This window comes from Phaeobacter sp. JH20_37, from assembly GCF_048056015.1.
Classification (GTDB): domain Bacteria; phylum Pseudomonadota; class Alphaproteobacteria; order Rhodobacterales; family Rhodobacteraceae; genus Phaeobacter; species Phaeobacter bryozoorum.
In genome coordinates this window covers 56,532-112,965 of the sequence record NZ_JAYMWW010000006.1, presented here as the reverse complement: position 1 = coordinate 112,965, position 56,434 = coordinate 56,532, and the positions used below count along the sequence as shown (strand labels likewise).

Genomic DNA, 56,434 nt, shown 5'->3' with positions numbered 1-56,434 from the left:
GATGTTGAACAGTGATCATCACGTCGGGTCAAGGGCGCGCAAGGCGCGACAGCGCCGCGCGCCGCAACCGGTCAGCGCCGACAGCTGCGCAGGCCAAGGATCGTGTAGATCGGGCAGCTGCGCGTCAGCGCCACCAGCAGCATGACACTGCCAAGCGCCACCGACAGCAGTTTCGCCCAGCCTGCGGCAAAGATGGCATAATCACTGAGAAAGGGGGCGGCGATCAGCCCAACACCGAACATCAGCCGAATGGCCCGGTCAAGCGTACCTATGTTTCTGGTCATCTGGTCACTCCTTTGCGATGTCTCGCACCAGAAAACGCCGGTTCTGCGCAGATGTCTGTGACTAAGTCACCCTTGCTGCGCGCCACCCGCAGCCAGCCGCCAGCCTTGGGTTCTGAAGGGACGCCCCACCGGGGCGCGACGCTGACGCGCCCATGGATCAGCGCCGGATCAGCCGCTGCAATGCCGCGCGGTCGAGGATATCGACACGGCCGCGTGCCAGTTGCACCCAGCCGCGACGCTGGAACTCCTGGATCTGCCGCGAGACCACCTCGCGCGCGGTGCCCAGATCGACCGCCAGCTGTTGATGGGTCACGGCGAGGTGATCGCCAGCCGCGGCCAGATCCAGCAGCGCCTGTGCCAGTCGCACATCGACGCGCTGAAACGCGACCTCGTCGATCACCAGAAACAGATCGGTAATCCGTTTGGAGAAGGCCGAAAACACAAAGCTGCGAAAATCCGCAGAGGCGGCGACCAGCGCGTCAAACACTGCACGGGGCAGGATGGCTGCGGTTACTGCGGTTTCGGCAATACCCTCTGCTGCATAGTCCTCATAGGCCAGCAGGCAGGCGGTGGTCAGCACGCAGCTTTCGCCCGCGTTGATCCGATACAGCAGGATCTCGCGGCCCGTCTCGGAAACCTGCTGCACCCGTACGGTGCCATCCAGCAGGAACAGCATGTTTTCCGGGGATTTGCCGGGGCCAAAGATCACCGTGCCCCGGGGCAGGCTCAACTGAGACGACTGCGCGAGAATATGCGCCTTGGTCTTGTCATCCAGTCGGGCCAAGCCGGGAAAGCGCTCTATCCAGGGGGCCTGTGCCTCGATCATATCTGCATCTCCGTTTCTGCCTGCGCCAATGTGCCGCCGCCCGCGCTCCGCAGGTCCGGTCTGGCGGGGGCGGGGGAACCGGCAGGTAAATCCGCCCTGATGGTCCTGAACCCGCGCTTGCCGCGTGGCTGCGCGAGGCCTAGCATAGCGGAATAGGCTTGGAATAACTGAGACCTGTCGCCGCGCTGCGGCTTTCTGCCACCTGCAACTTCTCCACCACGTACTAACTTCTGTGCCAATGGATCGCTCGCTCCGGCACTGTCCGGCAGGCCAGACCGAGGCGGGCGGCGCAGTTTCTAGGAAAGTGACCAGATATGTTCGATGGGCTGACAGCCGAGACACTGGCACGCATGCAATTTGCGTTCACCGTCTCGTTTCACATCATCTTCCCGGCGTTTTCCATCGGGCTTGCCAGCTACCTCGCGGTGCTGAACGCGCTGTGGCTGCGGACCCGGGACGACACCTATTACACGCTGTTCGAATACTGGAAAAAGATCTTCGCCGTTGCCTTTGGCATGGGGGTCGTCTCGGGCATCGTGATGTCTTACCAGTTTGGCACCAACTGGTCGGTGTTCTCGGACAAGACCGGCCCGGTGCTCGGGCCGCTGATGGCCTATGAGGTGCTTTCGGCGTTTTTCCTGGAGGCCGGGTTTCTCGGAATCATGCTGTTTGGCCGTGCCCGCGTCGGCGATGGGCTGCATATGTTTGCAACCGCCATGGTGGCCTTTGGCACGCTGATGTCGGCCACCTGGATCCTGAGCGTGAACAGCTGGATGCAGACGCCGGCGGGCTATGCCATCAACGAGGTGGGCCAATTCGTACCGCAGGACTGGTGGCAGATCGTCTTCAATCCGTCCTTCCCCTATCGTCTGGTGCATATGGTGCTGGCGGCCTTCCTGACCACGGCACTGGTGGTGGGCGGTGTCGGCAGTCTGCACCTGTTGCGCGACAAGACCGATGTGGCGGCGCGGCGGATGTTCTCCATGGCGATGTGGATGCTGGTTCTGGTGGCGCCGATGCAGATCGTGGCCGGCGATATGCACGGGCTGAACACATTGGAACACCAGCCCGCCAAGGTGATGGCCATGGAAGGCCATTTTGACAGCCATCCCGACGGCGCCCCGCTCATCCTCTTTGGTCTGCCCAATGCCGAGACCAAGACAGTCGACTATGCCATTGAAATCCCCAAACTCTCCAGCCTGATCCTGAAACATGACCTGAACGCACCGCTGGCAGGGCTCGATACGATCCCCGATGAAGATGAGCCGCCGGTAGCCATCGTATTCTGGAGCTTCCGGGTCATGGTCGGCCTTGGCTTTGCCATGCTCGGCCTTGCGCTCTGGTCGCTCTGGGGGCGTCTGCGCGGGCAGCTCTATGAAAACCGCGGGCTCCAGCGGGCCTCGATCCTGATGGCACCGATGGGCTTTGTTGCGGTTCTGGCCGGCTGGATCACCACAGAGGTCGGGCGGCAGCCCTTCACCGTCTACGGGCTGCTGCGCACGTCCGACAGTCTGGCACCGGTGGCAGCGCCGGCAGTCGCCGCTTCGCTCACGGCCTTCATCGTGGTCTATTTCTTCATCTTCGGCGCCGGAACTTTCTACATCCTGCGGATGATGAACAAAGTGCCTGCCACCCGGAACCTGGGGCTGCGCGACGGGCCGATCCGAGCCGCAGGGATCACCCCGGCGCAGCAGGTTGATCCCGATGTCACCGATGAACCCACCCCACAAGGCAACTGACAGAGGTCCTCGCTATGCTGTTTGAACTCTCCTTTATCTGGGCCGGAATCATTGCCTTTGCGGTGCTGACCTATGTTGTGCTCGATGGGTTTGACCTTGGCGTCGGGATCCTGTTCCCCTTCGCCGGTTCCGAACGCGATCGGGCCACCATGATGAACTCCATCGCCCCGGTCTGGGATGGCAATGAAACCTGGCTGGTGCTGGGCGGCGGCGGGCTGTTTGCGGTGTTCCCGCTGGCCTATGCGGTGATCATGCCGGCGCTCTACGTGCCGATCACCCTGATGTTGCTGGCGCTGGTGTTCCGCGGTGTCGCCTTTGAATACCGCTGGCGCACCACCCGCTGGCGTGGCGTCTGGGACGTCGCGTTCTTTGGCGGCTCTGTTGTGGCGGCGATCATGCAGGGCATCGCGCTGGGCGCGCTGGTACAGGGGATCGAGATCGAGGGCCGCGCCTACGCAGGCGGCTGGTGGGACTGGCTGACCCCGTTTTCGCTGATCACCGGCCTGGCAGTGCTGACCGGCTATGCGCTGCTTGGTGCGACCTGGCTCTACATGAAGACCGAGGGTGATCTACAGCATCAGATGCGCGGCTACGCGCGCTGGCTCGGCGTCGTCACATTGGCGGCAATTGCGCTGGTCAGCCTGCTCACCCCGTTTCAGGACCCGGAGTATTTCCGCCGCTGGTTCAACCTGCCGGGCAGCCTGTTCAGCCTGTTGGTACCGGGGCTGGTTGTGGCGTGCAGCTACGCGCTGTTTCAGGGGCTGAAGGGCGCGCGCGACGCCCAGCCTTTTCTGGCAGCACTTGGGCTCTTTGTGCTGGGTTTCATCGGCATCGGCATCAGCTTCTACCCGTTCATCGTGCCGCCGGGTCTGACCATCGCCGAGGCCGCCGCCCCGGATGAAAGCCTGATGTTCACGCTGGTCGGCGCGGTGGTGCTGGTGCCTCTGATCCTGGCCTATACCGCCTATGCCTATTGGGTATTTCGCGGCAAGATCAACCCGGAGGAGGGCTATCATTGAGCACCTCCGAACAGCCTCCTGAGCGGGCAACCACACCCCGCGGCAGCGCCAGTCCCGAAGCAAAGGTCAGGCATCACCCACTGGGGCGGCTGCTGTGGTTTGCGGTCATCTGGTGTGTCAGCGTCGGGGTGCTGGCCTGTGTCGCGGCGCTGATCCGCTGGGCCATCACACCTTAGGCGCGCGCCGGTTTTCTGAGTGCAAAGGCCAGCCGCGATGCAGCCAGGTCACGTCAAGTGGTCGGCCACGTCATGTAATCGACCACCGCATAGGTGGCCACCGGCTGAGGTTGCAACTGTATCGGGGCCGTCGCAGGCGCCTACTCGCAGGATGGGCGCCGCAACAAGTGGCAGCTGCCGAAGGCGGCTTTCCACCTCCTGGCAGATCGGGCGGACACGATTCGTCGCATCGGTTTCGGGATCAACAGCCCTGCGACACAGACCTACGGCTCAGACCCGGCGTCTGGTCCTGACCCGGAGACTGGTCCCGACCCGGACACCGATCCATAGCCGGACACCGATCCAGCTCCGACATAGACGCGGACCCAGACACAGCTCTGCACGCCTGCGGCGTCTCACGACAGGCCGACCTCGCTGGGCAGAGCCAACAGTTTTTACCGGATACGTTTCACCAACCACAGGCCCCACCCATCGCAGCCCCTTCAAGATGGATCCAGCGATCATGCCCCCCATAAAGGCGCAGTCATTTGTGGCGCCGAGAGCTGCCCGTCAACGCAGCCCTTAGAACAGGCCTGCTTCCTTCGCGGTGAGAGCGGCCTGGGTGCGGTTCTTGGCCTCCAGCTTGCGGCACAGCGTGCGCACATGCAGCTTGATCGTCACCTCCTGCAACTCAAGCTCGCGGGCGATTTCCTTGTTCGACAGGCCGCGGCACAGCCCGTCCAGAACCTCGATCTCGCGCGGGCTGAGTTTTTCGGCAAGCGGATGGGCAGGGGCCTCGGCCTCCTTGCGCATCAATTCAACGGGCACATAGATTTCGCCGGCACTCATGAAGCGGACCGCGTTCAGCAGCGATTGGGCGCCCATGGTTTTGGGAATGAAGCCAATCGCCCCGGCATCCAGAGCCTCCTGAGCAGTCCGGGTCGGCGCGCTGCCGGAGATGATCGCAACCCCCTTGCCGCCATTGGCCTTCAGCGCCGTTCCCAAACCGTCCAGCCCCTGCATTCCTGGCATATTGTAATCCAGCAGGACCAGATCATAGGGGCCGTTCTCTTCGATCTCGCTCAGCGCGCCGGGCAGATCGACGGTCGAGGTTACTGCCGCGCCGCCTTCTGATGTCAGATAAGCGGAAATGGTTTCACGCACCATGTCGTGGTCGTCCGCCAATAGAATACGCATGTAAGCTCCTGCAAAGTACCGGCCTGAACGTCAGCATACCCTCAATTTGGTTGATAAAAAGTCAATTCCACGCAACCACAGCGCGTGCAGGGGCGCCTTTTGAGGTTACCGGAACATTGTACAGGCGCGTATTCCCCGCATAATTGCGGCCGTGGAGGCATAAAATCGGCCGGAATTGCCAAAAAAATGCAGCGCTGGTTACGAATCCTATACCAAAGAATAGCAGTCTATCCGCAGGAACAGATGCTCTGGACGGCGGTTTGTGACAGGTTCGACCCAGATCAAGAATGTGCATCACCCGGTAGCGGGGCCGCAATCGGCGGAATGGCACAGGCAAAAGGATAGACGCGATGAAATACTGGCACCTCCACATTGTAGCCCTGCTTGCAGCGGTCACATTGCTCTGCGGTCTGGCCCCTCAGGACGCCCGGGCGTCCCAATCCGGCGAGACGGTTCTGACCGTTGCCGTCAAACCCCAGAACGGCGGCGATACGCAGCAGTTCGTATTCTCGATGGATGAATTGCGCAGCCTGCCGGTCGCCCAGTTCGATACCCGCACCATCTGGACCTCCGGCGAACAGGCCTTTACCGGTGTCAGCCTGGCTGCGTTGCTGGCCCATGTCGGTGTGGATCAACATCAGGCCGGTGTCGTCGTGGCACGGGCAATCAACGATTATGCCGTGGAGATTCCGGTTTCAGACGCCACCAATGGCGGGCCAATGGTCGCCTACGAGCGCAATGGCGCAACAATGTCGGTCCGCGACAAGGGCCCGTTGTGGATTGTCTACCCCTACGACAGCGATCCGACCTACCGTACTGAGGCGGTTTATTCCCGCAGCATCTGGCAGCTTGAGGAGATCACGATAGGCGAATGACGCGAACAGGCATAGGCACAGGTCTTTCATAGGTGCGGCTCAGGGAAAACCCTCTGCTGTCGCGCAGCGTCCTCATCACCGTGGGCTTGGTTCTCGCCTTGCTCGCGGTGCAGTCCGTTCGGCTGGGGCGCGAGGTGCTGGTGCGTCTGGATGGCCTGTCAACCGCCGCCACCGACAGCCTGCAATGGACCCTGTCACAGGCCGAAATCGAACAGCTGAAACTGGAAAACGCGGTGCTCTCCGCCCGGAGTGAGCAGGATCTGCCTCAGGTCCGCCGCGAATTCGACATCCTCTACAGCCGGGTCGCCACCATCCGCGAAAGCCGCACCTTCAAACCGGTGCGGGACGAACCCGAAAACGCCCGGGTTCTGGCGCGGGTCATGTCGCGGATCGACCGGCTGATCACCTATATCGACGGCCCGGATGAGGTACTCCTGTTCGGGCTGCCCCAGGTGCGGGACATGCTGCGGGACAATCGCGCCGATCTGCGTGTTCTGGCGCTGGCCGGGTTGACGGAACATGCCCGCACAACCGAGGAAAAACGCCTCAACCTCTTTGCGATCCTGTCACGGCTGGCGTGGGTGGTCCTCGCGCTCTGTGTGGCGCTGGGGCTGACGGCATTGATGATGGGACGGCTTTACCAGCGCGGCAAGCGGCTGGCGGAGCGCACACGCTTTGCCGTCAGCCGGATGCGCGCCATGATCACATCATCGCTGGATGCCATTCTGGTGGTTGGTGACGACGGGCGCATTCAGGAGGTCAACGGCGCCGCCGAGACGATCTTTGGCTATTCGCGGGGCGAGGCGACGGGCGCCGATATGGCGGATCTGATTGTCCCCGATCACCTGCGCGACGCCCATGAGCAGGGCATGCAGGCCTATCGGTCCGGGGCGACGCCCAAGGTCATCGGGCAGGGGCGTATCCAGCTGGAAGCAAAGCGTAAATCCGGCGAGGTCTTTCCGGTGGAACTGTCGATTACGGCCAGCCAGTCGGCAGAAGAAACCGTCTTTGTCAGCTACCTGCGCGATATTTCTGACCGCATCGCCGCGGAGGAGGCGCTGACGCGCGCCCGCGACGAGGCGCTGGCCGGTGAACGGGCAAAGGCGGATCTCCTCACGGTGATGAGCCACGAAATGCGGACGCCGCTTACCGGTGTTCTGGGCGCGGTTGAGCTGCTGGACGGCACGCCGCTCACCGCTGATCAGCGTGAATACCTGTCGGCGATCCGCGACTCCGGCGATCGCCTGATGGCCCATGTCAACGACGTCCTGCAGCTGTCACACTTGGAAACCGGCGTCGAATATGAACATCAGCGCATCTTCGATCTTTGCGATCTGGTGCAGGAACTGGTCGATACCCATCAGGCCGTGGCGCGCCGCGGCCGCAACGATCTCAGCCTGCATTGCAGCCTTGGCCCCTGTGACGAAGTCCTCGGCCGCCCCGTCGCTCTGAAGAAGGTGCTGGTCAACCTTGTTGAAAACGCGTTGCAGTTCACCACCGATGGCGCGGTGTCAATCGACGTGCTGCGAGTGAGGGGCAGCGATACCGTGGAGATCTGCATTGCCGACACCGGGGCTGGCATCGCTGAGCATGATCTGGACCGGATCTTTGAAGATTTCATCCGGCTGGACGCCAGCTATGCGCGCAGCAGCGAAGGCACCGGTCTGGGTCTTGCGATCACCCGTCGTATCGTGGTGTCGATGGGGGGCGAGATCACCTGCGAAAGTGAGCTGGGGGAGGGCAGCCTGTTCACCATTTCGCTGCCACTGCCGGCCTCGGACGGGCGCGGGCGGATCGGTCAGGCGACCCCCGATACGCCGCTGATTGCGAATGCGGAACAGACGTCTCCGCAGCCCGGCGATACAGCCGCGGATGAGGCACAGTGCGCGCGGATCCTTGTGGTCGAAGACAATGAAATCAATCGTATTCTTGTCGAACGGATGCTGATCACGCTTGGGCATGAGGTGGTGCTGGCCGAGGGGGGCGCCGAAGGGGTGGAGGCCGCACGGCGCGAGGATTTTGACCTGATCCTGATGGACATCAGCATGCCTGAAGTAGACGGGATCGAGGCCACCCGCCGCATCCGCGCCGAGGCGCTGGCGGAGGGCACGCAGATTGTCGCGCTGACGGCCCATGTCGGGCAGCAGGATCACGCACGAATCCTGGCAGGCGGGCTTGCCGAAGTGGTCACCAAGCCGGTGAGCAAGCAGGCATTGGCAGAGGTGATTTCACGCCGCGCCAGAATGCAACGCAGCGCCGCAAAAGAGGTCGCCGGACAGCCGCCCGCACAGCTGCCTGCCGCGCCTCCCAGCCAAATGCCCATGGCGCAGCCTGCACCGCAGCCAGCCGAGGGGCAATCGGACATAACGCAATTTTTTCATGCACTTGGTGCTGAACGTGGGGCGCAGTTCCTGCACGGCTACAGTGGCGAGGTCGATCAGTTCCTGACCGATCTGCGCGCGGCAGATGAGCTGGGGCAGGCGCACCGGCAGGAGGCACACAGGCTCGCTGGTTCCGCCGCGGTGCTGGGCTTTACCGCGCTGCGGGAGGCTCTGCTGACGCTTGAACATTCGGAGATGGACGCCATGCCCGATCTGATGCCCCTCATGGCCGAGTGGGAACAGGCGAGCGCGGAAATCGGTGGATATCTTCCCGGCAAGGCGGCCGGCTGAGCAGCCGCGTGCAAAAGCAAAAACGGCGCGCCGCTGACCCAGAAGAGGTATTGGCGCGCCGAGACATGTAACACCGGCTATCAGGTCATGAGATGCCAGCCCATGCGGGGCTAAAACCGGCGGGATTTGGCCAGACGGCGTTTAGACCGGCGGCTTACCCTTGAGTGCGCGCATGACCATGGCCACGACGAACAGCACCAGGAATATGAAGAACAGGATCTTGGCGATGCCTGCCGATGCCCCGGCGATGCCGCCAAATCCGAGTAGGGCCGCGATCAGCGCCACGACCAGAAATGTAATTGCCCAACCAAGCATTCTCTCTCTCCTCCAAAAGGTTAGTCCACGATCCGCAGATGAGGAGACAACGTTTCAGCTTGCGAATTGTTCCCGGCAGGTTTGCTGGCCCCCTTGCGCCGCGGCGTCAGCCAGCTCTTGATCATTGACGCCGAAAACGGGCGAAACAGCACGGGCCAGGGGTAGGTGCCTATGTCGGCAAGCTCCAGTTCAGCCTCAGCCCGGGTGCCCATCAGAACCAATGTGCCAGACCGCGCCGCAATGATCTCGTCCAGTTTCAGCTGGTCGATCTGTGCGCTGCCGACCTCGGCAAAGACCACGGCCAGAGTGTGGCTCTTGCAGATATCCGGCATGGCCGCGTCAATCGACGGATGGCACAGCACCTCGGCGTTGGTCTCGCATTCATGAATTGTATCTGAGATATCGCAGGTGGTCAGATGATCCTGTGTTGCAATGATATAAATTGGGGTTTCCGCAGCGGTCGTATTGACCGGAACATCGTCTTGCATAAGCTGATAGACCTTCGTTTCGTGCATTCTGCGCCGAATTCAGCCTGCTCGCATTAATCTGTGACATACCATTTAGGGAATAATCCAGTGTCGACCACCGATTGCAAAGATTGTCCCCTGCGGCATCGTGATGTGTTCACGCCGATGACGGAGCAGGAGCTGGCGTTTACCCAAGGGTTCAAGACCGGCGAACTGGTTGTCGATCCGGGCACCACGATCCTGCTGGAAGGGTCAAACAGCCCGCAGCTCTACACCGTGCTAAAAGGGATGGGGACCCGCTACACCACGTTGGAGAATGGCCGTCGGCAGGTGATCAACTTTATTTTTCCTGGTGATTTCATTGGTTTGCAGGCCGGTCTTATGGGGGAGATGAAACATTCGGTCGAGGCGACAACAGCAATGACGCTCTGCGTGTTTCGCCGGTCCGAGACCTTTCGCCTGTTTGAACAGAACCCGGCGCGGGCCTATGATCTGACCTGGATCGCCGCCGTGGAGGAGCATTTCCTCGGCGAGACCATCGCTTCGCTCGGGCAGCGCGACGCTTCGCAGCGGATTGCCTGGGCGCTGGTGAAAATCTACCTGCGGCTGCGCGCTGTCGGTCTTGAGGTCGGCAATACGGTTCCGCTGGCCTATCGTCAGCAGGATCTGGCGGATGCCCTTGGTCTGTCGCTGGTCCACACCAACAAGCGGCTTAAGGTGCTGCGGGATGCGGGCCTTGCCGAATGGCAGAATGGGCTCTTGTCGATCACGGATCTTCAGGCGCTGGCAGACCTGGCGCTTGTCGATCTGGAAAAACCCGAAACGCGCCCGCTGATCTGACCGATCAGCCGCCTGGACGAGGGCAGGGTGCGGCGCCTACAGCGACCGCAGCAGCTTTCGAACCCTACCTGCCATTCTCCCGATCAGAAGATGAAGTCTTCTTCCTCAAGCTCCTGATCGGACTGGATCGTCACCAGTCTGGTTCCCTCATCAAGCTCAATATTGAAACTGGTCTGCCCGTCGGAATGGCTCAAGGCTGCCATCAGGGCTTGGGGATCGGCGAAGAAAGAAGTCAGAGCAGAGACATCAATCTGATCAGCGTCGCCGTTTTGCCCAAAGTCGGTGATCTGCACTGACCCGGTATCCGCCGTCACGGCAAAGACGTCGTTCCCTGCGCCGCCGGTCAGAACATCATCACCCGCGCGGCCATTGAGGATATCATCGCCGTCGCCGCCATTCAGGTAGTTGTCCGCATCGTCGCCACGCAATGTGTCATCGGCGGTGCCGCCCAGAATGTTTTCAATGCGGGTGTAGCTGTTGTGGTACTGATCCGTTCCCGTGTTGAGATCAATGTTGAAGCCATAGCCGCGAACATCTGAATTCGCGATGTCATAGGTATCGCTCCCCGCACCACCATCAAACACGTCGCCGGTTCCGTCGTCAAAACCCGCGCGCAACGTGTCGTTGCCGTGGCCGCCCCGCAGGATGTCCTTGCCGTTGCCGCCGTCGAGCACATCAGCGCCATACCGCCCGGAAAGCGTGTCATTGCCATTGCCGCCATGCAGATAGTTGCGCGAGCCGTTGCCAAGCAACCGATCATTCGTATCGCTGCCCAGAATGTTCTCGATACCCGAGTAGGTATTGCCGTATTGATCCGTGCCATCTCGGAGATCGATATTGAACCCATAAACGCTGACATCGGAATTTGCGATGTCATAGGTATCTCTGCCCGCGCCACCGATAAAGACATCGCCGGTGCCATCGTCAAAACCGGCACGCAGGGTGTCATCGCCAGTGCCGCCGTCCAGGGTATCCTTGCCGCCCTGGCCGTCCAGCAGATCATCGCCCGCCCCTCCGGAAAGCAGATCATTGTCATTGCCGCCGATCAGGATATCTGCACCATCGCCGCCGGCGCCGGGCACCCAGTCATCAATCTGCGTGGTCAGGCTGCCATCCGGGTCAGCCACCGGCAGCTGCGTCGGCAGGTCGGCTGCAAAAGACGCGAAGTTCGGCAGCCAATGGCCAGGCCCGATGTTGGCGCCCATTTCCGCAGCATAAGTTTCGGTCCATTCCACAACATTCGAATAGGCATGATAAAAGGCCGGGTTCTCTGTTTCGGCAAACATCGCCCAATAGCCATAGGCCGAAGAGATCGCGATACCAGCCGAATGCGAAAACCCGACCCCCGCATCCAGACGTGCACCTTCGGTATCGAGCAGCTCTTCAAGCGAACCATCGGTGACGCTCTGCAACATCTGGGTATGGATGTCGTCAAACAGCGCCGTATCTGTTTCTCCCGCAATCACATGGGCATAGGCCGAGAGCGAAAGCGACGAAAAGAAATCGCCCTCATCAATTTCCGTCTCCCCGGATACATTCGTATCCGACTGAATTTGCTCAAACATCTGCATGTAACGCGCTTCAGCCGGTGCATCGTTTTGATGCTGGGCGTATTGGATCAGATTTGCGATCTGCCAGTTTGCATCGCCGTAGGAGCCCGTACCCGCATCGGATGTTCCGGCTTCAATGCGCTGGGACAGCCGGGCCTCCAGTTCGGCGGCAAAATGATCACCGGCAGGTGCCAGGTTGTCGATGCCATTGTCCTGAAGCTTGGTGTCCAGTTTCAGCAGCCACGCCCAGCCATAAGGGTCGTTATGGGTAAGGTCGATTTCGCCCTGCACGTCCTCGGCGGAAAAACAGTCATCGGCAAAGGCCTGCAACCCGGCTTGATCACCTGTGGCCTCATAGGCCGCAACATTGGCCAGATGGGCATGCACGCTGGAATGCCAGTCAACCGAGCCATTGAAAATCGGCGCTGTGGCATGACCCCGTGCGTCAAGATACCGGTCGGCCAACGCATCAAAGGTGGTCAACAGCTCATCATCGGCATCGCCATTGAGGTAATCCGTCTCCAGCACAGGATCACCCGGGTCGGTAACACCGTCGTCAGGATCGGAGGTGTCTCCTCCGGCTTCCTGCCAGGTGGCACCGGTTTCGCTGACAACCAGCTCCAGGTCCTGCTGGCTGACTTCGGCACCATTCGCATCCGTCCCGATGACAGAGATTTCATAGATATGGTCCCGGTCCAGATCCCAGACCTCTTCGTAGTTGGGCGTGAACCAGCTCTGATAGGAGACATCGCCGCTGTCAGGATCAACCAGGAATATCGCGGCGTCCTGCCCCGTCAGCGTGTAGGTTACACCGGCAGCGTTTTCCCCCTCCCAGACGCCTGCACCGGGGTCTTGCTGATCCGAGCCGCCGTTGCCAGGATTGGGGATGTCGCCAGTGGCGTCCTGCCAGGTGGCACCGGTTTCGCTGACAACCAGTTCCAGGTTCTGCTGGCTGACTTCGGCACCATTCGCATCGGTCCCGATGACAGAGATTTCATAGATATGGTCCCGGTCCAGGTCCCAGACCTCTTCGTAATTTGGCGTGAACCAATCCTGATAGGAGACATCGCCAGTGTCAGGATCAACCACGAATATCGCAGCGTCCTGCCCGGCCAGCGTATAGGTGACGCCAGTTCCGCCAGTTCCGCCAGTTCCGCCTGTGCCTGTGCCTGTGTCGACATCAGGCGGAGGTGTGTCGGGGCCTGTGCCACCGCTGCCGGTATCACCGCCGCCGAATTCGGTCGGACCTTCGCCGGTGTCGGTACCGGTCAAGGCGCCAGACAGCCCAAGATCCGCCGCTGTCAGGGGTGTTTCATGCTGGATCGTGATCACCAGCTCCCCACCGGTGACATTGAGGTTCAACGTGGTCTGATAGGGGCCGAAGGTCATGCCGGACGACACCGCCTCCGCTGAACCATAGCCGGTCAGATCCGACAGATCGATCATATCCGCAGCGCCATTTGCGCCGAAATCGGTGATCAACAGGCGGCCCGGCACGTCTTGGATCAGAAAGATATCGTCGCCATCGCCGCCGGAAATTGTATCGCTGTCGCCGCCACCGGAAAGCAGGTCATTGCCGCTGCCGCCGCTCAGCAGGTCATCTCCGCTGCCGCCCAGCAGCGTGTCGTTGCCAACACCTGCGGTCATCGTGTCGCTGCCCGAGCCGCCTTCTGCATAAAACGACGAACCGGCCAGGGCGCCATCGACAATATCATCGCCCGCATCCATGAAAATCCGGTCGGAGTCTTCGAACGTACCGATGAACGCGATGTCGTTTCCGTTCCCGCCATGGATCTCATCATTGCCTTGGCTGCCGGCCAGCACGTCATTGCCGTCGCCGCCATAGACAGTGTCGGTGCCAATGCTGCCAATCAGATGGTCGTCACCACTGCGCCCAAAGATAAGATCATCACCGTCGCGGCCAAAAACATGGTCATTGCCCGCGCCTGTGTCGATCACATCATTGCCGTATAGCCCCTCGATTTCGTCATCGCCGTCACCGCCTATGAGGGTATCGTCGCCGTGCCCCCCCCGCAGCGTGTCATTCCCGCTGCCGCCGACAAGTGAATCATTGCCCGCATCTCCGATCAGGCTGTCGTCGCCCCCCAGCCCAACGAGCGTATCCGCGCCCGCCGTGCCCATGATCGTGTCTGCGTTGACTGTTCCTCTGACGGGGTTCACCGGATTTACGGGCATCATCTTTCCTTCGTACAACGGAAATCGTGAATTAACGGATTTCAAATCGTCTAGCACGAAAGCAGGGCATCAATAGATTTATGGAGAAAATTGGGCCAAATTGCCCGGAAATGGTTAATAATAATGATCAATGTTTAGCTAAATTTTTCTAGAAAACCCGGACTGTTTCCAGAACGCGCCCAATCCATTTGATCGGCCCGAGCTGATCAGTCCGCTTGCGTCTTCAGGGGCAGAACAGATGGGGACAATGGCTTAGCAGCGCTTGCAGGCGGGTGCTGGAACTTGGGGTGGAAACAGTGCTACACGGCGCCGTCGGTGCTACAGTCTGTAGCGCCGCACCCGATAACGGGGCTGAATCGGGCCAGATCGAGGGAAACGGTGACAATGGAAAACTCGAAAAACCAAGAAGAAAAAAGGTTTTCCGAAGTTCGGAACGCGGCGCGTCTTTCCGTGGCGCCCATGATGGACTGGACCGACCGCCATTGCCGGTATCTGCACCGGCTGCTGAGCCGTGAGGCGCTGCTTTATACCGAGATGGTAACGGCACCTGCCTTGGTGCGGGGCGGGGCGTTGCATCTGTTGGACTTCAGTGCCGAAGAGCATCCGGTGGCGCTGCAACTGGGTGGCTCTGACCCGGAGGAGCTGGCGCAGGCTGCCGTGTTCGGCGCCGAGGCGGGCTATGATGAGATCAATCTCAACTGTGGCTGCCCGAGCGACCGGGTGCAGTCGGGGGCCTTTGGCGCCGTGCTGATGAAAACGCCGGATCTGGTGGCCGATTGTGTTGCTGCCATGCGGGCAAAGGTCGATGTCGAGGTGACGGTGAAATGCCGCATTGGCGTTGATGACCAGGACCCGCAGGAGGTGCTGCCTGCCTTTCTTGAACGGATCGCGGCAGCGGGCTGCGAGCGGGTGACGATCCACGCGCGCAAAGCCTGGCTAAAGGGACTGAGCCCCAAGGAAAACCGGGATATCCCGCCCCTCGACTACGAGATCGTGCATCAGATGAAGGCGGAATTCCCGCAGCTGCATATCTCGCTCAACGGAGGGGTCGCACGTCTGGAGGATGCGCTTCTGCATCTGGAACGGGGCCTTGACGGCGTCATGATCGGTCGCGCCGCCTATCATCAGCCCAGCGATATCCTGTCACAGGCGGATCCGCTCATTTTTGGCAGCGGCAGTGGAACCGATCCGGTCGCGGTTGTCGGGCAGATGCTGGGGTATATCGACGATCAGATGGCGCAAGGTGCGCGGTTGCATCAGATCACCCGGCATATGCTGGGGCTGTTTGCAGGCCGTCCGGGGGCGCGCAATTGGCGGCGGGTGCTGTCCGAAGGCGCCAGCCGACCGGGCGCAGATACAAGGTTGGTGGAGACCGCCCTGGAGCAGGTGACGGGCCTCGCGGCCTGATCCACCGGCGCGCGGAGGGGCAGGGCGCGGATCCACCGGCGCAGCCCTGCGACCACGGGTCACCGCCACAAGCTGCTAAGCCGCACGAATTCCTGAGACAATTTTTGCCCGCCCATGCTAGGGGATGGGAATGTCAGCGCAAGACAGCCGCCCATATCCGCTGCGGATGGGGGCGGTCTGCGGCCGCTGATCCGGGTAAGAGGAGAGCCGCCGATGTCAGCCCTGACAACCAGTCTTGTGACCACTGCCACCCTCTGGCCGGAGCCTGCCGTGCTGGCGCAGATGGCCGGTCTCTTGATCGTGACAGGCGCGGTGGCCGGGGTTCTGGCGGGCCTGCTGGGGGTTGGCGGCGGCATCGTTCTGGTGCCTGCGTTTTTTTACGTGTTTCAGACGCTGGGCTATGGGGGCGACCAGCTGATGCAGATGTGTCTGGCAACGTCTCTGGCTACGATCATCGTGACCTCTCTGCGCTCGGTGATGAGCCACAACAAGAAGGGTGCCGTGGATTGGGACATCCTGCGCGGCTGGGGGCCGGGAATTGCCATCGGCGCCATCGTCGGAGTCACCGTTGCGGCGTCTTTGCGGTCAACCACATTGCAGGCGCTGTTTGGCGTGCTGGCGCTGGTGATTGGTTGTTACATGGCCTTTGGCCGCTCCGATTGGCGGCTGGGCAACGAGATGCCCAAGGGCGCGCGCCGCATCATCCTGTCCCCCATGGTCGGGTTCCTGTCGGTGTTGATGGGCATCGGCGGCGGCAGTTTTGGCGTGCCATTGATGAGCCTGCATGCCACGCCCATTCACCGGGCTGTGGCCACGGCGGCGGGCTTTGGTGTCATCATTGCAGTGCCGTCGGTGATTGGCTTTCTGTTCCTGCCGATTGATCCGTCGGCGCGCCCGCCTCTGACGCTGGGGGCGGTCAATATGGTTGCCTTTGTGGTGGTGATCGCGATGACGCTGATCACCGCTCCCTGGGGGGTGAAGCTGGCCCATGCGATGGATCCGAAACCGCTGAAACGGGTGTTTGCAGTCTTTCTGATCCTTGTCGCGCTTAATATGCTGCGCAAGTCTCTGGGCTTCTGATTTCAGGTATTGGTAAGGTTTTGCAATGGATTGGCAGCGGTTCTTGACAAAGGGGTGGTGTGATTTTCCGGCCCATGCTGCCACATTGGCCTGGGCGCGCCACGCCCGTCAGGCCGGGATCCGGGCCCTCAACGATCCGACCAATGCCGACTGGCTGCAATGTGAGGGCACCTGGTTCATCGGTGTTGACGCGCTGCCCAATGACGGGCGCGGCCAGCTGCCGGAGGGGCCGCCGCTGGCCGGCCCCGCCATCGACTTCATCAGCGCCCATCTTGGCGGCCTGCCGGATCTGCATCGCGCGCAGGTCTCCTCTGTCTTTCCGGGCTATCCACGGCCGCGCCCCGGTGAGGGGGAGGCGGCGCTGCGCTACCGGATCAACCGCGACGCGGCGCATGTGGACGGGGTGAAGATGTTCGGGGAGACCCGCCGCCGCCGGGTCGAGGAACCCCATGCCTGGGTGCTGGGGCTGCCGCTGAATGTCAGCAGTCCCGATGCTTCGCCGCTGGTGATCTGGGAGGGCAGCCATGTGATCATGCGCCGCGCCTTTGCAGCGCTGTTTCAGGGCGTCCCTGCGCAGCAATGGGGCGAAGTGGATGTGACCGACGCCTATACCGCTGCCCGCCGGGAGGTGTTTGACACCTGCCCAAGGATCACGGTTTCAGCCCGCCCCGGTCAGGCCTATCTGATGCACCGGCTGTGCCTGCATGGTGTCGCGCCATGGCCCGAGGGGGCCAGCGCCCCCGAAGAGGGCCGCATGATCGCCTATTTCCGCCCCGAGCTGGCGGATTGGACCCAGAGGTGGCTGGCGGAGGGCTAGCCGGGAAAGGTCAGCATCCCTGCCTGAATGTTTCGCGTGCGAAACAATGGGTCAGCAGTTATTCCGCATGATTTTCAGAAGGTTACCGGCGCGTGCGCAACCATTGGCGGGCAAAGGCCGAGCGCTGTCAGCCCGCTATCCGTTGCCGCGCGACATGTGCCGCGCGCCGCGTTAGCTGCGGTTTAGGCGGGCGCTGCGGCCGCCGCGGCGCTTGGTTAGCTCCTTGGCGCGGTCGGGCAGGGCTGCGAGCAGCTCGGCGCGTTCTTCGTTGCTCATCTTTGACCAGCGGGTGATTTCGTCGATGGAGCGATAGCAGCCGGTGCAGATCCGCGCCTCGGGGTGGACGACACAGATTTGGATGCAGGGGGACTGCACCTCGTCACGTTTCCAGACCTCGTCACTCATGCGTTTTATCCCGCCTTGATATGGCGCATGCGATCCAGCGCCCCTTGCAGGATATACGATGCGGCAACATGGTCGATCACCTCTGCGCGACGCTTTCGGCTCGTATCCGCCTCCAGAAGCGCCCTTTCGGCGGCGACCGTGCTCAACCTTTCGTCCCAGAAGCCGATCGGCAGTTCGGTCAGCTTGGCCAGATTGCGGGCAAAGGCGCGGGTTTTCTGGCAGCGCGGCCCTTCGGAGCCGTCCATATTGCGCGGCAGCCCCAGCAGCAGGGCGCCGACCTCGCGGGTCTTGACGATCTCGAACAGGCGGTCGGCATCCAGGGTGAATTTCTTGCGCCGGATGGTTTCCAGCGGCGTCGCCACGGTGCCCATACGGTCGGAGATGGCGACACCAACGGTTTTGTCGCCAAAATCCAGCCCCGCAATCGGGGTGAAGGCGGGGACGGCTGCGGCGAAGGCTTCGAAGTCGTCATGGATCATTGGGTCAGTCCTGCTTTTTTTGCGGCTTCGGTGATGGTGGCGAGCGCCTCTGGCATCTCGGCAAAGACCTCTTGTGCCTCCGCGTAGATCGCCTGCGCGCGCTCGGTCTCTTGCAGCACGGCAAGGGCGCCGATCAGCCGCGCCCATTCCTGCGGTGTGCCGCCGCTGTCGGCCAGCCGCTGCGACAGCCCCTCGACCATGCCGCGGATCATCTGCTGGCGTTCCTGCGCGCTCATCTCCCCGGCCGCGGCGATATCGTCCTGGCTGGGACCGGAGAGCGCCGGGGTTCCGCCGGGGGCCGGTCTGCTGCCGGGGGCGATCGGCGTATAGTCGACCCCGGCGCGATAGGCGATATCCTCGATCTGGGCGGAGATGGCGGTGATCCAGGGGGCGTCCTCAGGGCCCATGGCCAGGGTCTCGCTCCAGACCTCATAGGCGAGGTCCGGGCGGCCGATCTGCGCCATCATCAGCCCCCAGTAGTAGCGCGCGCCGCCATCAAAGCGGTTGAGCGTCAGTGCGGTGCGCAGGGCGTCCTCGGCCTCTGGGGAGACATAGCCGCCTGCGGCCATGATCTGCAGCTCTGCCAGCTCGCCGAAATCGCGCGCCTCGACGTCGCCGGACATGATGCGGATGTAGTTGGCCTTGGCCTGTGCGGCGGCGGCGAAATTGCCGAGGTTCGCCTCATGCTGGGCGAGCAGCGCCTGGCCCTGGGCGTCGTTGGTGCGGGCGGCGGCGGTTTCGCGCAGCTGATCGACCAGGGTCGCGTATCCGGGGTCCACCACGCGTTCGGGGCGGGCGGGGGCGTCGGCCTCGGCTTCGGCCTGCGAGGGGCGGCTGGCGGCGCGTTCGGCGGCGGCATCAATCCGCAGCTGCAGGCCCAGATCGCTGTATCCGGGTGCCCCGAGATTGGCATAGAGCAGATAGGTGCCGGCGCAGATCACAGTGGTCAGCACAACAGCGGTTGCGCCGGTCAGCAGGCGCGGCTGCGAGCGGCCGGTGGCGGCGGCCTGCGCCTGGGCATCGGCGGTCAGGATGCGGCGCGAAATCTCTGTGCGGACCCGTTCGGCGTCACCCTCCTGCAGCACGCCACGCGCCAGATCCTTGTCCACGTCGCGCAGCTGCTGGCGATAGACCTGAAGATCATAGGCCGCAGCAGGCGCGCCGCTGTCACGGCCCCGCAGTAGCACAAGGGACAGCAGAATGGCCGTGGCCAGCGTGATAAGACTGATGACAATCCAGAAGGTCATGGCGGCTCCCGCAGTTTCACACTCATGTATAGGGGCGCAGGCGCGGAAAAAAGGCCTAACTGCTGCGGCGCGCTGTCCCGGCTGGTCGGAGGGCCGCCTGCGCGCCAAAGCACAGGCAAAGCTCAGCCTACAGCTTCGGGCAAAGCGGCGGGCAAACCTGCTGGCAAATTGGCTGGCATAGCGGCGGCGGCGCGTCGTCTTTGGGTCCGCATGTCGCAACCATGCACGATTGCGACGATAAACGGCGCAGTCCGGGGCGATCTGTGGTGCATACCCGGTAGCAGTCTCGAACCACGGATTCGCCCATGAAACGTTATTCTGCCTTTGCTGTCGCGCGTGAGGCGCTGCGCTACCACACCGGATGGGAACGCGCCTGGCGCTCGCCTGAACCGAAACGCCACTATGATGTGATCATCGTCGGGGCCGGGGGGCATGGTCTGGCCACAGCCTATTTCCTTGGCAAGAATTTCGGCATCACCAATGTCGCCGTTCTGGAAAAGGGCTGGCTGGGCGGCGGGAATACCGGGCGTAACACCACCATCATCCGCTCCAACTACCTGCAGGATCCCTCGGCGGCGATCTATGAGAAGGCGCGCTCGCTCTATGAGACGATGAGCCAGGACATCAACTACAACGTGATGTTCAGCCCGCGCGGCGTGATCATGCTGGCGCAGACCGAGCATGAGGTGCGCGGCTACAAGCGCACCGCCCATGCCAATGCCCTGCAGGGCGTGCAGACCGAATGGATCGAGCCTGCGCGCGTGAAGGAGCTGGTGCCGATCATCAACCTCGAAGGGCCGCGCTATCCGGTTCTGGGCGGCCTCTGGCAGGAACGCGGCGGCACCGCGCGTCACGATGCGGTGGCCTGGGGCTATGCGCGGGCCTGTTCCAACATGGGTATGGACATCATCCAGCAGTGTGAAGTCACCGGCGTGCGCAATGAGAATGGCCGCGTGGTTGGCGTCGACACCACCAAGGGCGCCATCGACTGCGACAAGCTGGGCATGGTGGTTGCGGGCAATTGTTCGCATCTGTCGGACATGGCGGGTTTCCGTCTGCCGGTGGAAAGCGTGGCGTTGCAGGCGCTGGTGTCCGAGCCGATCAAACCCTGCATGGATGTGGTTGTGATGGCCAATACCGTGCATGGCTACATGTCGCAGTCCGACAAGGGCGAGATGGTCATCGGCGGCGGCACCGACGGGTTCAACAACTACACCCAGCGCGGATCTTTCCATCATATCGAGGAAACCGTGCGCGCGCTCAACGAGACCTTCCCGATGGTCAGCCGTCTGAAGATGCTGCGCCAGTGGGGCGGGATCGTGGATGTGACCGGGGACCGCTCGCCGCTGATCTCCAAGACACCGGTCGGCAATATCTTTGTCAACGCAGGCTGGGGTACCGGCGGCTTCAAGGCGATCCCGGGCTCTGGCTGGGCGATGGCCGAGCTGATGGCCACAGGTCATTCGCCGCTGGCCGAAGAGTTTTCGATGATGCGCTTCAAGGAAGGCAAATTCATCGACGAGAGCGTCGCCGCCGGTGTGGCGCACTAACGCTGCAGAATTCAATTTTACGGAGCAAGCACAATGCTGATCCTTGAATGCCCCTATTGCGGCGTCAAAGCCGAAGAAACTGAACTGGCCGCTGGTGGCGAGGCGCATCTGAAGCGTTTTGGTCCCGGCTCGTCGGATGACGAGTTTCATGACTATCTGTTCATGCGCGAAAACCCCAAGGGCGTGCATTTTGAGCGCTGGCGCCATGCCAATGGCTGCGGCAAGTGGTTTCATGCTGCGCGCTGCACCACCACGCTTGAGGTTTTTGGCACCTACAGCGCCCAGACCACCGAGCCGCCCAAGGACATTCTGGATGCGGTCACGGCCAAGCGTCCCGGCTGGACATGGCGGGATCTGAAATGATCGCCTGTCTGAACGTTACCTCCCTTTTCGTCGCCCTCTCTTGCGAAAGGTCCGCCACATGAGCACGCGCCTTGCCAAAAACGGCCGGTTGATCGACCGCTCCAAACCGATCGAATTCACCTTCAACGGCAAGCGGATGAAAGGCTATGCAGGCGACACGCTGGCGTCGGCTCTGTTGGCCAATGACCAGATGATGGTTGGCCGCTCGTTCAAATATCACCGCCCGCGCGGTCTGGTTGCGGCTGGCCCGGAAGAGCCCAACGCCCTTGTGGGTCTGGGCACCGGCGACCGGTTTGAACCCAACCAGCGCGCCACCACGACCGAGCTGTTCTCGGGCCTGTCGGCGCAGTCGCAGAACCATTGGCCGAGCCTTGAGTTCGACGTGGGCGTGGCCAATAACGCGCTGGCGCGGTTCCTGCCTGCGGGGTTCTACTACAAGATGTTCATCCACCCGCGTCCGCTGTGGAAACATGTCTACGAGCCGATCATCCGTCAGTCCGCCGGTCTGGGCAAAGCGCCCGACAAGGAGCTGAAGGACGCCGACACTTACGAGCATTTCTATTATTTCGTCGATGTGCTGGTGATTGGTGGTGGTGTTGCGGGTTTGCAGGCGGCCAAGGCTGCGGCGATGTCCGGTGCCAAGGTTCTGCTGCTGGAGCAGCACAACTATTGGGGCGGCCGCGCGCCGGTTGATGGCGGCACCATCGACGGGATGGAACCCGGCGCTTGGGTCGAGAAAACCCTCGCCGAGCTGCGGGGCATGGACAATGTGCTGCTGCGCGACCGCTGCATGGGCGCGGGCGTCTATGATCACGGCTATGCGCTGGGGTATGAGCGTCTGACCGATCATGCGCCGGGGCAGGGTGGTCCGCGCCACCGTCTGTGGCGGATCCGGGCCAGCCAGATTGTGACGGCGACCGGTGCGATTGAACGGCCTTTGTCCTTTGCGGGCAATGATGTGCCGGGCGTGATGCTGGCGGCTTCAATGCGCGACTATGCGGTGAACTGGGGGGTGACACCCGGCCAGAAAGTGGTTGTGGCCACCAACAATGATGACGCCTATCGCACAGCGATTGCGCTGCATGCTGCGGGTGTCGAGGTGGTGCGCGTGCTGGATGCCCGCGACAGCGGCGGCGGCGCGCTGATGGAAGAGGTTCGTCAGCTGGGCATCCGCGTCGAATGTGGCCGGGCCATTGCCAAGGTGAAAGGCGGCAAGCGCGTCACCTCGGTGGCGATCTGCGCCCAGAACGGCGAGGGCGGTGCTCAGGAGGAGGTCGAGGCCGATGCGGTCGCGATGTCCGGCGGCTGGTCGCCGGTGGTGCATCTGTGGTCCCATTGCGGTGGCAAGCTGGTCTGGGATCAGACCCATGCGAACTTCCGCCCCGATGCCACCCGTCCGCCGCTGGGTGCGGATGGCAAGGGTTTTGTGATTGCGGCGGGGGCTGCCAATGGCGCCGCTGGTCTGGCGGAGGCGCTGAGCGATGCGCAGGCCGCAGGCGAGGCGGCGGCGAAGGCTGCTGGCCGCAAGGTCAAGGCAGGCACCGCGCCCGTTGGTGATGCCCCGACAGAGACGGCGATGGAGCCGGTCTGGCTGATGCCTGCCAAGGCCGACATCAAGCTGCGGATGAAAACCTGGCTGGACTATCAGAACGACGTCAAAGTGTCGGATGTGCAGCTGGCCGCGCGCGAAGGGTTCGAAAGCGTCGAACATACGAAGCGGTACACCACGCTGGGCATGGCGACGGATCAGGGCAAGTTGAGCAATATCAACGGTCTGGCGATCCTTGCTGATGCGCTGGGGTCTGAAATCCCGCAAGTGGGCACCACCACCTTCCGTCCGCCCTATCACCCGATTTCGATGGGGGCGATCGGCGGTGAGGCCCGCGGGGATATCTTCCAGCCGCTGCGCAAGACGCCGATGTATGACTGGCACGACAGCAACGGGGCGGATTGGGAACCGGTTGGCCAGTGGCGTCGCCCCTACGCCTATGTTCGCTCCGGCGAGAGCGTGCATGACGCGGTGAACCGCGAGGTGAAGAACACCCGCGAGAACCTCGGCCTGCTGGATGCCTCGACCCTCGGCAAGCTGGTCGTCAAAGGGCCGGATGCGGGCAAGTTCCTCGACATGATGTATACCAACATGATGTCGACGCTGAAGCCGGGCAAATGCCGCTATGGTCTGATGTGTTCGGAGAACGGTTTCCTGATCGACGACGGCGTGGTTGCCCGGATCGAAGAGGACACCTGGCTTTGCCACACCACCACCGGCGGTGCCGAGCGGATCCATGGCCACATGGAAGAATGGCTGCAGACCGAATGGTGGGACTGGAAGGTCTATGTTGCCAATGTCACCGAACAGCTGGCCCAGGTCGCCGTCGTTGGCCCCAACGCCCGCAAGGTGCTGGAAAAGCTGAATGAAAAAGCGGGCGGCGGTATGGATGTCTCGAAGGAGGCGCTGCCCTTCATGGAATGGCGTGATGGGGAAATCGGCGGCTTCAAGGCGCGGGCCTACCGCATCTCCTTCTCGGGCGAATTGTCCTACGAGATCGCGGTTGCGGCCTCCGAAGGTCTGGCGTTCTGGACTGCATTGATGGAGGCGGGCAAGGAATTTGGGGTGATGCCTTATGGCACCGAATGTCTGCACATCCTGCGGGCCGAAAAGGGCTTTATCATGATCGGCGACGAGACTGACGGGACCGTTATCCCGCAGGATCTGGGGCTCAACTGGGCGCTGTCGAAGAAGAAAGAGGATTTCCTCGGCAAACGCGCACATTCCCGCAGCCACATGGCCGATCCCGACCGCTGGCAGCTGGTGGGTCTGGAAACCGTAGACGGGTCGGTCCTGCCGGATGGCGCCTATGCGGTCGGCAATGGTGTCAACGCCAATGGCCAGAAAAACACCATCGGGCGCGTCACCTCGACCTATTATTCGGCCAATCTGGGCCGTGGCATTGCCATGGGTCTGGTCAAGCATGGTCCGAAGCGGATGGGCGAGGTGATCGAGTTCCCTGGCACCGACGGGACAATCTACAAGGCCAAGATCGTCGATCAGGTCTTTTACGACAAGGAAGGGGAGAAGCAGAATGTCTGATCCTGTCAGCGCAATGAATGGGGCGAAATTCTCCGGTCTGGCACAGGTCGAGGACAGCGGGTTGCAGGGGATGATCACCCTGCGCGGCGATCTGGCCTCTGCCACCTTGAAGGCGGCGGTAAAGGCCACCACCGGGGCGGATGTGCCGACCAGCGGTCAGATCTCCCTGACCGAGCAGGGCGGTGTGGCCTGGATGTCGCCGGATGAGCTGCTGCTGCTGGTGCCTTACGGCGAGGTTGACGCCAAGGTGGCGGATCTGGCAGAGGCGCTGAAAGGCGAACATGCGCTGGCCGTCAATGTCTCCGACGCCCGTGGTCTGTTCCGCCTGTCCGGTGACAGCGCCCGCGAAGTTCTGGCGAAAATCTGCCCAGTCGATATGTCGGCTGAGGCCTTTAAACCGGGCCAGTTTCGCCGCACGCGCATGGCGCAGGTGGCGGCGGCCTTCTGGCTGGACAATAACGGTGCATTTCACATCGTTTGCTTCCGTTCAGTGGGCGGATATGTCTACAACTTGTTATGCACCGCCGCTCATCCACAATCTAAGGTAGGTGCGTTAACTGGTTAAGGCAATTTAGCCTTGTGGTGCGTTTTACGTGCAGGTAAAGTGCTTCTGGATTTCCGGGGGCACTTTTTACTTGGCTTTGTTGGTTCTTCACCATTTGTGATTCATGATCACCGCCAATTCGGGAGTTATCTGTCTGCTGCATAGCCGGGCTATGCTGTATTAACTGGTGGGAGGTTAATATGTTCAAGGTCGCTGACCTGCTGCTGCCAATTGCAAGGACGCTGGGCTTTGCTGCCTGCGTGGCACTTGGCACCGGTCTGGCGACCTCGGCGGCGGCGCTGGAAGGGATTTATACCTGCAAGGTGAAATCGCTGTCTGGCCGAGGGTGGATCCCGCCGCTGATCAGCCTGCGTTTCCACGATGAATGGTCGGCGGAAGTGGTGCATTCCGGCAATGTCAGTGCGCTGTCCGGCCGCCCGCTGAAGGCCGGGTTTTTCCGCATCAGCGATATCTCCTACCGGGTCAGCTGGACGGTCACCAGCGCCTCGGTCGGCAATGGGGCAAGCGCGGTGGAAACCCATTATCGCGCGGTGTTCAACACCCAGAACAAGAAACTGTCGGTAAAGGTGATCTCCGGTGGCGTCGGGGAGAAATCACCACGCGGCATCGGCCAATGCGCCCAGGTCACAAGTTAGCTGATGATGTCGCGGCTGCATCGTAGCGGCAATTCCATAGAAAAGACTTCACAACCTGCGCGCGATTGACGATATAGCGGCTGTATCCATTTCCTGAGAGCGCGAGCATTCCCGATGAAATCTTTGATCAGAGCCGCAGTGGCGGCCTGCACCCTATTTGCCGCAGCGCCCGTTGTCGCGGCACCGGTGACCTATGATTGCCAGATCACCTCCTATGAGAAATACGGATGGCTGTCGCCGCGTGTTCTGGTCTTTGTCGATCATGACCAGAAAGTCACGGGCGTGATGGATGGCGTTATTGCCAGCGTACAGAAAACCCCGATGATCGTGCCTTACGATCTGCGTTCCAAAAACCGGCTCAAGCTGAAGTGGACCGTCAATAATATTGATGCGCGTTCGGGGTCTGCCAAGGCAAGCTATTCGGCCACGATGGATGAGCCGCGTATGAAGCTGTCGATTACAGCGCGCGTGCATGGCTATGATAACCGTCCGTCCGGCAGCGGGCCGTGCACCCGCAGCAACGTCAAGCTGAGCAAGTAAGCCCGCAGTGCAGGATCCGTGGCCGATCGTCTAACGGCCTGCGGCGGCTGCCTCTTTTCGCGCTGACCGGGTTATTTTTTAGCTGTTTCCCCGGCTTGGCCTTGACCAATGGGGGCACCAGCCGCATGTATCTGCCTAGGAACGAAACAGACAATACAGGGGGCCCAGATGGCTTTTGAACTTCCCGATCTTCCTTATGCCCATGACGCGCTGGCATCCAAAGGCATGTCCGCAGAAACGCTGGAATACCACCACGACCTGCACCACAAGGCCTATGTGGACAACGGCAACAAGCTGATCGCCGGCACCGAGTGGGACGGCAAGTCCATGGAAGAGATCATCAAGGGCACCTATGACGCAAATGCCGTCGCCCAGAGCGGTATCTTCAACAACATCTCCCAGCTGTGGAACCACAACCAGTTCTGGGAAATGATGGGTCCGGGCGACAGCAAGATGCCGGGCGAGCTGGAAAAGGCTCTGGTCGACAGCTTTGGCTCCGTTGACAAGTTCAAGGAAGAGTTCTCTGCCGCAGGCGCGGGTCAGTTCGGCTCCGGCTGGGCCTGGCTGGTCAAGGACACCGACGGCGGCCTGAAGGTGACCAAGACCGAAAACGGCGTGAACCCGGTCTGCTTTGGTCAGACAGCACTGCTGGGCTGTGACGTGTGGGAGCATTCCTACTATATCGATTTCCGCAACAAGCGTCCGGCCTATCTGACCAACTTCCTCGACAATCTGGTCAACTGGGAAAACGTCGCTTCGCGCATGTGATCTTTTGGGATCAGTGATTGATCTTGGGCCTCGTCCGGTATCGGACGGGGCCTTTCTTTATTGCGCGGGGGCGGGCCGAGGGGGAACAAAACGCCTCTTTGGCGGTTGTGTTGGTGAACCCCGACAAAAATGGAGGACCGACATGGCAGACCGCGTGAGATCAAAGGATGGCCGTCAGGAAACCAAGGAAATCCTGGGCGCCGAGGGCAGCGTTTCGCATGGCGGGCGCACCGGTGGCCGACTGGCCCGGGAGGTGGCGACCGAGGACGAGGAAAAACGTGCCAAGGAACGCCCTGCCGGTGCGACACGGGTGACCAAATCCAACGAGCAGGAGGACCAATAATGGCTCAGCTAGACCACGGCACATATGTTCTGGTGACCGACAGCGAAAAGGCATTGCTGCTGCAAAACACCACCGATGCGCAGAACCCGCATCTGGAGGTGCGCCGCAAGGAGGAGCAGGACAATCCCTCCGATATCGAACAATCGGCCAACCGTCCCGGCCGGATGCACGACGGCGGTGTTGGCCACCGTTCGGCGCTGGATGATACCGACTGGCACGAGCTGGCCAAGGAGCGCTTTGCCGACGATATCGCAGAGCTGCTCTATGAGCGGGCGCACAAGGGTAAACTGGGCAAGATCGTTCTGGTCGCCTCGCCGCAGGTGCTCGGCAATCTGCGCGACAAGCTGCACAAGGAGGTGCAGGATCTGGTGCTGGCGGAGATCCCGAAGACGCTGACCAACCACCCGATCGACGAGATCGAGAAGATTGTTCAGCAGGAGCTGGCCGCCTGATCCCGGCGGTGTGCGCGAAACGCATTTATCTGGCAAATTCACAGACCAACGCGGTGCAGGAATGCGCCGCGTTATTTGTTGTCGAGATCAGCCGCGCAGCGCGGTCAGCGCATCCTCGACGCTGGTGACCCAGGTGAGCGCCGCCGTTGTCTCGGCCCCCGCGAACCCTTCGGCCACCACATGCTCCACCAGGGCCTTCAGCGGATCCCAGTAACCGTCGATGTTGAGGACCAGGATCGGTTTCCGGTGCAGGTCGAGCTGACGCCAGGTCAGCGCCTCGAACAGCTCGTCAAGCGAGCCGGCACCGCCCGGCAGCACCACCACGGCATCGGCGTTGTAGAGCATCACCTTTTTGCGTTCGTGCATGGTTTCGGTGACCACATAGGTGTTGAGGTCGGTCTTGGCGACCTCGCGGCGGACCAGATGTTCGGGAATGACGCCAAAGGTGCGCCCGCCCGCCGCCTGTGCCGCCCGCGCCACCCGGCCCATCAGCCCGACGTCCCCGGCGCCATAGACCAGCCGCTGGCCCTGTTGGGCAAGGCCGGTTCCGAGCGCCTCGGCGGCCTCGGCATAGGCCGGACGGATCCCATCGCGCGATCCACAATACACACAGACGGAATGAATACGCATGGCAGTCACCTTTTTTGTTGTGTTCGGCGGGGAAATAAGTCGTCCTTTGGTCCCTGATAGCGGCATTGTATGGCTGGCTCAAGCAAGCGGGGGGGACATCCCGCAGGATCGGACCCGAGGACGACCGGTGGAGGTCTTTTCGGGGTCGGAAGGGAAGGAATGGAATGACGGATGTAACGGGCAAAGGTGGCATATCCGCCATCGCCATCGGGGGCGCTGCTGCGGTGGTCGCGGTGCTGGGCGGGGTGGTTTTCCTGCAATGGGGCGGTGGTGAGCGCGGCGCGGGCGGCGATGGCTCCGCCGCCAATGGCGACAAGGTGGTGATCACGCCGAGCGTCTCCGCCTCAGATCGCAAGCTGGCTTCGCCCGAGGTGGGCAGCGATGCGCCCGAAGAGACGGTGGCAGAAACCGAGGTGACAGTGGCTGCGGCGGATGTGGCGGCACCGGCCGAGGTCGATCAGCCTGCGGGCGGTGAAGCGCCTGTCGAAGCGGCGCCGCGCGCGGATGCGGAGCAGGCGGCCGAGGCCGAGCAGGCGGCCGAGGTGGTTGTGGCAGGGGCAGCAGAGACCAGCGCCGTCGAGGCCGCGCCATCGGCAGATGAGACGTCTGCTGAAACACCCGCCGTGACGCTGACAGCCCCGCAGATGGATCTTGCACGATTTGAGACCGATGGCAGCGGAATGGTTGTCGGGCGGGCGACGCCGGGATCGGTGATCTCGCTGATGCTGGACGGTGCGGTGCTGGAGACGCTGACGGTGCCGTCGGATGGCAGCTTTGTGCTGTTCACCTCGGTTGCGCCCTCGGATCAGCCGCAGGTGATTTCGCTGACAGCCAGCTTGGGGGAGGCGGTTGCGGCCTCTGATGCAGAGTTCATTCTGGCACCTGTCGTGCCCGTCGCGCCGGTGCAGGTGGCACAGGCCGACGCGGTTGAGGCCCCGGTCGCCGAGGCGCCGGTGGCAGCGGATGTCGCAGCCGATGCGGCCGCCGAGGAAACCGCGACCGTGGCCGTTCAAAGCGAGGCTGCGCAGGCTGAGGCCGTGCAGAGTGAGGCGGTGGCAAGTGAGGCGGTGCAGGCTGAGGTCACGACCGCTGCAACGGAAACAGCTGAAGCCTCTCCTGTTGTGAGCGCTGCACCTGCCGCACCGGTGGCGGCAGAGCTGGCCGCAGAACCGGATGCAGATCCCGCAGATGTTGCGCAGGCTGCGGTGGACAGCCCGGCTGAGGATAGTGCGGTGGCACCTGCCGAGGTGGCGGAAACCACAGTCGAGATGGCTGAGGCCGCTGCGGCGGATGTGGCGCAGACCACAGGCCAGGACGCGCCAGCCGCCGCCGCACCGGAACAGGTGGCGGTGCTGCGGTCCGATGCCAGCGGCGTGACGCTGGTCCAGCCCCCCACGCCGCGACTGGCAGAGGCGCCCGATACCGTGGCGCTGGAGACCATTTCCTATGATGATGCGGGCTCCGTGGTGCTGAGCGGGCGGGTGCGCGCGGATGCGGTGGTGCGCGCCTATCTCGACAATGCGGCGATTGCCGATCTGCCGGTGGATGAGGAAGGCCGCTGGTCCGGTATTCTGCCCAATGTGGCGCCGGGGATCTACGCGCTGCGACTGGATGCGCTGGATACCGAGGGCAAGGTGCTGAGCCGGCTTGAAACCCCGTTCAAACGGGAAGCGCCGGAGGTGCTGCAACCGCCTGTCGAAACCGCAGCTGCACCCGATGCCGCCCCAACCGGCACGCAGCCTCAGGTGCGCCTGGTCACGGTGCAGGAGGGCGATACGCTCTGGGCGATTTCGCGCGAACGTTATGGCGACGGGCTGCTGTATGTGCGGGTGTTTGATGCCAACCGCGCGGCGATCCGCAACCCGGATCTGATCTACCCCGGTCAGGTATTCTCGGTGCCGGTGCAATAAGACGACTGTCGCCGCGCAAAGACCTGCGCAAAGGCCGGGATAATAGTCGGGCCAAAAGTCGGGATACGGCGCAGGGCCATGATGGCCAAATGGTCGGCACGGCCCTATGTCAGAGGTCTTGCAACAAGGACATGTGATGACGGACAGCGATATGACCACCGCGCAGGAGGAGCGCCGTTCCGGCCTGCGCACCCTGCGCCGCGTTTTTCCCTACCTGTGGCCAAAGGATCAGGCCTGGGTCAAATACCGCGTAGTGGCGGCGCTGGCGGTGCTGATCCTGGCCAAGCTGGTCGCGGTCTATACGCCGATGCTCTACAAGGGGGCGGTCGATAGCCTCGCGGGAGAAGGCGTGCCGCCTCTGGCGTTGGGGGCTGTTGGTCTGACGGTGGCCTATGGCGTGGCGCGGGTTCTGACCACCGGGTTTCAGCAGCTGCGTGATGCGGTGTTTGCGCCTGTTGGTCAACGGGCACTGAGGCGTCTGGCGCTGGAGACCTTTCGCCATATTCATCGCCTGTCGATGCGCTATCACATCACCCGCAAAACCGGCGGGCTGAGCCGGATTATCGAACGCGGCGTCAAAGGCGTGGAGTTCCTGCTGCGCTTTCTTCTGTTTTCCATCGGGCCTCTGGTGCTGGAGCTGGTGCTGGTTGCCGTCATCCTCGCGGTGCTGTTTGACATCTGGTATCTGGTCGTGGTGGCGGTCACTGTCGGGCTTTATGTCTGGTTCACCTTTGCGGTGACGGAATGGCGGGTGAAGCTGCGCCGCGAGATGAACAAGCAGGACACCGATGCCAACCAGAAGGCGATCGACAGCCTGCTGAACTATGAGACGGTCAAATATTTCGGCGCCGAGGATCGTGAGACCGAGCGCTACGACGTGGCGATGCGGGCCTATGCCAAGGCCGCGCTGAAGACTGCCTATTCGCTGGCATTCCTGAACTTTGGCCAGAGCCTGGTGATCACCGGCGGTCTGGTGGTGGTGATGGTGATGGCCGCGATCGGCGTGCAGCAGGGTAATCTGACGGTGGGCGATTTTGTCATGGTCAACGCCTATATGATCCAGATCACCGTGCCGCTGAACTTTCTCGGGACCGTCTACCGTGAGATCCGTCAGAGCCTTGTGGATATGGGCGAGATGTTCGATCTGATCGAACAGGACCCGGATGTGAAGGATCGGGGGGATGCCAAGGTGTTGCAGGTCAACGGCGGTGCCATCACGCTGGAGAATGTGGAGTTCGGCTACGACAGCGACCGGCAGATCCTGAAAGGCGTGAGTCTTGAGGTGGCGGCGGGGCAGACCGTGGCCATCGTTGGGTCTACCGGGTCGGGCAAATCCACTATCGGGCGGCTGTTGTTCCGGTTCTATGATGTCACCCGCGGGGCCTTGCGCATTGACGGGCAGGATGTGCGGGATGTCACGCAAAAGAGCCTTCATGCCGCCATTGGCGTGGTGCCGCAGGATACCGTGCTGTTCAACGATACGATCCGCTACAATATCGCCTATGGCCGGGCCGGAGCCACGCAGGAAGAGGTGGAACAGGCCGCGCGGGATGCGCAGATCCACGACTTCATCATGCGGCTGCCTGAGGGGTATGAGACGCAGGTCGGCGAGCGGGGGCTGAAGCTGTCGGGCGGTGAGAAGCAGCGGGTGGGCATTGCCCGTACCCTGCTGAAGAACCCGCCAATCCTGCTGCTGGACGAGGCGACATCGGCGCTGGACAGCGACACAGAACAAGAGATCAAGGAGGCGCTGTCGCGCGCCGGGCAGGGGCGGACGGTGATCACCATTGCCCACCGTCTGAGCACGGTTGCAGAGGCCGACCAGATCATTGTGCTGGAACAGGGCGAGATCGCCGAGCGCGGCACCCATGACGAGCTGCTGGCCAGCGAAGGCCGCTACGCGCATCTGTGGCAGCGCCAGCAATCGGATCAGGACGCCGCCTGATCACCCTGCGGGGATAAGGGGGGTCTGCGGCGCGGCTAGCCGCTGACGTAGACCCCGTCCTTTGGTTTGTAGAAAATCTTTTGATTGTGCAGCCGCCCGAGCAGATCGTGGATCTGGCGCAGGCTGTCGGCGCGGTTGTGACCGGCGATGCCCTGCACGGTCTGACTGCTGTCAGCCAGTGCGTCCCGCGTGCGTTGCAGTGCGGTTTCGATCAGATCGACGTCGGCAATGGTGAGTTCGAACATATCGTTGAAATCGGGCATCTGATGGGTCCTCTCTGCTGGCGGGGCTGGCTGGAACCGCGCGGCTGTCTTCTGGCGCCCGGCTGGTGCTGCGGTCGGCGGAATGTCTTCAGGCTGGCCCAGCTGGCCGTTCATTACCACCAAAATATGCAGATGCGGCGGATTGGTCGCTGGCCGCCGATGGCTGCGCTTTGGTCCCAACAAACGCACAACGCCCCGCGGAGGCGGGGCGTTGGCTGGTTATTCGGCGGCGCGCAGCGGTGTTGAGGGCGGTTTGCCCTTCTCTTCCTCCCAGCCCTCGTCCGGCCTGGTCTGTGCGGCTTCGGGCGCCGACATCGCCGGGTCTCGTTCATTGTCCAGCCTGCCTTCACGCTCCCACAGGATCTCGGTGGTGGGCAGGGTGCGGGCCTTGGTCGCGAGGCGCATGTCGCGCGCGATCTGGCTGGATCGCCCGCCGGTAAGCCGTGCAAGCAGGCGGCCAAGGGCGGCGACATAGATCCACAGCCACACCCGGATCGCCAGCAGCGAGGGTGTCACCAGCAGCGTCAGCACGGTGGCAATCCCCAGACCAAAGACCACGGCGGTCGCCAGCTGCTTCCACCACAGCGAGGTCGGGCTGTCGATGGAATAGCCGCCATTGATGAAATCGAGGCTGAGCCCGAACATCATCGGTGCCAGACCGGCCATCGTGGTGATGGTGGTCAGCAGAACCGGACGGATCCGCGCCTCGGCGGTGCGGATGATCGCCTCGATCCGGGGCATCTTCTGGGCATATTCCTGATAGGTGTCGATCAGAACGATATTGTTGTTCACCACGATGCCTGCCAGCGCCACGATGCCGGTGCCGGTCATGATGATCGAGAACGGCTGCTGCATGACCATCATACCAATCAGCACGCCGGTGGTGGACAGCACCACCGCCAGAAGAACCAGGATGGAATTGTAAAAGCTGTTGAACTGCGCCAGGAGGATCACGAACATCAGCCCCAGCGCCCCGGCAAAGGCCTTCATCAGGAAGGCGCCGGATTCGGCCTGTTCTTCCTGATCGCCGGTCCATTCCCAGGTGATATCGGCGGGCAGCGGATCGCTCTCCAGCCACTCGGTCAGCTTGGCGATGCGCTCGTTGGCGTTGAGCGCTACAACACGGGCGCCATCCTCCAGCGCCGATTGCAGGGCCTCTTGTGTGGCCGCGCCTTCAAGACTGCGCAGCCTGAACGCTGTGCCATCCGGGCCGGTCAACTCGCCGGTTGCGGTTCCTTCGGGGAGAGATTTGACATAGGCCAGCGTCTGCTCCTTGCCGTCCTCGGTCTCGGTGGTGATGACCTTTGACAGGCCCGGTTCGATATCCGCCTTCACGTCGTAATAGCGCTGCTGTTCGACGCGGCTGATTTTTTCCAGTTTGGGAACAGGATGGCGGGTGATGAAGTTCGACAGCGGAACCAGCCCATCCTCGGTGCGCAGTTTCAGCGCATCAAGGGTGGAGAGGACGCGGTCTTCTTCGGGCAGGCGAACGCGGATTTCGATTTCCTCGTCCGAACTGTCGACGCGCATGGTGTCCAGAAGGATGCCGCGCGTGACCAGCTGCACCATGGCGCCAACGGTCGCCACATCGGCGCCGTACCGCCCGGCCTTTTCGACATCGACGTCGATCTGCCAGTCGATACCGGGAAGCGGCAGGCTGTCCTCGATCAGGTCAAGACCGGGGGTTGCCTCGAACTGGGCGCGGGCCTGCTCGGTGGCGGCGGTCAGCGTGTCCCAGCTGTCGCCTTTCAGACGCAGGTGCACAGGCTTGCCGGAGGCGGGCCCCTGCGCCAGCGCGCGGATTTCCGCTTCAAAGCCCGGCAGCTTGGCCAGTTCGGCGTTGATCTCCTCGATCACCGTATCGCCGTCGAACTCGGTTGCCGTCACCTCGCGGGTGAACCAGCCGTTGAACCAGCTTTCGGTCTGGGTCGGCCGGTCCTCCCATGGGATGATCTCGAACTGGACCTGACCGATGGTATCGGGCGGGGTCTGGGCGCCTGAGGCATCGGTGTTCAGCCCGCCTTCACCGGCAAAGGAGAAAACATTCACGACCGCCGGATGCGACAGGATCACCTGTTCGGTCTGGCGCACCATCTCATCCTCTTCGGTCAGCGAGGTATTGCCACGGGCGCGCACATAGGCGGTGGCCTGTTCCGGCTCGGATTCGACGAAGAATTCAACGCCGTAGTTGTTCTGACCGAACATGGTGAAGACGGTCATGATGGCAAAGGCGATCGCCCCGATGGTGACGATGGGCATGACCGGATTGCCGACGATGAATTTGATGAAATGGCCAAAGGGCGTGTGTTTGTAGCCGGCATCCACGGATTTCTCGGCCCGGTGCAGACTGGCCGCGCCCAGCGTGACCGAGGCCCCGAAGGCCGCCAGCACGAAGACCAGCGCACCAAAGATCAGCGCGGCGGTATCGGGCACCTGAGCGGGCAGCAGATAGCCACCGTTAAGCATCTGCATCGCCCCTGCAAACATACCCCAGAGCATCACCGGCACCAGAGCGGCCCGCAGCCACCAGGGTGCAACCGCCCGCAGCCCGTCGGAGAGGTTTTCAAACAGGCGGCTCATGCGGCCGGTGACACCGCCCATGACGGGCAGATAGATCAGCGCCACCACCAGCGATGCCGAGAGCACGAAGATCAGCGTGACCGGCAGCATTCCCATGAATTCACCGGGGACACCGGGCCAGAACAGCATCGGCAGAAAGGCACAGAGCGTGGTCGCGGTTGAGGAAACCACCGGCCAGAACATCCGCTGCGCCGCCTCGACATAGGCGTGCATCGGGCCGGTGCCCTCCTTGATCCGCTTGTCGGCGTATTCGACCACCACGATGGCGCCATCCACCAGCATACCCACCGCAAGGATCAGGCCGAACATCACGATATTGGAGATGCTCACGCCCATCACCGCAAGGAAGGCAAAACACAAAAGGAAGGAGGTCGGGATCGCAAAACCGACCAGCAGGGCGGCACGGCTGCCAAGCGCCGACAGCACCACGATCATCACCAGAGCAACAGCAGTCAGGACCGAACCTTCCAGCTGGCTCACCATGGAGCCGACGACGCGGCTCTGGTCGTTGGAGGTGCCGACGGAGACGGCGGCCTTCAGCTCGGGCGGCCATTTGGTCTTGGCCTCGGCCAGGGTTACCTTGACCAGATCCACCGTGTCGATCAGGTTGTAGCCCTTGCGCTTGACCACCTGCAACGCCACCGTGTCCTCGCCGTTGAACCGCGCGGTGCCGCGACGATCCTCGAAGGTGAAATTGATCGTTGCCAGCTCACCCAGGGTGACCACGCGGTCGCCATTGGTCTTCACTGGCAGCTCGTAGATGTCGCGCACATCATCAAAGGATGACGGGATCTTCACGGAGAAGGTGCCCTGATTGGTTTCCACCTCACCGGCGGCGATCAGCTGGTTGTTGTTCTGCACAACGGTGATCAGTTCAAGCGCGGTGACGTTATAGGCTTCGAGCCGCAGCGGGTCGATCAGCACCTCGACCATCTCGTCGCGATTGCCGGCGATCCCGGCTTCGAGCACCGGTTCCAGCGCCTCAAGATCGTCCTGCAAGTCCTTGGCGATACGGGCCATCGTGCGTTCGGGCACGGCGCCGGTCAGGTTGACGATGACGATGGGGAATTCTGAGAAGTTGATCTCGTTGATGGTGTATTTTTCAGCCCCCTCGGGGAAATCGGCCTCGGCGGCATCCATCGCGTCACGGACATCTGCCATGATCGCTGTCTTGTCCCAGCCAAAGTCGAACTCAAGCGCCACACCGGCGTAGCCTTCGGCGGCGGTTGAGGACATCTTGTCCAGCCCGTCGAGATCGGCCAGCTCGGTCTCCATCACCTTGACCAGCAGGGTCTCGGCATCCTCGGCGGAGATGCCGGGGAAGGGGACAGAGATGAACAGCGCCGGGATTTCGATATCCGGCTCGCCCTCTTTGGGCAGGCTGGCATAGGCAAAGCCGCCGACCAGCAGCGAAATGGCGATGAACGCCAGGATCATACGGGCCCGTTCTGCGGCCCAGCTGACGATACCGGTCATTGGGTAACCTCTTTATACGTGGGCTCAACAGCGACGCCCGCAACAACAAAATCCTGCCCGACAACAATCACATCCGCCTGTTCAGGCAGGCCGCCAACCCAGACACCGCTGGCCTCATCCCGCAGGAGGCTGACGGGGTAAAATCCGACCGTCCGATCCTCTTTGACCACGCGCACGCCCAGCTGGCCGTCATTGTTCAGCGTCAGCGAGGATTGTGGCAGGTAATGCGCCTTGGAACCTTCGGCGGAGATCACGATATCGGCGGTCTGGCCGTCGCGGATCGCCAGATCCGGGTTCGGCACGGTGATTTCCACCTCAAATGTGCGGGTGGTGGGATCAGCAGAGCGGCTGATAAAGGTCACCTTGCCCGCAGCCAGACGCCCGTTTGCCAGTTCGGCGCGGGCCATGGCGCCAATGGTGACGCGGTTGACTTCGGCTTCTGGCACGTAACCGACCAGTTTGATGGTTTCGAGCTGGATCACCGTTGCACAAAGACTGCCGGGCTGCATCAGGCTGCCCAGCTCGGCGGTGTCGCTTTCCAGCAGCCCGTCAAATGGCGCGAGGATATCCAGACGCGACAGTTCCTTTTCAGAGGCGGCAACCTGTGCCGAGGCGGCTTCGATGCCGGCGCTGGTGGTTTCCAGCCCGGTTTCCGCCGTTGCCACGCCCGCCACCGCAGAGCGCTCGGCAGCCTGCGCCGAAGCCAGCCGGGTTTCAGAGGCAAAGCCACCTTCGGAGAGTTTCGCCGCAGCGGTCAGATTGATCTGCGCCTCGCGCAGCCGCGCGCGGGCCTCTTCCAGCCGGGCCTTGGCCTCGGGGACGCGGATTTTCGCTTCGCTCAGCCGGGCCTTCGCCTCCAGCAGGGCTGAGGGGCGGGTGCCGGGATCCAGCTTGCACAGCAGATCGCCAGCCTTCACCTGCGCACCCTTGCGCAGCGGTTCGGACAGGACGGTGGATGTGGTTTCAGACCGGACCTCAACCTCGCGGATGGCCTGGGTCTGACCACGCAGCACGACAGCGCTGTCGATACCACGGGCGCTGCTGCGGATGGCGACAACCCCGACCGGCGATTTGCCGGTCTCCTTGGTATATGCCGCCGCCGCTGCAACGGCTCCGGTTGGATCAGCGGCGTCAGCGGCCGGGGCCGCAGCGTCCGCATCAGATGGGGCAGCCACCGCGTCCACGTCGCTCTGCTCCCCCCGGGCGAAGGCAAGAAGCGCATCCCGCTCGATCACGGCATAATACAAGCCTGCCGTTACAACAGCAGCAGTTATCAGGGGAATTACACGCATCTTGGGCCTTCCTAAATTCATAGTCATCCCATCCGGGACATATAGAACCACTCAACAACCATACCATTAATTCGGCATGTTCAGGCGAACTCGCGCTAAGTGATATGGGCGATATAGGCATTGTCCATACTAAACTCTGTAGTTCAGTTCACATTTTTTGCCTTTTTGGAGCGGTTTGTGCGGGATCGGGCACAACAGGGCCACTTGGCTTGGCACCGGTTGCACTGTAAGAGAAGCAGAACACAGGAAACTTTCCGGCAAGCGCGGGGGCGGTTGCCGGATCTGCCAGGGACATTTTCATGAGCGACACCGACAGCTTTATCGATGAGGTGACAGAAGAGGTCCGTCGCGATCGCCTGTTCAAGATACTCAAACGTTATGGCTGGATTGGCGGCGTGGCCGTGGTGCTGATCGTGGGCGGGGCGGCGCTGCGCGAATACAACCGCGCCCAGACCGAGGCCGCCGCGCAGGCGCTGGGTGACCAGATGATCGCCGCGCTGGACAGCGACGACAGCGCGGCCCGTGCCAATGCGCTGGATGCCATAACCGCTGAAACCGCCGGGGGCGATACGGTGCTGAAGCTGTTGCAGGCCGGTGCTCTGGCCGACGCAGGCGAGCGCGCGGCCGCTGTTGAGCGGCTGAATGCCGTGGCCAGCAATGGCGAGATGCCAGTGATCTATCGCCATATCGCGACCTTCAAGGCGCTTGGCCTGCAGCAGGACAGCCTGCCCATCGCCGACCGCCGGATCCAGTTCGAGGCGCTGGCCCAGCCCGGTGCGCCGCTGGCGCTGCTGGCGCAGGAACAGCTGGCCCTGATCGACATCGAAGACGGCAATGCCGAGGGCGCCATCACCCGTCTGCGCGACATTATTGCGTCGGCGGCGGTCACCTCGGACTTGAAAGACCGTGCCTCGCAAGTGATTGTGGCGCTTGGGGGAGCGCTGGAGCCGGCCGCGGCACCAGAAGGCTGAGGACAATATCTGCGCTGACGGGCGCAGCGAGAAACGTGCAGTATAAGTGCAGTAACGGGGCAGGGTAATGACGGCAGTAACAAGCTTTTGGGGAGCAAGGGGCATTCTGGCAGGAACCGCATTGGCGTTGGTCCTGTCCGCCTGCACCGAGCCTGAGGTCATCCTGCGCGGTGAACGTCTGGATCTGCGCGATGACAGCGTCGCCGTGGTGACCAATGAAACCCGCGCCATTGCCCTGCCTGCGGCACGCAGCAACACCAGCTGGCCACAGGGCCCCGGTGTCGAAGGGCTGCGGCCGGTCCACCCGGCGCTTGCCGCCGCTCCAAACGCGATCTGGTCTACCTCCATCGGCGCGGGCGACAGCCGTCGTCAGCGCATCACCGCCACGCCGGTTGTCGGCGATGGCCGCATCTACACGCTGGACAGCGGCGCCAGAGTTTCCGCCGTTGCCACAAACGGGGCCTTGCAGTGGCAGAGCGAGCTGCTGCCTGCCTCCGACAGCTCCGGTCAGGCCACCGGCGGCGGTTTGGCGTTTGACAATGGCGTGGTTTATGTCTCCTCCGGCTATGGTGTGCTGACCGCGCTGGATGCGGCGACCGGCGCGACCCTCTGGCGGCAGGAGCTTGAGGCGACCGGCTCGGGGCAGCCCACCGTGCACGATGGGCTGATCTATCTTGTGGCCGGCGATGACACCGGCTGGGCGGTCCATGCCAAGGATGGCCGGATTGCCTGGCAGATCCAGGCCACCCCGAGCCCGTCGAACATCCTGGGCGCGCCTGCGCCTGCGGTGACCTCCGATCTGGCGATTTTTGCCTTTGGATCCGGCGATCTTACCGCGACCTTCCGCAAGGGCGGCCTGCGCCGCTGGAACGCCTCGGTTGCGGGCAAGCGGATCGGGCGGACGATTTCGCGGATCAGCGATGTGACCGGCTCGCCCGTGGTGTCCGGCAACCGCATGTATGTCGGCAACCAGTCCGGGCGTACTGCGGCCTTTGATCTGGCGGCTGGCGATCGTCTGTGGACCGCCCCCCATGGCGCGGTGGATCCGGTCTGGGCGGTTGCGGGCAGTGTTTTCCTGATCAGCGATCTGGGGCAGCTGCTGCGGCTGGATGCGGACAGCGGCGAGGCGATCTGGGCGGCCGATCTGCCCGGATACCTGAAGGACAAACCCCGCAAGCGGGGCGCCATCGTGGCGCATCACGGCCCGGTGGTGGCCGGGGGGCAGGTGGTTGTCGCCTCCAATGATGGGCTGCTGCGCTTTTTCAGCCCCGAAAGCGGAGCACTGCTGCGCACGGTTGCGGTGCCGGGCGGTGCCAGCACCGCGCCGGTGGTGGCTGGCGGCACGCTTTATGTCGTGTCGACCAAGGGGCAATTGCACGCTTTCCGATAGCGCTTTGATGCGGTAGGAGAGGGTTAAACAGCGATGTGCTCTGGCAGGGCACGCGCAGATGCGCTATGGGGCGCGTCTGAATCGCAGAAAGTTGGTCTGATGTCTTTTACCCTCGCTATTGTGGGCCGCCCGAATGTGGGCAAATCCACACTGTTCAATCGTCTCGTCGGCAAGCGGCTGGCGCTGGTGGATGACCAGCCCGGCGTCACGCGCGATCTGCGCGAAGGGGAAGCGCGTCTTGGCGATCTGCGCTTTACCGTGGTGGATACCGCCGGTCTGGAAGATGCCACCGACAACTCGCTGGAAGGGCGGATGCGCCGCCTGACCGAGCGGGCGGTCGATATGGCCGATATCTGTCTGTTCATGGTCGATGCCCGCGTTGGTGTGACTCCGGTTGATCAGATGTTTGCCGAAATCCTGCGCAAGAAATCCGCGCATGTGATTCTGGCCGCCAACAAGGCCGAGGGCAATGCCGCCGACGCCGGTGTTCTGGACGCCTGGGGGCTGGGGCTGGGAGAGCCGATCCGCCTGTCCGGCGAACATGGTGAGGGTCTGAACGACCTTTATGCGCAGCTGATGCCGCTGGCGGATGAGTTTGAAAAACGCGCCAAGGACGACAGCCCGGAGATTGACGTCGTGCTGGATGAGGACGCCGAGGAGGATGACCTCTCGGTGCCGATGCCGACCCGCAACAAACCGTTGCAGGTGGCGGTTGTCGGGCGTCCGAATGCGGGTAAATCCACCCTGATCAACAAGATCCTCGGTGAGGATCGCCTGCTGACCGGGCCCGAGGCCGGGATCACCCGCGATGCGATCTCGCTACAGATCGACTGGCAGGATGTGCCGATGCGGATCTTTGACACCGCGGGTATGCGCAAGAAGGCCAAGGTGCAGGAAAAGCTTGAGAAACTTTCTGTGTCCGACGGTCTGCGGGCCGTGAAATTTGCCGAGGTTGTGGTGGTCCTGCTGGACGCGGCAATCCCGTTTGAGCAACAGGATCTGCGCATTGCCGATCTGGCCGAGCGTGAAGGCCGCGCGGTTGTGGTTGCGGTGAACAAATGGGACATCGAGGACGAAAAGCAGGAAAAACTGCGCAATCTGAAAGAGGCCTTTGACCGGCTGCTGCCGCAGCTGCGCGGCGCGCCGCTGATCACCGTGTCGGCCAAGACCGGCAAGGGGCTGGACCGGCTGCACGCCGCCATCATGCGCGCCTATGACGTCTGGAACCGCCGGGTGCCAACGGCGGCGCTGAACCGCTGGCTGACGGGGATGCTGGAACAGCACCCGCCGCCAGCCCCGCAGGGCAAACGGATTAAGCTGCGCTATATGACCCAGGCCAAGACCCGCCCGCCGGGCTTTGTGGTGATGTGTTCGCATCCCGACAAGATGCCCGAGAGCTATAATCGCTATCTGGTCAACGGGCTGCGGCAGGATTTCGACATGCCGGGCACGCCCATTCGTCTGACGCTGCGCTCGCAGTCGGACAAGAACCCCTACAAGGGCAAGAAAAAAGCGCCGCCGTCGAAGCTGCGCAAACATCTGGAAGGCCGCCGCAGCTGAGCGTTGCCGTGCTGACCGCAGGATGAGATTTCGGGCAGCCCCTTCGAGGGCTGCCTTTTTTCATGGGGCGCGCGGCTTCACGCCTGCGACCTTGGCCCCATTTGACCGCAAGCCATTGGCTTTGCTAGGCTTCACCATAGATTATTGAAAGCCGGGGTGGCTTCTCTGCGCAATCTGATGCCGGTCGGGCGGCCGGACCCTCAGATGCGGGGCGCCGCGTCGGGGTATTGCGGGGTATTCACAGTGGCGGTCTGAGCGTCGCCGGGCCACGGGCAATTTGCCTCAGGCCATCGTCATTTCAGCGTCACACTGCGTCTCTAAGGAACATTTCATGGATCTGAGAGCATATACGCGGACTTATTGCGAGAAGGATAACCGGCTGGCGGCGCTCAGCTATTTTGGGACGTTTGCGGTCTATTTCCTGTCGCTGTCACTGGCGATCCGCTACGCCGACATCTGGTATCTGATGGCGCCTGCCGGGGTGGTTTTTGCCTTTGCGGCGGTGCGGCTTTATGTGCTGCAACATGACACCGGGCATCATTCGCTGTTCGAAACCCGATGGCAGAACGAAGTCGCAGGCCATGTGCTGTCGCCCTTCACCTTTGCGCCGTTTGAGGTGATGAAACAGAACCACAATGAGCATCATGCCTATGTCGGCAATCTGGAACACCGCGAGTCCGGTGAGATCCACACCATGACGCTGCGCGAATGGCAGGCGGCGGGCTGGGCGCAGCGGCTGGTCTATCGGCTGTATCGCAACCCGTTTGTGCTGGTGCCGCTGGGGGCGGCGTTCACCTATTTCATCCGCTATCGCTGGCCGAAGAACACGCTGCGCTTTGGCGTCCTGGGGGTGGTGCTGCACAATGTGGTGATCGTGCTGCTGCTCGCGCTGCTCTATGCCATCGCGGGGATGACCGGGGTGCTGATCTGGCTGGGGTTTTCCTTTCTTGGTGGGATGATCGGGGTGTTTCTGGTCTATCTCCAGCATAATTTTGAGGACACCTATTGGGATCGTCGGCCGGACCTCAATCCGCAGGTGGCCGCCCTTCAGGGATCATCGTGCCTCGATTTTGGCTGGTTTTTTGACTTTTCAGTCGCCAATATCACGCTTCATGACATTCATCATTTCAACGCCCGCATTCCCAGCTACCGGCTGCGTCGGTGCCACCACAATCTGCCGCCGGAGATTGCCCCGCGCCGGATCAAATTTGGCGAGGCGGTCCGCGCCATGGGGCTGAAACTCTGGGATGAGGAGCAGCAGCGGCTGGTGCCATTCCCGCAGCAGGCGGCAGGATCGGCCGCCGTGGCGGGTGGGATGCAGGCGAGCAACAGGCAGGAGACCTCATGACATCCATTGCAACACTTCCCGGTGTCGGTCCTGCCTTGGCGCAGGTTCTGGCACAAAACGGCTGCGCCACGGTTGAGGCGGTTGCCGGAAAAACGCCGGAGGAGCTGAGCCGGATCCCGCGTATCGGCCGACTGCGCGCGCAGAAGCTTGTGGCCGAGGCGCGCAAGGCGCAGCAGGTCGCGAAGGGCGCCGGGACCGTACCGGATCACCGTGCCAATGGCGCTGCGCCCGCGACAGCGGCGCGCAATCGCGCGGATACCCAGACGGGCGATGCCGCGCAGCTCAGCTCGGCGCTTGCTGCGGCCGAGGCCGCCCGCCGCGCGGCGGAGGCCAAGGCGGAGAGGGCCGTCACCAAGGCCAAGAAGGCCGCCAAACAGGCCGCAGCCCTGGCGGAGGAATTCGCCGCCGCAAAGGTGAAGGCCAAAGCCAAGGCAAAGCGGGTGAAGGCCAAGGCAAAACGCGCCATCGAGAAGGAAAAGGCCAAGGCCAAGGCGATCCTTGAGGCCAAGAACAATCCAAAGAAAGACAGCGCTAAGAAAGACGGCGCCAAGAAAGACGCCAAGAAGGAACCTGCGAAAAAAGCCTCCGACCGGAAAGAGACCGGCAAGAAGGAGGCAGGCCGCAAGAAGGCCAGTGCGAAGAAACAGGACGATTCTGCCGCTGCCGCAAAGGGCAGGAAGAAATAGGCCTCACCGGAGGCGCGTCTCGCGAGAAAAAGGAAAACCGGCGCTGGGGTGCGCCGGTTTTTATATTTTATTAACAGGTTGCAGTGCGCTGTTAAACCAGATCACCTGCCGCCGTCAGGGTCAGGCGACCGCCCAGGTAGGGGGCAAGCACCTCGGGCAGTTTGACGGAGCCGTCTTCCTGCTGACCGTTCTCCAGCACCGCAATCAGGCAGCGCCCGACCGCCAGACCGGAGCCATTGAGCGTGTGCAGATATTCCGGCTTGCCACCGTCCGCAGGTTTGAACCGGGCGTTCATGCGGCGGGCCTGAAAATCACCGGTGGTGGAGACCGAGGAAATCTCTCGGTAGGTGTTCTGCCCCGGCACCCAGGCCTCGATGTCAAAGGTACGGCGCGCGCCAAAGCCCATGTCGCCGGTGCACAGCACGACGGTGCGATAGGGGATGCCCAGTTTCTCAAGGATCCCTTCGGCGCAGCGCAGCATACGCTTCTGCTCATCATCGGACTGGCTGGGGTGGACGATAGAGACCATCTCCACCTTCTCGAACTGGTGCTGACGCAGCATGCCCGAGGTATCCTTGCCGGCGCTGCCCGCCTCGGAGCGGAAACACAGCGTATGCGCGGTCATGCGGATCGGCAGGGCGGCCTCATCAAGCGTGTCGCCCGCAACGGAATAGGTCAGCGGCACCTCGGAGGTGGGCACCAGCCACCAGCCATTGGTGGTCTGATAGCTGTCATCGCCAAATTTGGGCAGCTTGTCGGTGCCATACATCGCCTCATCGCGCACCAGAACCGGGGAATTCACCTCGGTCAGGCCGTTCTCATCGACATGGGTGTCGACCATGAACTGCGCCAGCGCGCGGTGGATACGGGCCACGGCGCCCTTCAGCAGCACAAAGCGGGAGCCGGAGATTTTGGCGGCGGTTTCGAAATCCATCGCAGCTGCGACGCCCTTGATTTCAAAGTGCTCTTTCGGTTCAAAGGCGAAATTGGGGATCGCCCCCCATTTGCTGACCTCGACATTGTCGTCCTCATCCGCGCCCTCGGGCACGTCCTCGGCGGGCAGGTTGGGAATGCGGGCCAGCACATCGGTGAGCTTGGCGTCCAGTTCCTTGGCCTCGGTCTGCAGGGTGGCGACTTCGGCTTTCTTGCCGGCCACTTCCGCGCGCAGACGTTCGAATTCGGCATCGTCCCCCTTGGCCTTGGCCGCGCCGATGGCCTTGGCCGCCTTGTTCTGGTCGGCCTGAGCGGTTTCGGCCGCCTGGATTTTGGCCCGGCGGGTTTCATCCAGCGCCAGGATGTCAGAGGACATCGCCGCATCCCCACGCCGCGCCAAAGCGGCGTCAAAAGCGGCAGGGTTCTCGCGGATCGCGCGGATGTCATGCATGGGGGTGCTCCTAAAGCGTTGAATCAGTGCCGCCAGCATATGCCGGATGGGGGCCGGAAGGGGAAGAGGGCGCGAGGCTGCGGCGCGCAGGCTGTTGTCGGGAGGGCGCATTGAGGGCGGGTGTCCTCGGCAGCGCGGCATAGACGACGGCCCCCGTCGGCGCAAAACCGGGAAGGGTGACGGTTGCCCAGAAATACTTGGGATCAATCGGCAGGATAATCGTGGTCATATGGGCAATCTGGATCTGAAATGGGTTGTAAAAACCCTCTCATCGCTCCCGCCATGGGTCAACTGCGTTTGCGGTATCGCAACTGGCCCCGTTAGCCTTGCAAAGCCTCGGGCCAGCGCATAGGTTCCCCTGCAAAATTAAGGGCGTCTGAAGCGCCTGTCACACAGAAGGAATATCCCATGGAAGGTGGCGCACTCGCCCAGTTTCTCCCGCTCATTCTGATCTTTGCGATCATGTATTTCCTGCTGATCCGTCCGCAGCAGAAAAAACTGAAGACCCATCAGGCGATGGTCGAGGCGCTGCGCCGGGGCGATCAGGTGGTGACCCAGGGTGGCATCATCGGCAAGGTGGCCAAGGTCAAGGACGATGGCGAGATCGAAGTGGAAATCGCCGAGGGTGTGAAAATCCGCGTGATCAAATCCACCATCGCGCAGGTTCTGAACAAGACCGAGCCGGCAGCGTAAGTATCCCCGCTTAACCAACTGAAAAGGCAGGGCAATGCTGCAAATTGATCTCTGGAAGCGGGTTCTCATCTGGCTGGTCTGTGTGACCGGCCTTTTGCTTGCCCTGCCAAATGCGTTTTACACGCGCGTCGAGCAGGCCAATGACGCCGCCGCCGAAATAATCGCGAAGGGCGAAAGCCCCGCGCGGCTGGACGTGGCGGGCCAATGGCCGTCGTTCATGCCGTCGTCGCTGGTCAACCTTGGTCTGGACCTGCGCGGTGGCGCGCATCTTCTGGCGGAGGTGAAGGTGGCCGACGTCTACGGCGCGCGCATGGATGCGCTCTGGCCCGAAGTGCGCGACGCGCTGCGCCCTGAGCGCGGTGAGGTCGGCACCTTCCGCCGCCAGCCCGCACCGGAAGGGCAGATTCGTCTGAAGATCTCTCAGCCCGAGGGCATGGCCCGCGCGCTGGAGGTTGTGCGTGGTCTGGCCAATCCGATCACCAGCCTGACTGGCGCCGGGGCCACGGATATCACCGTGTCCGGGACCGGTGACATTCTGACCGTAGAGTTGAGCGAGCAGGAGAAGCTGGCTTCTGATGACCGCACCGTGCGTCAGGCGTTGGAAATCATCCGCCGCCGGATTGACGAGGTGGGCACCCGCGAGCCGACCATTCAGCGCCAGGGCAGCGACCGGATCCTGATCCAGGTGCCCGGCATCGGGTCGGCGTCTGAGCTGAAGGCGATCATCGGCACCACCGCCCAGCTGACCTTTAACCCCGTTGTGGGGCGCGGCACGGACGCCGATGCCAATGCGGGTGTCGGCAACAAAGTCGTGCCGTCGCTGGACGAAGACGGTGTGTTCTACACCGTTGAGGCTGCACCGGTTGTGACCGGTGAGGAGCTGGTGGATGCGCAGCCGTCGTTTGATCAGAACGGCCGCCCGGCGGTCAGCTTCCGTTTCAACACCACCGGCGCGCGCAAGTTCGGCGACTATACGGCCGAAAACATCGGTTCGCCCTTTGCCATCGTGCTGGATGAGGAGGTGGTCTCCGCCCCGGTGATCCAGTCGCATATTCCGGGTGGCTCTGGCATTATCACCGGCAACTTCACCATCGAGGAAAGCACCAATATGGCGATCCTGCTGCGTGCAGGTGCGCTGCCTGCCGGGCTGGAGTTCCTTGAGGAACGCACGATTGGCCCGGAACTGGGTCAGGACAGCATCGACGCGGGCAAGGTTGCGACCATCGTCGCCTTTGTCGGGGTGCTGGTGTTCATGGCGCTGAGCTACGGTCTGTTCGGGGTCTTTGCCAATATCGCGCTGGTCCTCAATATCGCGCTTATCTTTGGCGCGCTGAGCCTGATTGGTGCGACGCTGACCCTGCCGGGGATTGCGGGTATTGTTCTGACGGTCGGTATGGCGGTGGATGCCAATGTGCTGATCTTTGAACGGATCCGCGAGGAGCTGAAGGCCGGTCGAGGTCCTGCACGGGCCATTGACGAAGGCTATTCCAAGGCGCTGAGCGCCATTCTTGACGCCAATATCACCACCTTCATCACCGCTGTGATCCTGTTCGCCATGGGCTCGGGCCCGGTGCGCGGCTTTGCGATCACGCTGGGGCTGGGGATTCTGACATCGGTTTTCACCGCGATCTTCGTGACGCGGGTGATCATCGTGATGTGGTTTGAACGGCGTCGTCCGAAAGCAATCGAGGTCTGAGATGCGGCTGAAACTAATTCCCGAAAATACCTCGTTTGATTTCTTCAGACTCTGGAAACTGTGGCTGGGCATCTCTGCGCTGATGATCGTTGTCGGCTTTGCCTCCTTTGCCTTGCAGGGGCTGAATTTCGGCATCGACTTCCGCGGCGGCACCACCATCCGGACCGAAAGCACGACCGAGATCGACGTGGGCGCCTATCGCGGCGCGCTGGAACCGCTGGAGCTGGGGGACATCACCATCAGCGAGGTGTTCGATCCGACCTTTGACGAGGACCAGCATGTGGCGATGGTGCGCATTCAGGCGCAGGGCGATGGCGAGTCGATTTCCGGCGCAGTGATCGCGGATGTGAATGCAGCACTGGATACGGTGGCACCGGGGATCAAATTCGTCTCGGTGGAATCTGTAGGCCCCAAGGTCTCGGGTGAGCTGGTACAGACGGCGGTGCTGGCGGTCGCCCTCGCGATTGGTGCGGTTCTGATCTATATCTGGCTGCGCTTTGAGTGGCAGTTCGCGCTTGGCGCTGTTGCCGCGCTTGTCCACGATGTGGTGCTGACCATTGGCGTGTTCTCGGAACTGCAGATCAAGTTCGATCTGGCCATCATCGCGGCGCTGCTGACCATCGTCGGCTATTCGCTGAACGATACCGTGGTGGTTTTTGACCGGGTGCGTGAAAACCTGCGTCGCTACAAGAAAAAGCCACTGGCCGAGGTTCTGAACATCTCGATCAACGAAACCCTCAGCCGGACGGTGATGACCTCGGTGACCACATTGCTGGCGCTGATCTCGCTTTATGTGCTGGGCGGCGATGTGATCCGGGGCTTTGTCTTTGCGATGATCTGGGGCGTCATCATCGGCACCTATTCGTCGATCTTCGTGGCCTCCACCATCCTGTTGTGGCTGGGTGTGAAACGCGACTGGACCAAGCCGTCGAACACCGCAGGCAACCAGTTCGCCAATATCGACGCCTGAGGGTTCAGACCGCGCGACGGATCAAAGGCCGCAGCCCCATGGGTTGCGGCCTCTTTTTATCGGCATATGCGGCGCTGGTATTTTGTCGCGGTGGCGGACATGTTATGCAGCCGGGCAGGGCAGGGTCGCCCGCCCACCACCCGACCACGTACAAAGGATGCACGCCATGCGTTTGAACGAAGTAGCCTATACGGATGCCCTGCCAATTGATGGCTATGGGCCGGGGTTCTTTCGGGTTGGCGGTGAGGTGCATCACGGCAATATCCTGACCGGGGCCACGGGGACCACGGACTGGGGCGGCTATGAGGACAGCGCGCCATTGCTGGCGCTTGCCGGGGATGTGGATGTGCTGTTCGTCGGCACCGGCGCGGAGGTGGCCCATATCCCCGCCGGTCTGCGCCAGCAGCTGGAAGGGGCCGGAATCGGGGTCGAGGCGATGAACTCCCCCGCCGCCTGCCGGACCTATAACGTGCTGTTGTCCGAGGGCCGCCGCATCGCGCTTGCGGCGCTTGCGGTCTGACTGTCGCACGTGCAGGCCTGGGCTTGATCTGGCGCAAGGACAGCGGCCGCCGGATCGGCTTTTTCGAAGCAGAACCAAATGGGTAGGCGGATTTCATGACAGTGACCATCGCAGGGCTGAGCATCGCGCGCGGCGGCGTTCCGGTGCTGGAGAGGGTGAGCTTTGCGCTGACACCGGGCCGGGCGCTGATCCTGCGGGGGCCAAACGGCAGCGGCAAGACCACGCTGCTGCGCACCATCGCCGGGCTGCAACCGCCGCTGGCGGGTGAGATCAATTTTGACGGCGACGGCAGCGCCGAGGATTTTGCCTATGCCGGCCACGCCGACGGGATCAAGCTGACGCTGACGGTTGCGGAGAACCTGCGGTTCTGGGCGGCGATTTTTGCCACCGGCGCGATTGATGCCGCGCTGGATGCCTTTGACCTCCGGGGTCTGCGCGACCGGCAGGCCGGGGCGCTGTCGGCCGGACAGAAACGCCGCCTGGGTCTGGCGCGGCTGATGGTGACGGGGCGGCGCTACTGGATCCTGGATGAACCGACCGTCAGTCTGGACCGGGCCTCGGTGCAGCAGTTTGCACAGGTCGTGCAGCAGCATCTGGCCGGTGGCGGCGCGGCGCTGATCGCCACGCATATCGATCTTGGCCTGGATGGCGACACGCTGGATGTGGGCCGTTTTCGGGCCAGGCTGCCGGATCTCGACAATTTTGACGGAGCCTTCCTGTGAGGGCGCTGTTGCTGCGGGATCTGAAGCTGGCGCTGCGTGCCGGCGGCGGCTTTGGGCTGGGGCTGGCGTTTTTCCTGATTGTCACCGTGCTGGTGCCATTCTCGGTGGGGCCGCAGTCCGAATTGCTCAGCCGTATCGCGCCCGGCATCCTCTGGCTGGGCGCGCTCCTGGCCTGCCTGTTGTCGCTGGACCGTCTGCTGGCGCTGGACTGGGAGGATGGGACGCTGGATCTGATGGCCACGGCGCCGCTGCCGCTGGAAGCGGTGGTGACGATCAAGGCGCTGGCCCATTGGATCACCACCTCGCTGCCGCTGGTTCTGGCAGCACCGGTGCTCGCGGTTCTGCTCAACCTGCCGGGGCAGGGGTTTCTCTGGCTGGTGGTTTCGCTGCTGTTGGGCACGCCCGCGCTGTCGGTGATCGGCACCTTTGGTGCGGCGCTCACTGTCGGGCTGAAGCGGGGCGGTCTGCTGATGTCGCTTCTGGTGCTGCCGCTTTATGTGCCGACGCTGATCTTCGGAGCCGAGGCGGCGCGCCGGGGGGCCGAGGGCATGGCGGTAGAGACGCCGCTGTTGATGCTGGCCGGTATCTCGGCCGCCTCGCTGGCGCTGCTGCCCTTTGCCAGTGCCGCCGTGCTGCGCGTCAATTTGCGCTAGGATGAATGAATTGAGATCCCTTCAAGCAAGAGCTAAATAGCCACCATGTCGATCTGGGAATACGCCAATCCAAAGAAGTTCCTGACCACCTCGGAGCGGGTCTTGCCCGCGCTGTGGGTCACAGCTGCCGTGCTGACCTGTGTTGGGCTGGTCTGGGGGTTCTTCTTCACACCAGATGACTACCGGCAGGGGTCCACGGTGAAGATCATCTTCCTGCATGTGCCTTCGGCGCTGATCGCCATCAACGCCTGGTTCATGATGCTGGTGGCCTCGCTGATCTGGGTGGTGCGCCGTCATCATGTCAGTGCCCTGGCCGCGCGTGCTGCAGCGCCCGTCGGGGTGGTGATGACGCTGATCGCGCTGGTGACCGGCGCGCTCTGGGGCCAGCCGATGTGGGGCACTTGGTGGGTCTGGGACCCGCGGCTGACCTCATTCCTTGTGCTGTTCCTGTTCTACCTTGGCTATATCGCCCTGTGGGAGGCGATCGAGGATCCGGACACGGCGGCGGATCTCACCTCGATCCTGTGTCTTGTCGGCTCCGTCTTTGCGGTGCTCAGCCGCTATGCGGTGAACTTCTGGAACCAGGGTCTGCATCAGGGCGCGTCGCTCTCGCTCGACAAGGAGGAGAATGTGGCCGATGCGTTCTCCAACCCGCTCTATGTCTGCATGATCGGCTTTGGCCTGATGTTTCTGGCGCTGGTGCTCTACCGGACCGGCACGGAAATCCGCGCTCGCCGGATCCGTGCGCTGATGCTGCGTGAAAGGATGGACGCATAATGCCCGATCTTGGAAAATATGCCGTTGAAGTGCTGTCTTCCTACGGCGCCTCGCTGGTTCTGCTGGCCGGACTGCTGGTGATCACCTTCGCCCGTGGTCGCCGGATACGGCGGGAGATGCAGGCAATGGAACAACAGATGCAGACCCGTGGAGGTGCGCGCCGTGGCTAAGATTTCTCCCGTGATGGCGCTGCCGGTTCTGGTTTTTGGCGGGCTGGTGGCCCTGTTTCTGGCTGGCATGTTCCGCGATGATCCCGAAAGCCTGCCCTCAGCGCGCGAAGGTCAGAGCGCGCCGCCTGTTGTGCTGACCGATTTTCCCGGTGAACCCGGGTTCGACGATGCCACGCTGCGGGACGGCAGCGTGAAACTGGTGAATTTCTGGGCCAGCTGGTGTGGCCCCTGCCGGGTGGAACACCCGAGCCTGGATGCGCTGTCCAAGGAAGGGCTGGCGATTTACGGGGTGAACTACAAGGATCAGGAAGACAATGCCGTTGGCTTTCTGAACGAGCTGGGCAATCCCTATACGGCCATCGGTCGCGATGAGGCAGGTCGGATGGCGCTGGACTGGGGTGTCTATGGCGTGCCGGAAACCTATGTCATCGACGGTAAGGGCACTATCATCCTGCGTTTTGCCGGTCCTATCACGCAGCGGGTGATCGACAGCACCCTGCGCCCGGCACTGGAGCGTGCGGCAGCCAACTGATGCGGCTGCCATCGGCAGGCGGCGCAGGCCTTGCGGGGCAAGCAGGATCCGATCCTAGCCGAGCTCATAGGTGCGGAAGATCTGTTCGTCCTGTATGAACTCTGCCAGCCGATCAAAATCACCGCGTTCTGCCCGCCAGGTGAGATAGGCGCTCTGGACCTCGCTGTTTTCCCAGATCTGGAAAATGACCACCTCGCCGCGCTCTGGTGCCAGCAGGAGATGGGCCTGGATACAGCCCTGAAAACGACGGGTTTCCGGCATCAGTTTTTGCAGCGCCGCGACCAGCTCGTCGTAGAGGTCGGGGATCGCCGTGATGGTGACAATGATAGCTTCTTTTTCAGGAGTGTCGTTCACTGGGCATCCGTCTGAGTTTAGTGCGTCTTGGGGGCGGCTGAGCACAACCTGTTGCATCTGGCAGTGCCGTCGTTACGCGGCTGCTAGATCTGTTGATAAATCCTAGACGGGCCGGCAGCCCGCCGTCCAGTTCGAAGTTTACGTAACGGCATCTTGATGCGATGATTCCGATTGGTCCCGCGAGTTTATGCCTGAATTCATCGTGTTGAAAACAAAAACGGGTGCCCCGAAGGGCACCCGCGTTGATCGCTCAGATGCTGTGACCTGCGCCTGCCTTAGGATTTGGCGAGGTTGCGCAGCACGTAATGCAGCACGCCGCCATGTTCGATGTACTCGATCTCGGGCGCGGTATCGATGCGGCACTTCAGGGTGATGGTCTTGGTGGTGCCATCGCCGTAAGTGATGTCGCAAGGAACTTCCTGCTGCGGCTTGATGGTGTCCAGACCGTGGATCGAGACCGTCTCATCGCCGGTGAGCTTCAGCGTCTTGCGCGTGTCGCCGCCGGTGAACTCAAACGGGATCACGCCCATGCCAACCAGGTTGGAGCGGTGGATACGTTCGAAGCTCTCGGCGATGACCGCCTTGACGCCCAGCAGGGCCGTGCCCTTGGCCGCCCAGTCGCGCGAGGAGCCCGCACCGTATTGTTCGCCGCCGAAGACAACCAGCGGGGTGCCCTGTTCCTGATAGGCCATGGAGGCCTCGTAGACCGAGGTCTGTTCGCCATCGGGGCCTTTGGTATAGCCACCTTCGACACCGTCCAGCATCTCGTTCTTGATGCGGATGTTGGCAAATGTGCCGCGCATCATGATCTCGTGGTTGCCACGACGCGAGCCGTAGGAGTTGAACTCACGCGGCTGCACCTGACGGTCCAGCAGATACTGGCCAGCCGGGGTGGTGGTCGCGAAAGAGCCCGCCGGGGAGATGTGGTCGGTGGTGACCATATCGCCGAGGATCAAGAGCGGCTTGGCGTCCTTGATGTTGGAGATTGTGCCCGGCTCAGAGCCCATACCCTGGAAGTAGGGCGGGTTCTGGATATAGGTGGAGCTTGCCGGCCAGTCGTAGGTCTCGGCGTCGGTGGTGTCCACCGCCTGCCATTTCTCGTCGCCTTTGAACACATCGGCGTATTTCGACAGGAAGGCTTCGCGGGTCACGGTTGCTTCGACCAGATCGGCGATTTCCTTCTGGCTCGGCCAGATGTCCTTCAGGTAGACATCCTTGCCGTCCTTGTCCTGCGCAATCGGATCTGACGCCAGATCAATATCCATGGTGCCCGCCAGCGCATAGGCAACAACCAGCGGCGGCGAGGCCAGATAGTTGGCGCGCACATCGGGGCTGATACGGCCTTCGAAGTTGCGGTTGCCGGACAGAACCGAGGTCGCCACCAGATCACCTTCGGCGATGGCATCGGACAGCTCCTGCTGGATCGGACCGGAGTTGCCGATACAGGTGGTGCAGCCATAGCCCACGAGGTTAAAGCCGATCTTGTCCAGATCTTCCTGCAGGCCTGCGGCCTCCAGATAGGCGGACACAACCTGCGAGCCCGGTGCCAGCGAGGTCTTGACCCAGGGCTTGCGATCCAGGCCGAGGGCAGCGGCCTTGCGCGCCACGAGGCCCGCGCCGATCATCACATAGGGGTTCGAGGTGTTGGTGCAGGAGGTGATCGAGGCGATCACGACCTTGCCGCTTTCCATGGTGTAGTCCTCGCCCTTGACGGCGACTTCCTTGCCCATGGGACGCTTGAAGGTCTCTTCCATTTCCTTCTGGAACGCCGCCTTGGCGCCGGTCAGGGCGACATAGTCCTGCGGGCGTTTGGGGCCGGAGATCGCTGGCACGATGGTGCCCATGTCGAGGCTCAGCGTGTCGGTGTAGATCGGGGCATAATCCGCATCACGCCAGAAGCCGTTTTCCTTGGCGTAGGCTTCGACCAGCGCGATACGGTCTTCGTCGCGGCCGGTGTTGCGCAGGTAGCGGATGGTTTCTTCGTCGATCGGGAAGAAGCCACAGGTGGCGCCATATTCCGGCGCCATATTCGCGATGGTGGCGCGGTCCGCCAGCGGCAGCGTATCAAGACCGGTGCCGTAGAATTCCACGAATTTGCCAACCACGCCCTTGGCGCGCAGCATTTCCACAACCTTCAGTACGAGGTCGGTGCCGGTGGTGCCTTCGACCATGGCGCCGGTCAGCTCAAAGCCGATGACCTCGGGGATCAGCATGGAGATCGGCTGCCCCAGCATCGCGGCTTCGGCCTCGATACCGCCAACACCCCAGCCCAGAACGGCCGCGCCGTTGACCATGGTGGTGTGGCTGTCGGTACCGACCAGCGTATCGGGGTAGGCGACCATCTCACCGTTCTGATCCTCATCGGACCAGATGGTCTGGGCGAGATATTCCAGGTTCACCTGATGGCAGATGCCGGTGCCCGGGGGCACAACGCGGAAGTTGTTGAACGCGCCCTGACCCCATTTCAGGAACTGGTAACGCTCCATGTTGCGTTCGTATTCGCGGTCGACGTTCATCTGGAACGCGCGCGGGTTGCCGAACTCGTCGATCATGACCGAGTGGTCGATGACCAGATCAACCGGGTTCAGCGGGTTGATCTTCTGGGCGTCGCCACCCAGCGCCTTGATACCGTCGCGCATCGCGGCAAGGTCCACAACGGCGGGAACGCCGGTGAAATCCTGCATCAGCACGCGGGCCGGACGATAGGCGATTTCGCGGGGGTTTTTGCCGCCATTGGCGCCCCATTCGGCGAAGGCCTTGATATCGTCAGTGGAGACGGAGAAGCCGCCGTCCTCAAACCGCAGCATGTTTTCCAGCACCACCTTCAGCGCGGCAGGCAGCTTGGCAAAATCGCCAAGACCGGCTTCGGTTGCGGCGGGGATCGAGTAATAGGAGATCGACTTGCCACCCGCGCTCAGTTTGCGGCGCGTCTTGGCATTGTCCTGTCCGACGGTGATAGGCATGTTTGGCCTCCCTCTGGGATGTGAAAACAGGGAATTCGCTACCGGCTATCTGCAACAGGTCGGGCGTGCATTCAATAGCTGAAACGCCGCAGGCAGCATTTTTGTATGCAATAGTACACAAAATTTGCGCCAAGGTGGAATTTTAACCCCAAACAGCACCACGCACGGGCGTCTCAAGAATGATTGATTGGTCATTTCAGGCTCAGCCCGCTAGATCCATAAGCCAGAGCAAAAAGGGTTTCTTGTATGAAATGGGTCGCATCGCTTTTTCTGGCCGTGTGGATGACGCTGCCAACCGGGGCTGCCGCGCAGAGCGCTGGCGCGGCCACCGATCTGGTGGTGGTGGAGCTGTTCACCTCGCAGGGGTGCTCCTCCTGTCCGCCTGCTGATGCGCTGCTGCGGCAGCTGACGGCGCGGCCTGATGTGCTGCCGCTGGCGCTGCACGTGGATTACTGGGATTATATCGGCTGGAAAGATCAGTTCGCCGATCCCGCCCACACCCGCCGCCAGAAAGGATACGCCCACGTCGGCGGTCGCCAGATGGTCTATACCCCGCAGATGATCGTCAATGGTCAGGACGATGTTGTCGGCGCCAATGCGATGGAGCTGACCGAGGTGATCGCCAGCCATCAGACCCGGCCGAGCCAGGTGTCGATCCGCATTGATGGCAGCGCCGCTGATGGCGTCGCTGTCGCGTTGCGCCGGGCCGATACCGCGCCGGTTCTGTCCGGGCCGATCTCGGTGCAGCTGGTGCGTTATGCGCCGCTGAAAACCGTGGATATCTCACGCGGGGAGCTGGCGGGCCGTCGGTTGGATTACGCCAATGTCGTCGAACAGATCGACCGCGTGGCGGATTGGGACGGGCAGGGCACGCTGGAGCTGACTGTGACGCTGACCGATGCCCGCCCGGCCGCGCTGCTGGTACAGCAGGCGCCCTATGGTGCAATCCTGGCCGCAGCCAAGCTGAACTGAGACAGGTTGAACTGAGACAGGCTGAAGTGGGCCGGGCAAACCTGAGCCAGGCCAGACGAAGACCGCACACCGCAGCACCCCGGGCAGGCTCAGGTCGCGT

At 62.3% G+C, this 56,434-nt stretch carries 52 protein-coding genes (1 of these 52 running past the window's edge); 35 read left to right on the top strand and 17 right to left on the bottom strand.

Going from position 1 to position 56,434, the window contains the following annotated elements:
• Nucleotides 1–71 precede the first annotated feature (71 nt).
• Together VWZ87_RS02730 and VWZ87_RS02725 are read right to left on the bottom strand one after the other, a co-directional pair.
• Nucleotides 72–284: a DUF2892 domain-containing protein gene (locus VWZ87_RS02730; RefSeq protein ID WP_416534207.1), complete on the bottom strand. Its 213-nt coding sequence runs from the start codon at nt 282–284 to the stop codon at nt 72–74.
• Nucleotides 285–441: 157 nt separating this feature from the next.
• Nucleotides 442–1,110, bottom strand: coding sequence for a Crp/Fnr family transcriptional regulator (locus VWZ87_RS02725; protein WP_416534206.1), 669 nt, complete (start codon nt 1,108–1,110; stop codon nt 442–444).
• Nucleotides 1,111–1,424: 314 nt separating this feature from the next.
• Between VWZ87_RS02725 and VWZ87_RS02720 the strand changes: the two genes are divergently transcribed.
• Genes VWZ87_RS02720 through VWZ87_RS02710 form a run of 3 tightly spaced genes read left to right on the top strand, consistent with a single transcriptional unit; the run spans nt 1,425 to nt 4,044 of the window.
• A complete protein-coding gene (locus tag VWZ87_RS02720) occupies nt 1,425–2,849 on the top strand; it encodes a cytochrome ubiquinol oxidase subunit I (RefSeq protein WP_416534205.1) in 1,425 nt (474 codons plus the stop codon).
• A 14-nt stretch (nt 2,850–2,863) separates the two neighbouring features.
• Entirely contained in the window at nt 2,864–3,868 is a 1,005-nt protein-coding gene (cydB, locus tag VWZ87_RS02715; RefSeq protein WP_416534204.1) for a cytochrome d ubiquinol oxidase subunit II, read from the top strand.
• On the top strand, nt 3,865–4,044 hold the full coding sequence (locus VWZ87_RS02710) for a hypothetical protein (protein WP_416534203.1): 180 nt from the start codon (nt 3,865–3,867) through the stop codon (nt 4,042–4,044). The genes cydB and VWZ87_RS02710 overlap by 4 nt, the downstream gene beginning before the upstream one ends.
• Before the next feature lie 561 nt (nt 4,045–4,605).
• Here VWZ87_RS02710 and VWZ87_RS02705 read toward each other — a convergent pair.
• Nucleotides 4,606–5,220: a response regulator transcription factor gene (locus VWZ87_RS02705; RefSeq protein ID WP_340545868.1), complete on the bottom strand. Its 615-nt coding sequence runs from the start codon at nt 5,218–5,220 to the stop codon at nt 4,606–4,608.
• Nucleotides 5,221–5,570: 350 nt separating this feature from the next.
• Between VWZ87_RS02705 and VWZ87_RS02700 the strand changes: the two genes are divergently transcribed.
• A complete protein-coding gene (locus VWZ87_RS02700) occupies nt 5,571–6,095 on the top strand; it encodes a molybdopterin-dependent oxidoreductase (protein ID WP_340545867.1) in 525 nt (174 codons plus the stop codon).
• A 32-nt stretch (nt 6,096–6,127) separates the two neighbouring features.
• Nucleotides 6,128–8,767: an ATP-binding protein gene (locus VWZ87_RS02695; protein ID WP_416534202.1), complete on the top strand. Its 2,640-nt coding sequence runs from the start codon at nt 6,128–6,130 to the stop codon at nt 8,765–8,767.
• A 141-nt stretch (nt 8,768–8,908) separates the two neighbouring features.
• Here VWZ87_RS02695 and VWZ87_RS02690 read toward each other — a convergent pair whose 3' ends face one another.
• Together VWZ87_RS02690 and VWZ87_RS02685 are read right to left on the bottom strand one after the other, a co-directional pair.
• Entirely contained in the window at nt 8,909–9,082 is a 174-nt protein-coding gene (locus VWZ87_RS02690) for a DUF1328 domain-containing protein (RefSeq protein WP_340545865.1), read from the bottom strand.
• A 20-nt stretch (nt 9,083–9,102) separates the two neighbouring features.
• Nucleotides 9,103–9,570: a hypothetical protein gene (locus VWZ87_RS02685; protein ID WP_416534201.1), complete on the bottom strand. Its 468-nt coding sequence runs from the start codon at nt 9,568–9,570 to the stop codon at nt 9,103–9,105.
• A gap of 144 nt (nt 9,571–9,714) precedes the next feature.
• Here VWZ87_RS02685 and VWZ87_RS02680 point away from each other — a divergent pair, with 144 nt between their 5' ends.
• The gene (locus VWZ87_RS02680; RefSeq protein ID WP_416534243.1) at nt 9,715–10,389 is read left to right on the top strand and encodes a Crp/Fnr family transcriptional regulator; all 675 of its coding nucleotides are present in this window, start codon (nt 9,715–9,717) and stop codon (nt 10,387–10,389) included.
• Between the two features lie 83 nt (nt 10,390–10,472).
• Here the strand turns inward: VWZ87_RS02680 and VWZ87_RS02675 are convergent, their stop codons facing one another.
• Nucleotides 10,473–14,138, bottom strand: a complete 3,666-nt coding sequence (locus tag VWZ87_RS02675; protein WP_416547584.1) for a DUF2891 family protein — start codon at nt 14,136–14,138, stop codon at nt 10,473–10,475.
• A gap of 381 nt (nt 14,139–14,519) precedes the next feature.
• Between VWZ87_RS02675 and dusA the strand changes: the two genes are divergently transcribed.
• From dusA to VWZ87_RS02660, 3 genes are all read left to right on the top strand, one after another.
• Nucleotides 14,520–15,542, top strand: coding sequence for a tRNA dihydrouridine(20/20a) synthase DusA (gene dusA, locus VWZ87_RS02670; RefSeq protein WP_416534199.1), 1,023 nt, complete (start codon nt 14,520–14,522; stop codon nt 15,540–15,542).
• A 213-nt stretch (nt 15,543–15,755) separates the two neighbouring features.
• The gene (locus VWZ87_RS02665; protein WP_416534198.1) at nt 15,756–16,622 is read left to right on the top strand and encodes a sulfite exporter TauE/SafE family protein; all 867 of its coding nucleotides are present in this window, start codon (nt 15,756–15,758) and stop codon (nt 16,620–16,622) included.
• A gap of 25 nt (nt 16,623–16,647) precedes the next feature.
• Complete coding sequence (locus VWZ87_RS02660) at nt 16,648–17,439, top strand: hypothetical protein (protein ID WP_416534197.1); 792 nt, start codon at nt 16,648–16,650, stop codon at nt 17,437–17,439.
• 171 nt (nt 17,440–17,610) lie between these two features.
• Here the strand turns inward: VWZ87_RS02660 and VWZ87_RS02655 are convergent, their stop codons facing one another.
• From VWZ87_RS02655 to ccmI, 3 genes are read right to left on the bottom strand one after another with little or no spacing between them, the layout of a single operon-like run.
• The gene (locus tag VWZ87_RS02655; RefSeq protein ID WP_340545858.1) at nt 17,611–17,844 is read right to left on the bottom strand and encodes a DUF1289 domain-containing protein; all 234 of its coding nucleotides are present in this window, start codon (nt 17,842–17,844) and stop codon (nt 17,611–17,613) included.
• A 5-nt stretch (nt 17,845–17,849) separates the two neighbouring features.
• Entirely contained in the window at nt 17,850–18,323 is a 474-nt protein-coding gene (gene ruvX / locus VWZ87_RS02650) for a Holliday junction resolvase RuvX (RefSeq protein WP_340545857.1), read from the bottom strand.
• Nucleotides 18,320–19,570 carry a c-type cytochrome biogenesis protein CcmI gene (gene ccmI / locus VWZ87_RS02645; RefSeq protein ID WP_416534196.1) on the bottom strand — a complete coding sequence of 417 codons (1,251 nt, stop codon included), beginning with the start codon at nt 19,568–19,570 and terminating at the stop codon, nt 18,320–18,322. Before ccmI ends, ruvX begins: the two co-directional genes overlap by 4 nt.
• A 305-nt stretch (nt 19,571–19,875) precedes the next feature.
• On the opposite strand from ccmI, the gene VWZ87_RS02640 reads away from it, so the two are divergent.
• From VWZ87_RS02640 to VWZ87_RS02600, 9 genes are all read left to right on the top strand, one after another.
• Nucleotides 19,876–21,120 carry a sarcosine oxidase subunit beta family protein gene (locus VWZ87_RS02640; protein WP_340545855.1) on the top strand — a complete coding sequence of 415 codons (1,245 nt, stop codon included), beginning with the start codon at nt 19,876–19,878 and terminating at the stop codon, nt 21,118–21,120.
• A gap of 33 nt (nt 21,121–21,153) precedes the next feature.
• Nucleotides 21,154–21,483, top strand: coding sequence for a sarcosine oxidase subunit delta (locus VWZ87_RS02635; protein WP_340545854.1), 330 nt, complete (start codon nt 21,154–21,156; stop codon nt 21,481–21,483).
• 58 nt (nt 21,484–21,541) lie between these two features.
• Nucleotides 21,542–24,574 (top strand): sarcosine oxidase subunit alpha family protein, encoded by a 3,033-nt coding sequence (locus VWZ87_RS02630; protein ID WP_416534195.1) that lies wholly within the window; start codon nt 21,542–21,544, stop codon nt 24,572–24,574.
• Entirely contained in the window at nt 24,567–25,139 is a 573-nt protein-coding gene (locus tag VWZ87_RS02625) for a sarcosine oxidase subunit gamma (RefSeq protein ID WP_416534194.1), read from the top strand. The genes VWZ87_RS02630 and VWZ87_RS02625 overlap by 8 nt, the downstream gene beginning before the upstream one ends.
• Nucleotides 25,140–25,318: 179 nt before the next feature.
• The gene (locus tag VWZ87_RS02620; RefSeq protein ID WP_416534193.1) at nt 25,319–25,774 is read left to right on the top strand and encodes a hypothetical protein; all 456 of its coding nucleotides are present in this window, start codon (nt 25,319–25,321) and stop codon (nt 25,772–25,774) included.
• 114 nt (nt 25,775–25,888) lie between these two features.
• A complete protein-coding gene (locus tag VWZ87_RS02615; RefSeq protein WP_416534192.1) occupies nt 25,889–26,314 on the top strand; it encodes a hypothetical protein in 426 nt (141 codons plus the stop codon).
• Between the two features lie 168 nt (nt 26,315–26,482).
• Nucleotides 26,483–27,082 (top strand): superoxide dismutase, encoded by a 600-nt coding sequence (locus tag VWZ87_RS02610; protein ID WP_102896828.1) that lies wholly within the window; start codon nt 26,483–26,485, stop codon nt 27,080–27,082.
• Nucleotides 27,083–27,224: 142 nt separating this feature from the next.
• Nucleotides 27,225–27,425, top strand: a complete 201-nt coding sequence (locus VWZ87_RS02605; protein WP_340545849.1) for a hypothetical protein — start codon at nt 27,225–27,227, stop codon at nt 27,423–27,425.
• Nucleotides 27,425–27,877, top strand: a complete 453-nt coding sequence (locus VWZ87_RS02600; protein WP_340545848.1) for a host attachment family protein — start codon at nt 27,425–27,427, stop codon at nt 27,875–27,877. Before VWZ87_RS02605 ends, VWZ87_RS02600 begins: the two co-directional genes overlap by 1 nt.
• Before the next feature lie 87 nt (nt 27,878–27,964).
• On the opposite strand, the gene VWZ87_RS02595 is transcribed toward VWZ87_RS02600, so the two are convergent.
• Nucleotides 27,965–28,507, bottom strand: a complete 543-nt coding sequence (locus VWZ87_RS02595; protein WP_340545847.1) for a TIGR00730 family Rossman fold protein — start codon at nt 28,505–28,507, stop codon at nt 27,965–27,967.
• 164 nt (nt 28,508–28,671) lie between these two features.
• Between VWZ87_RS02595 and VWZ87_RS02590 the strand changes: the two genes are divergently transcribed.
• Both VWZ87_RS02590 and VWZ87_RS02585 read left to right on the top strand, forming a co-directional pair.
• Entirely contained in the window at nt 28,672–30,417 is a 1,746-nt protein-coding gene (locus VWZ87_RS02590) for a LysM peptidoglycan-binding domain-containing protein (protein ID WP_416534191.1), read from the top strand.
• Between the two features lie 136 nt (nt 30,418–30,553).
• A complete protein-coding gene (locus VWZ87_RS02585) occupies nt 30,554–32,362 on the top strand; it encodes an ABCB family ABC transporter ATP-binding protein/permease (RefSeq protein ID WP_416534190.1) in 1,809 nt (602 codons plus the stop codon).
• A 35-nt stretch (nt 32,363–32,397) separates the two neighbouring features.
• On the opposite strand, the gene VWZ87_RS02580 is transcribed toward VWZ87_RS02585, so the two are convergent.
• The 3 genes from VWZ87_RS02580 to VWZ87_RS02570 form a co-directional block, all read right to left on the bottom strand.
• Complete coding sequence (locus VWZ87_RS02580) at nt 32,398–32,625, bottom strand: hypothetical protein (protein WP_416534189.1); 228 nt, start codon at nt 32,623–32,625, stop codon at nt 32,398–32,400.
• A 219-nt stretch (nt 32,626–32,844) separates the two neighbouring features.
• The gene (locus VWZ87_RS02575; RefSeq protein WP_416534188.1) at nt 32,845–36,681 is read right to left on the bottom strand and encodes an efflux RND transporter permease subunit; all 3,837 of its coding nucleotides are present in this window, start codon (nt 36,679–36,681) and stop codon (nt 32,845–32,847) included.
• On the bottom strand, nt 36,678–37,973 hold the full coding sequence (locus tag VWZ87_RS02570; RefSeq protein WP_416534187.1) for an efflux RND transporter periplasmic adaptor subunit: 1,296 nt from the start codon (nt 37,971–37,973) through the stop codon (nt 36,678–36,680). Before VWZ87_RS02570 ends, VWZ87_RS02575 begins: the two co-directional genes overlap by 4 nt.
• Nucleotides 37,974–38,272: 299 nt before the next feature.
• Here VWZ87_RS02570 and VWZ87_RS02565 point away from each other — a divergent pair, with 299 nt between their 5' ends.
• The 5 genes from VWZ87_RS02565 to VWZ87_RS02545 all read left to right on the top strand — a co-directional run bounded on the left by VWZ87_RS02565 (nt 38,273) and on the right by VWZ87_RS02545 (nt 43,928).
• The gene (locus tag VWZ87_RS02565; protein WP_416534186.1) at nt 38,273–38,944 is read left to right on the top strand and encodes a hypothetical protein; all 672 of its coding nucleotides are present in this window, start codon (nt 38,273–38,275) and stop codon (nt 38,942–38,944) included.
• 67 nt (nt 38,945–39,011) lie between these two features.
• Complete coding sequence (locus tag VWZ87_RS02560; protein ID WP_340545840.1) at nt 39,012–40,334, top strand: PQQ-like beta-propeller repeat protein; 1,323 nt, start codon at nt 39,012–39,014, stop codon at nt 40,332–40,334.
• 99 nt (nt 40,335–40,433) lie between these two features.
• Complete coding sequence (gene der, locus VWZ87_RS02555) at nt 40,434–41,894, top strand: ribosome biogenesis GTPase Der (RefSeq protein WP_340545839.1); 1,461 nt, start codon at nt 40,434–40,436, stop codon at nt 41,892–41,894.
• A 331-nt stretch (nt 41,895–42,225) separates the two neighbouring features.
• Nucleotides 42,226–43,242, top strand: coding sequence for a fatty acid desaturase (locus tag VWZ87_RS02550; RefSeq protein WP_416534185.1), 1,017 nt, complete (start codon nt 42,226–42,228; stop codon nt 43,240–43,242).
• The gene (locus tag VWZ87_RS02545; RefSeq protein WP_416534184.1) at nt 43,239–43,928 is read left to right on the top strand and encodes a helix-hairpin-helix domain-containing protein; all 690 of its coding nucleotides are present in this window, start codon (nt 43,239–43,241) and stop codon (nt 43,926–43,928) included. Before VWZ87_RS02550 ends, VWZ87_RS02545 begins: the two co-directional genes overlap by 4 nt.
• Before the next feature lie 91 nt (nt 43,929–44,019).
• Here VWZ87_RS02545 and serS read toward each other — a convergent pair whose 3' ends face one another.
• Entirely contained in the window at nt 44,020–45,312 is a 1,293-nt protein-coding gene (gene serS, locus VWZ87_RS02540; protein WP_340545836.1) for a serine--tRNA ligase, read from the bottom strand.
• 408 nt (nt 45,313–45,720) lie between these two features.
• Between serS and yajC the strand changes: the two genes are divergently transcribed.
• From yajC to VWZ87_RS02495, 9 genes are all read left to right on the top strand, one after another.
• Nucleotides 45,721–46,005, top strand: coding sequence for a preprotein translocase subunit YajC (gene yajC, locus VWZ87_RS02535; protein WP_340545835.1), 285 nt, complete (start codon nt 45,721–45,723; stop codon nt 46,003–46,005).
• A gap of 34 nt (nt 46,006–46,039) precedes the next feature.
• Entirely contained in the window at nt 46,040–47,701 is a 1,662-nt protein-coding gene (secD, locus tag VWZ87_RS02530; protein WP_416534183.1) for a protein translocase subunit SecD, read from the top strand.
• 1 nt (nt 47,702) lies between these two features.
• On the top strand, nt 47,703–48,671 hold the full coding sequence (gene secF / locus VWZ87_RS02525; protein ID WP_340545833.1) for a protein translocase subunit SecF: 969 nt from the start codon (nt 47,703–47,705) through the stop codon (nt 48,669–48,671).
• Between the two features lie 166 nt (nt 48,672–48,837).
• Nucleotides 48,838–49,191 carry an Mth938-like domain-containing protein gene (locus VWZ87_RS02520; RefSeq protein ID WP_340545832.1) on the top strand — a complete coding sequence of 118 codons (354 nt, stop codon included), beginning with the start codon at nt 48,838–48,840 and terminating at the stop codon, nt 49,189–49,191.
• Nucleotides 49,192–49,286: 95 nt separating this feature from the next.
• Complete coding sequence (ccmA, locus tag VWZ87_RS02515; protein WP_340545831.1) at nt 49,287–49,913, top strand: heme ABC exporter ATP-binding protein CcmA; 627 nt, start codon at nt 49,287–49,289, stop codon at nt 49,911–49,913.
• A complete protein-coding gene (gene ccmB / locus VWZ87_RS02510; protein WP_340545830.1) occupies nt 49,910–50,566 on the top strand; it encodes a heme exporter protein CcmB in 657 nt (218 codons plus the stop codon). Before ccmA ends, ccmB begins: the two co-directional genes overlap by 4 nt.
• A 45-nt stretch (nt 50,567–50,611) precedes the next feature.
• Nucleotides 50,612–51,343: a heme ABC transporter permease gene (locus tag VWZ87_RS02505; RefSeq protein ID WP_416534182.1), complete on the top strand. Its 732-nt coding sequence runs from the start codon at nt 50,612–50,614 to the stop codon at nt 51,341–51,343.
• A complete protein-coding gene (gene ccmD / locus VWZ87_RS02500; RefSeq protein WP_416534181.1) occupies nt 51,343–51,513 on the top strand; it encodes a heme exporter protein CcmD in 171 nt (56 codons plus the stop codon). Before VWZ87_RS02505 ends, ccmD begins: the two co-directional genes overlap by 1 nt.
• Nucleotides 51,506–52,045 carry a DsbE family thiol:disulfide interchange protein gene (locus VWZ87_RS02495; protein WP_340545827.1) on the top strand — a complete coding sequence of 180 codons (540 nt, stop codon included), beginning with the start codon at nt 51,506–51,508 and terminating at the stop codon, nt 52,043–52,045. Before ccmD ends, VWZ87_RS02495 begins: the two co-directional genes overlap by 8 nt.
• Before the next feature lie 54 nt (nt 52,046–52,099).
• Here the strand turns inward: VWZ87_RS02495 and VWZ87_RS02490 are convergent, their stop codons facing one another.
• Both VWZ87_RS02490 and acnA read right to left on the bottom strand, forming a co-directional pair.
• A complete protein-coding gene (locus VWZ87_RS02490; RefSeq protein WP_416534180.1) occupies nt 52,100–52,399 on the bottom strand; it encodes a putative quinol monooxygenase in 300 nt (99 codons plus the stop codon).
• A gap of 275 nt (nt 52,400–52,674) precedes the next feature.
• Entirely contained in the window at nt 52,675–55,362 is a 2,688-nt protein-coding gene (gene acnA / locus VWZ87_RS02485) for an aconitate hydratase AcnA (protein ID WP_416534179.1), read from the bottom strand.
• Nucleotides 55,363–55,608: 246 nt separating this feature from the next.
• Here acnA and VWZ87_RS02480 point away from each other — a divergent pair, with 246 nt between their 5' ends.
• Complete coding sequence (locus tag VWZ87_RS02480; RefSeq protein WP_416534178.1) at nt 55,609–56,334, top strand: DUF1223 domain-containing protein; 726 nt, start codon at nt 55,609–55,611, stop codon at nt 56,332–56,334.
• 89 nt (nt 56,335–56,423) lie between these two features.
• Here VWZ87_RS02480 and VWZ87_RS02475 read toward each other — a convergent pair whose 3' ends face one another.
• Nucleotides 56,424–56,434, bottom strand: the end of a protein-coding gene (locus VWZ87_RS02475; protein ID WP_416534177.1) for a lysophospholipid acyltransferase family protein. 925 nt of this gene lie beyond the right edge of the window; only the last 11 of its 936 coding nucleotides appear in the window; its start codon lies beyond the right edge, outside the window; the stop codon is at nt 56,424–56,426.

What these genes read in the sequence shown, in the direction of transcription:
- VWZ87_RS02685 (WP_416534201.1), bottom strand. Translation starts at nt 9,570, where the DNA reads ATGCAAGACGATGTTCCGGTCAATACGACCGCTGCGGAAACCCCAATT.
- secD (WP_416534183.1), top strand. Translation starts at nt 46,040, where the DNA reads ATGCTGCAAATTGATCTCTGGAAGCGGGTTCTCATCTGGCTGGTCTGT.
- VWZ87_RS02545 (WP_416534184.1), top strand. Translation starts at nt 43,239, where the DNA reads ATGACATCCATTGCAACACTTCCCGGTGTCGGTCCTGCCTTGGCGCAG.
- VWZ87_RS02640 (WP_340545855.1), top strand. Translation starts at nt 19,876, where the DNA reads ATGAAACGTTATTCTGCCTTTGCTGTCGCGCGTGAGGCGCTGCGCTAC.
- VWZ87_RS02575 (WP_416534188.1), bottom strand. Translation starts at nt 36,681, where the DNA reads ATGACCGGTATCGTCAGCTGGGCCGCAGAACGGGCCCGTATGATCCTG.
- VWZ87_RS02480 (WP_416534178.1), top strand. Translation starts at nt 55,609, where the DNA reads ATGAAATGGGTCGCATCGCTTTTTCTGGCCGTGTGGATGACGCTGCCA.
- cydB (WP_416534204.1), top strand. Translation starts at nt 2,864, where the DNA reads ATGCTGTTTGAACTCTCCTTTATCTGGGCCGGAATCATTGCCTTTGCG.
- dusA (WP_416534199.1), top strand. Translation starts at nt 14,520, where the DNA reads ATGGAAAACTCGAAAAACCAAGAAGAAAAAAGGTTTTCCGAAGTTCGG.
- VWZ87_RS02675 (WP_416547584.1), bottom strand. Translation starts at nt 14,138, where the DNA reads ATGATGCCCGTAAATCCGGTGAACCCCGTCAGAGGAACAGTCAACGCA.
- serS (WP_340545836.1), bottom strand. Translation starts at nt 45,312, where the DNA reads ATGCATGACATCCGCGCGATCCGCGAGAACCCTGCCGCTTTTGACGCC.
- VWZ87_RS02570 (WP_416534187.1), bottom strand. Translation starts at nt 37,973, where the DNA reads ATGCGTGTAATTCCCCTGATAACTGCTGCTGTTGTAACGGCAGGCTTG.
- VWZ87_RS02595 (WP_340545847.1), bottom strand. Translation starts at nt 28,507, where the DNA reads ATGCGTATTCATTCCGTCTGTGTGTATTGTGGATCGCGCGATGGGATC.
- VWZ87_RS02725 (WP_416534206.1), bottom strand. Translation starts at nt 1,110, where the DNA reads ATGATCGAGGCACAGGCCCCCTGGATAGAGCGCTTTCCCGGCTTGGCC.
- VWZ87_RS02665 (WP_416534198.1), top strand. Translation starts at nt 15,756, where the DNA reads ATGTCAGCCCTGACAACCAGTCTTGTGACCACTGCCACCCTCTGGCCG.
- VWZ87_RS02705 (WP_340545868.1), bottom strand. Translation starts at nt 5,220, where the DNA reads ATGCGTATTCTATTGGCGGACGACCACGACATGGTGCGTGAAACCATT.
- VWZ87_RS02605 (WP_340545849.1), top strand. Translation starts at nt 27,225, where the DNA reads ATGGCAGACCGCGTGAGATCAAAGGATGGCCGTCAGGAAACCAAGGAA.
- VWZ87_RS02655 (WP_340545858.1), bottom strand. Translation starts at nt 17,844, where the DNA reads ATGAGTGACGAGGTCTGGAAACGTGACGAGGTGCAGTCCCCCTGCATC.
- VWZ87_RS02610 (WP_102896828.1), top strand. Translation starts at nt 26,483, where the DNA reads ATGGCTTTTGAACTTCCCGATCTTCCTTATGCCCATGACGCGCTGGCA.
- yajC (WP_340545835.1), top strand. Translation starts at nt 45,721, where the DNA reads ATGGAAGGTGGCGCACTCGCCCAGTTTCTCCCGCTCATTCTGATCTTT.
- VWZ87_RS02630 (WP_416534195.1), top strand. Translation starts at nt 21,542, where the DNA reads ATGAGCACGCGCCTTGCCAAAAACGGCCGGTTGATCGACCGCTCCAAA.
- VWZ87_RS02520 (WP_340545832.1), top strand. Translation starts at nt 48,838, where the DNA reads ATGCGTTTGAACGAAGTAGCCTATACGGATGCCCTGCCAATTGATGGC.
- VWZ87_RS02690 (WP_340545865.1), bottom strand. Translation starts at nt 9,082, where the DNA reads ATGCTTGGTTGGGCAATTACATTTCTGGTCGTGGCGCTGATCGCGGCC.
- VWZ87_RS02590 (WP_416534191.1), top strand. Translation starts at nt 28,672, where the DNA reads ATGACGGATGTAACGGGCAAAGGTGGCATATCCGCCATCGCCATCGGG.
- VWZ87_RS02585 (WP_416534190.1), top strand. Translation starts at nt 30,554, where the DNA reads ATGACGGACAGCGATATGACCACCGCGCAGGAGGAGCGCCGTTCCGGC.
- VWZ87_RS02565 (WP_416534186.1), top strand. Translation starts at nt 38,273, where the DNA reads ATGAGCGACACCGACAGCTTTATCGATGAGGTGACAGAAGAGGTCCGT.
- VWZ87_RS02620 (WP_416534193.1), top strand. Translation starts at nt 25,319, where the DNA reads ATGTTCAAGGTCGCTGACCTGCTGCTGCCAATTGCAAGGACGCTGGGC.
- VWZ87_RS02615 (WP_416534192.1), top strand. Translation starts at nt 25,889, where the DNA reads ATGAAATCTTTGATCAGAGCCGCAGTGGCGGCCTGCACCCTATTTGCC.
- VWZ87_RS02505 (WP_416534182.1), top strand. Translation starts at nt 50,612, where the DNA reads ATGTCGATCTGGGAATACGCCAATCCAAAGAAGTTCCTGACCACCTCG.
- secF (WP_340545833.1), top strand. Translation starts at nt 47,703, where the DNA reads ATGCGGCTGAAACTAATTCCCGAAAATACCTCGTTTGATTTCTTCAGA.
- VWZ87_RS02660 (WP_416534197.1), top strand. Translation starts at nt 16,648, where the DNA reads ATGGATTGGCAGCGGTTCTTGACAAAGGGGTGGTGTGATTTTCCGGCC.
- der (WP_340545839.1), top strand. Translation starts at nt 40,434, where the DNA reads ATGTCTTTTACCCTCGCTATTGTGGGCCGCCCGAATGTGGGCAAATCC.
- acnA (WP_416534179.1), bottom strand. Translation starts at nt 55,362, where the DNA reads ATGCCTATCACCGTCGGACAGGACAATGCCAAGACGCGCCGCAAACTG.
- VWZ87_RS02625 (WP_416534194.1), top strand. Translation starts at nt 24,567, where the DNA reads ATGTCTGATCCTGTCAGCGCAATGAATGGGGCGAAATTCTCCGGTCTG.
- ccmD (WP_416534181.1), top strand. Translation starts at nt 51,343, where the DNA reads ATGCCCGATCTTGGAAAATATGCCGTTGAAGTGCTGTCTTCCTACGGC.
- VWZ87_RS02730 (WP_416534207.1), bottom strand. Translation starts at nt 284, where the DNA reads ATGACCAGAAACATAGGTACGCTTGACCGGGCCATTCGGCTGATGTTC.
- ruvX (WP_340545857.1), bottom strand. Translation starts at nt 18,323, where the DNA reads ATGATCCATGACGACTTCGAAGCCTTCGCCGCAGCCGTCCCCGCCTTC.
- ccmI (WP_416534196.1), bottom strand. Translation starts at nt 19,570, where the DNA reads ATGACCTTCTGGATTGTCATCAGTCTTATCACGCTGGCCACGGCCATT.
- VWZ87_RS02550 (WP_416534185.1), top strand. Translation starts at nt 42,226, where the DNA reads ATGGATCTGAGAGCATATACGCGGACTTATTGCGAGAAGGATAACCGG.
- VWZ87_RS02580 (WP_416534189.1), bottom strand. Translation starts at nt 32,625, where the DNA reads ATGCCCGATTTCAACGATATGTTCGAACTCACCATTGCCGACGTCGAT.
- VWZ87_RS02720 (WP_416534205.1), top strand. Translation starts at nt 1,425, where the DNA reads ATGTTCGATGGGCTGACAGCCGAGACACTGGCACGCATGCAATTTGCG.
- VWZ87_RS02700 (WP_340545867.1), top strand. Translation starts at nt 5,571, where the DNA reads ATGAAATACTGGCACCTCCACATTGTAGCCCTGCTTGCAGCGGTCACA.
- VWZ87_RS02560 (WP_340545840.1), top strand. Translation starts at nt 39,012, where the DNA reads ATGACGGCAGTAACAAGCTTTTGGGGAGCAAGGGGCATTCTGGCAGGA.
- ccmA (WP_340545831.1), top strand. Translation starts at nt 49,287, where the DNA reads ATGACAGTGACCATCGCAGGGCTGAGCATCGCGCGCGGCGGCGTTCCG.
- VWZ87_RS02635 (WP_340545854.1), top strand. Translation starts at nt 21,154, where the DNA reads ATGCTGATCCTTGAATGCCCCTATTGCGGCGTCAAAGCCGAAGAAACT.
- VWZ87_RS02600 (WP_340545848.1), top strand. Translation starts at nt 27,425, where the DNA reads ATGGCTCAGCTAGACCACGGCACATATGTTCTGGTGACCGACAGCGAA.
- VWZ87_RS02680 (WP_416534243.1), top strand. Translation starts at nt 9,715, where the DNA reads ATGACGGAGCAGGAGCTGGCGTTTACCCAAGGGTTCAAGACCGGCGAA.